Below are 55,404 nucleotides of genomic sequence, written 5' to 3'. Positions count from 1 at the left end.
CATACAGATCATAGTCGGATGTTCTGTATTGCGCATGCCTCTATTCATACACATAAGGGCGAGTTTGACGCGGATCAAGCAGAAAGCGCGTGTGCCGACGGCCGGTCAACTGTTTCCGCTTGTTGCAAATCGATCCAGAGCCCCGATCGGAAACCCGTTCAGCCGATCACCCGCCGCAATTGCCGACGCACCCAAGGCTCGGCGCTGACCATCACGACCCCCAGCAATACCATCAGGGCCCCCAGTACGAAGTTCAGGCTCAGCGGCTCGCCCAGTAACAGCACACCGAACGTCACGCCAAACAGCGGTGTGATGAACGAGAACACCGCCAGGTTCGAAGCCAGGTACTTGCGCAGCAGCCAGAACCAGGTGAGGTAACTGAAGAATGACACCACCAGGCCCTGGAACAGCACGCTGCCGATGGCCAGCGGGGTCAGTACCACGGCGCCGATCTGCCCGCTCAGCAACGCCATCAGCAGCAGCCCGGCGAAACCCACCGCCAATTGGTAGAACAGCGTCAACGTCGCAGGCGCCTCCGACAGGCGCGACGCGCGTACTACCACCGTGGTCGCGCCCCAGGCCAACCCCGCCAACACGCCCAAGGCATCGCCCCATAGCATGGAAGCATCGAGGGTCTCGAACGACATGCCCCCGGCGAATGCCGTGGCGATACCAGCGAATGCCAGCAAAATCCCCAACCACTGCAGAGGCCGCAAGCGCTCGCTGGGCAGCAACAGATGCAGGCCCAAGGCAGTGAATACCGGCGCGGTGTAGAGAAATACCGACATGTGCGCTGCCGACGTCAACTTCAGACCTTCGGCGATGAACAGGAACTCCAGGCCGAACAATCCACCGGCCAACAACCCGGCGCGCCATGTGCTGCCAACCTGTCCCCAACCACCGCGCCAGCAGATCATCAGGCCCACCAGCGCAGCGGCGATACCTGAGCGCAGGGCGGCCTGCATCACCGGGGCGATATCGGCAGCGGCCCATTTGATCAGTACCTGCTGGCAACCCCAGATCAGGCATAGCCCGAGCATTACCTGCAAGGCAAAGGCATCGGGGTGTTTGCGGGCCGCACTCATGGGCGGCCCTCAAGGTTCGGGGTTGGCATCGGCAACGCTCGGCAGTGAAAAACGGACTGCCGATTATCGGGTGTGCCGCCCGCGTATGACCAGCCTCGAACGCGTGATCAGGCGATCTGCGCCTTGGCCGATACCCGCTCGAAGGTACTTTCGTCCAGCGCGTCCGCCTGTTCGTCCAACACCTGCCGCGGGTGCTCGAAGCCGGGGATGCTGCTGTCGATCAGACTGAGCAGGCGCGAGCCGCGCTCGGTGAGCACGAAGTTCTTGCCATTACCGCCATCTTCGGCGGGCCGGCTATCGATGAAGCCGCGCATGAACAGCAGTTGCTCGTACTCGCAGGCGAGGGTTTTCAAGTGGTCCAGATCGCCCACCGGCTCGCCTTGGGCGGCCAGCGCGGCCGCATGCTGCTCGGCATAGGGGCGGGCGGTGAAGGTATGACCGGCGCCGTTCTGCACCTCGTGCAGCAAGCGTTCGATCAGGTCCCAGTCGTAGGTGCTCATGGTGGTGGCCTCTTGCTGTGGACAGGGGTACACAGCTTCGGACTCACGGGGTCACGGCAACGTTCAAACAGAATCAACGCAGGCGTTGCTGCGCCTGCATGTATTGACGCAGCAATTGGTTGATCCGGGTTTGGTAACCGCTGCCCTGCTCCTTGAACCAGGCCAGCACGTCGGCGTCCAGGCGAATCGTCACGGCTTTCTTGGCCGGGACCTGCAGCTGGGCTTGCTGGAAGAATGCTTCGTCCAGCTCCGGAATATCCGAAGTGTCGATGTCGTGGTCCTGCTGGCGGGCCAGGCGGCTCCAGTCAGTGCTGGATGGTTTGGTCATAACGTATGGCCTCCTTTCTGGTGGCTTTTCGGGCGGAAATGATGCGAATCACATCACCACGCCGCTCGGTATATACAACCACGCCAACCAGCCCTCTCAGCCAACCAAGGCTGACCCAGCGGGCCTCGTCGTAGTCATATCGGTCATCGCACACGCTCAACATTGGGTGCAGGAACATTTCTGGCACGTCACGGAAATCGATACCGTGCTTACGAATGTTGAGCAGGTTCTTGCGCTCATCCCATTCAAACTGCATGAGACTGCACGTATTTACTTTTGTACATACACAATACGCCCTCCTGGCGACGAAGGCTAGAAGAGGCGTGAGGCGCAAATCAATTGGGCAAATGATCGAAAATGAAGATAAGGAAAAGCCCCACGCAGGACAGGGACGGCAGCTACACGCAGCTCATAGGTTCACCTGAACTTTCCAAACGCGTTAGCGCTCAACCCTTCAACCCTGTTGCGGAGGCTGTCGTTATGAAGATCGTGCACAGCGTCACACTGCTCACCACCCTGCTCTTCACCCTGCCCACCTGGGCCTGCACCCCGGAAGAGGCCACGCAAAAGCGCGAGGACCTGGCCAAGCTGGTTACCCAGCTGACCGAACAAAACCCGCAAAAGGCCAAGGAAATCAACGATGAGCTGCAAGGCATGGAGCTGGGCACGGCGAGCAAGGACTTGCCGGACAAATGCCAGCTGATCGACAAGCGCATCGCGGAATTGAAAACAGCAGAGAAGAAAGCAGAGTGATCGAACCTCATCGCGGCATTGCACCGCGATGAGGCAACAAAACGCCGTTACTCAGCGGCAGGCGCGCGCTTCTTCAGTGGCGCCATGCCGTCGGCGCTGGCCAGCGGCTTGGCTTTAGGCTTGCCTGCCGGCTTGCGCTTGGCTGCGGCCTTCTTGTCGGCGCCACCTTTCTTCTCGACCTTTTTCTTCTTGGTACCAGCAGCCTTACCCGAGGCCTTGACCTTCTTCGGCCCGCTGTAGGTGCCCTTGACCTCCTTGATGACCCGGCGCTCGAACTGCTGCTTGAGGTAGCGTTCGATGCTCGACATCAGGTTCCAGTCGTTGTGGGTGATCAGCGAGATGGCCAGGCCTTCGCCGCCGGCACGGCCAGTGCGGCCCACGCGGTGCACGTACTCGTCGCCACTGCGCGGCATGTCGAAGTTGATCACCAGGTCCAGGCCGTCGATGTCCAGGCCACGGGCTGCCACGTCGGTGGCCACCAGTACCTTGGAACTGCCCTGCTTGAAGCGCTCGATGGCCAGCTTGCGGTCTTTCTGGTCCTTCTCGCCGTGCAGTACGAAGGCTTTCACGTCCTTGGCCACCAGGTGCCCGTAGATACGGTCGGCCAGGGCGCGGGTATTGGTGAAGATGATCGCCTTGTCGAAGGTCTCGTTGGCCAGCAACCACTGCACGATCTGCTCTTTGTGCTGGTCGTGGTCGGCGGTAATGATCTGCTGGCGGGTGCCTTCGGCCAGTTGCGAGACGCTGTTGAGCATCAGGTGCTCGGGGTCCTTCAGCACCTTGCCGATCACCTCGCGCAGGGCTGCACCGCCGGTGGTGGCGGAGAACAGCAGGGTTTGCTCGCGGTTCTCGCATTCCTTGCACAGGCGCTCCATGTCCTCGGCGAAGCCCATGTCGAGCATGCGATCGGCTTCATCGAGCACCAGCACCTGCACATGGGACAGGTCGAGGTTGCCGGCATTGAGGTGCTCGAGCAGGCGGCCCGGGGTGCCGATCAGCACATCCGGCACCTTGCGCAGCAGCGCGGCCTGTTCCTTGAAATCTTCGCCGCCGGTGACCAGGCCCGACTTGATGTAGGTGAACTGTGAGAACAGCTGTACCTGCTTGAGGGTCTGCTGGGCCAGCTCGCGGGTCGGCAGCAGGATCAACGCGCGAATCTCCACCCGAGGGCCGCTCAGGTCGACCAGGCGGTTGAGCATCGGCAGCACGAAGGCAGCGGTCTTGCCACTGCCGGTCTGCGCCGTCACCCGCAGGTCGCGCCCTTGCAGGGCCAGGGGAATGGCCGCCGCCTGCACCGGGGTCGGCTCGACAAATTTCAGCTCGGCCACGGCTTTGAGCAGGCGTTCGTGCAGGGCGAATTGGGAAAACACGGGTGTACCTCAGGTAGATGCGGACAATTCGGTTGCATAGGGTAACGTTTTCCGCGGCCTTAGCCGAATTTCTTTTGGCATCCTGCGCCGCTTCCACGCTCTAATGGCGCCTCGTTCCACACTGCACGGCATTTGGTTTCACATGGATATTCAACGACTCTGGCACGACTCCCTGGACCTCTGGGGCACCCTCGACCAACACCCTTTGCTCCACGCCGCCCTGGGCCTGGCGGTTTTGCTGCTGGTTTCCCTGCTGCTCGGGCGCCTGGCGCGCCTGCTGGTGATGCACGGCTCACGCCTGCTGGCCCGGCAACCGGCGCTGCGCTGGCTCGACGACCTGCGCCACAACAAGGTGCTGCAACGCTTGGCGCAAACCACGCCGTCACTGGTGATCCAGTTCGGCTTGCGCCTGGTGCCGGAACTCTCCGACAACGCCCAGCACTTCCTCGGCAACGTCGCCCTCGCCTTCACCCTGCTGTTCATGACCATGGCGTTGTCGTGCCTGCTCGATGCCCTGCTGGACATCTACGCCCGCACCGAACACGCTCGCACCCGCTCGATCAAGGGCTATGTGCAACTGGCCAAGATGGTGCTGTGGGTGTTCAGCGCGATCGTCATCGTCGCCACCCTGATCGACCGCTCGCCACTGTTGCTGCTGTCGGGCCTGGGCGCCATGTCGGCGGTGCTGCTGTTGGTATACAAGGACACCCTGCTGTCGTTCGTCGCCAGCGTGCAGCTGACCAGCAACGACATGCTGCACGTGGGCGACTGGATCGAGATGCCCCAGGTCGGCGCCGATGGCGATGTGGTGGACATCACCCTGCACACGGTCAAGGTGCAGAACTTCGACAAGACCATCGTCTCCATCCCCACCTGGCGCCTGATGAGCGAGTCGTTCCGCAACTGGCGCGGCATGCAGCAGTCCGGAGGGCGGCGCATCAAGCGCAGCCTGTTCATCGATGTCGCCGGGGTGCGCTTTCTCACCCGCGAGGAAGAGCAGCGCCTGAGCCAGGTAAGCCTGCTGACCGACTACCTGGCTCAGAAACGCCAGGAGCTGATGCACTGGAACGAAAGCCTCGGCCCGGTGGCAGAGCTTTCGGCCAACCGCCGCAAGCTGACCAACATCGGCACCTTCCGCGCCTTCGCCCTGGCCTACCTCAAGCATCACCCGCATGTGCAGCAAGGCATGACCTGCATGGTCAGGCAGATGCAGACCACTGCCGAGGGCGTGCCGCTGGAGATCTACTGCTTCACCAACACCACGGTCTGGGCCGAGTACGAGCGTATCCAGGGCGATATCTTCGACTATCTGCTGGCGGTGCTGCCGGAGTTTGGCCTGAGCCTGTACCAGCAGCCGAGCGGCAATGACATGCGCGTCGGGTTGGCGGGGCGTAGCGCCCCGGACGCCTTGCCGCAGCTCCCGCAAGAAATGAACGAAGCCTGAGGCAGCGGGGCTGCTCCCTCGGCCCTTTTCTGGCAGGAAAATTCTATGTAGGCCCTATGGCGATATGAAATTCCCATGGGGTCATGAATTTCTTGAACATAGTGTTTAGTGCCGATAGCCAAAGATCAAAAAAACCATCAATTTTTCACCCCACAGTTACATCTTCTGAAACAGATACTTTCAGCTTTAATACCTCCTCTTGTAGTCCGCTTCTGAATTGCGCTCCTCGCTCCATAACGTATTGCCCCAACACTTTCCCAGACCTAGGCTGCACCACTCGACCGAATCGTCGGGCAGCGTTGCCCCACCAGAACAATTGTCAGGGAAAGATCAGCATGGCTTTGGACGCGTACATTCAGATCGACAGTATTCCAGGCGAAGCACTGGACGAAAAATACACTCAATGGATTGAAGTGCTGGGTTACGACTTTGGCGTCAGCCAAAGCACTTCTGCTACGGCAAGTTCCGCAGGCGGGGCGACATCAGGCCGCACCTCAGTGACCAACTTCACATTCACCAAATACCTCGACAGTGCAAGTTGCAAACTGATGGAGGCCAGCTGCACGGGCCTACATCTGAAAGAGGTGAAACTCGCCCTCTGCCGCGCAGGCGGTGAAAAACTCAAATATTTCGAAATCACTCTTGAAGAAGTGATCATCGCCGAGTACTCGCAGAGCGTGGACACAGGAGTACCGCTGGAAGTGGTGCAACTCAACTACGGCCGGATCAAGACCACTTACACTCAGCAACGGCGCCTTGATGGCAGTGGCGGCGGCCATATTGCCGGCGGCTGGGACCGAATTGGCAATAGAAAGTACGCGTGAGGATGCTGCCATGTCTGAAGCCCGCACATACCTCAACCTCAAGCTGCAAAACTATCACCGGCTGAAATCTGACCTGGCGCTCACCGGCCACGCGCTGGAAAAATTCGATGTGCTGAATGCGCACATTGCCAATACGGTGGTCCGTAGCGGTGAACTCATCATCCTCGGCGACCCCACCACGGCGTCCTGCACCAGCCAGGAAGCCTGGATGATGAGGCAGGCGACCATCGTGCACATGGGGCTGATGCGCAACGGTCAAGGAGTGGATAACTTTTTTCTGGATAACTTCGAAATCCTGAAAAGCCTGATTGCGCATGCGTCCATGGGCGCGGGCGTGGCCAGTGAAGGGTGGAGCACGCATCTGAAGGCGATCGAAGCGACGCTGATGGATATCGAGAAACTGCATCAGCAGTACCTTGGATCGGGGGCGACCGGTAGCCGGGATCAGTTCTATGCCAAGCGCTCAGCTTTGTTCATGAGGCTGGACGAGCAACTGAGCAAGATGGCGGCGTACGGTTCCGGTCTAAGAAACAAGGGTTCGATCAAAAGGACGTTAGGGATCTCCACGAAGAGCTATTTGCATACAGGTGAGATTGCAGGGTATGCCAACAAGGTTTCGAGGGTAGCGAAGGCTTCTAACCTAATCAAGAAAGGAACCTATGTCGGGATTGCGTTAGATGTAGCTGCTACTGGCCTTGATATACATAAAGCCTGCGTACTGGGGCGTGAAGAGGAATGCCAAAAAGCAAAATATGTTGACGCGGGCGTAGTCAGTGAAGGGAGGAGCAAAATCATACAATGACGCCTGTTTTATTGGCGCTCATCGCTGTCTTCTCGTTCATGACCATGTGTATTTGCACATGCATATTTATATACATAGCAATATTTCAGATCAAAAAAAATCGAATCATCTCTCATGGCCTGCAAATTCGTAGAAGACAACATCACCCTTTATTCAAATGCTGGAATTATCGGAAAAGCGATGCGAGCTTGCATGGTTGCCGGAATGCTAACCACACCGAAATTTTACACTCATCGAGGCTTGGCCGATGCTGACCAATAAAAAACTTTCCCCATGAAAAAAAACGAATCATGCAAATAGCCTGGACTGAACTAATGTTATCTTTCAGCACATTAATCATGGTGCACATTGCCAATAAATTATTCAGCCCTACCTGAAACGGCCAGGCCTCGCTCAGCGAGGCCTGTGCTCGCGCTCAAAACCTGGGCTTGAGCGCTTGCCAGCTTGGGTCGTACTTCTGCATCTGAGTTACATCGTTGCGCTGGCGAATACCGCACGTCAGGTACAGATCATTGAGCTTGGCCAGCTGTTCATAGTCCAGCTCAACGCCAAGCCCAGGCGCCCCGGTCAACTGCACGCAACCGTCGACGATAGGCAACTTGCCGCCCTTGATCACCTCTTCCTCCGGCTCCTGCCACGGGTAATGGGTATCACAGGCGTACGACAGGTTGGGCACCGCCGCCGCCACATGGGTCATGGCCATCAGGCTGATGCCTAGGTGCGAGTTGGAGTGCATGGAGACACCCAGGCCGAAGGTGTCGCACATGCGCGCCAGGATTTGCGTATCCCGAAGCCCGCCCCAGTAGTGATGGTCGGCTAATACGATCTGCACGCTGTTCAGGGCTACGCTGCGACGGAACTCGTCGAAGTCGGTCACCACCATATTGGTCGCCAGCGCAATGCCCGTGCGCTTGTGCACCTCGGCCATGCCCTCCAACCCCGGGCACGGGTCTTCGTAATACTCCAGGTCGTCGCCCAGCAACTCGGCCATGCGCAGCGAGGTTTGCACCGACCAGTTACCGTTCGGATCGATACGCAGCGGGGTGTCGGGAAATGCCTTGCGCAGCGCCTTGATGCACGCCACCTCGTGCTCAGGCCCCAGCAACGTGCCGGCCTTGAGCTTGATGCTCTTGAAGCCATTCTCCTCGATCATGGTGCGAGCCTGCGCCACCACCTGCTCCGGGCTGATGCACTCGCCCCAACGGTCGGCCTTATAGGGGCTGCCCACATGTTCGGCATACTTGAAGAACAGGTAGGCACTGAACGGCACGCGGTCACGCACCGCGCCCCCGAGCAAATCCACCAGCGGCATGCCCAGCGAACGTGCTTGCAGGTCGAGAAATGCCACTTCGAACGCCGAGTAGGCATTGGCCACCTGCTTACTGGGGTGAGAACCCGGCGCCAGCTCCGCCCCCGCGTTGCCGCCCGGCTGAAGCGTCGCGACCGTCTTCACCACCCGGGCGCGCAAGCCATTGAGGTCGAACGGGTCCAGGCCAACCAGCGACTCCTGCATGGCCTGCAAGACACTCAGCACTGGCGCATCGCCGTAGCTCTCGCCCAAGCCAATGAAGCCGCTGTCGCTTTCCACCTCGATGATAGAACGCAACGCATAGGGCTCGTGGATGCCGCTGGCGTTGAGCAGCGGCGCATCACGAAAGGCGATCGGCGTCACGCGAACTTGCTTGATCTTCATCACTCACTCTCCAACATTCGTCGATTGTCGCCACTGCGGGCATTTCAAGCGGGCGTTACGCCGGCCTTGAGGTTGCTCCCCTTGCCCCGGTCGCCGCCTTTGCGTGTCTTGGTCATGAACACCAGGATGCCGGCGATCAGCGACACCACCGCAAGGCCGATCAGGCCGCCCTCGATGGAGCCGGTGTGCTGTTCCAGGTAGCCGAAGGTGGCCGGGGCGACGAAGCCGCCCAGGCTGCCGACCGAGTTGATCAAGGCGATCACTGCCGCGGCGATGCGAGCATCCAGATACGCCTGAGGGATCGGCCAGAACAACGAGGACGCCGCCTTGAAGCCGATGGCCGCGAAACAGATGGCGATGAAGGAGAACACCGGGCCGCCGGTGGTGGACATGAACAGGCCAAACGCAGCGACGATGAACGCGGCCGATGCCCAGGCCTGCTGCCACTTGTAGCGTGCAGCCAGCGCGGCGAAGGCATACATGGCGGCAACCGAGATGACCCACGGGATGGAGTTGAACAGGCCGACTTCGAAATCGCCCAACCCGCCCATCGAGCGGATGATGCTCGGCAGCCAGAAGGTGCAGCCGTAGATGGTCAGCGAGATCGAGAAATACAGGAAACAGAACAGCAGGATCTGTGGGTCGCGCAGCAAGGTGAATACCGAGTGCCTGCGCGCATCGCTTTCGCCTGCGGCCAACTCACGCTGGCGCTGCTCGTCATCAATGCACGCGGTCAGCGCCTGGCTCTCTTCCTGGGTCAGCCACTTGGCGTCCTTGGGCAGCGAGTCCAACCAGAACCACACAAAGCCGCACAGCAGCACCGAGAACATCCCTTCGATGAAGAACATCCACTGCCAGCCGTGCATCCCCAGGCCTTCGATGTTCAGCAACGCGCCGGACAAAGGGCCGGAAATGATCGAGGCAATGGCCGAACCACTGAGGAAGATTGCCATGGCCTTGCCGCGCTCAGCGGCGGGCAGCCATTTGGTGAAGTAGTACACCACCCCTGGGAAGAAGCCCGCCTCGGCGACGCCCAGCAGGAAACGCAGGATGTAGAACCAGGTCTCGTTGGGGACGAACGCCATGGCGGTTGCCACGATGCCCCAGGTGAACATGATGCGGGTCAGCCAGACCTTGGCGCCGTAGCGTTGCAGCAGGATGTTCGACGGCACCTCGAACAACGCATAGCCGATGAAGAACAGGCCCGCGCCCAGCCCATAGGCCGCAGCGCCGATACCCAGGTCGGTTTCCAGGTGGCTGCGCACGAAGCCGATGTTCACCCGGTCGATGTAGTTGACGATGAACATCACCACGAACAGCGGCAGTACGTGGCGTTTCACCTTGGCGACCGCACGCGCGACGACCTGCGGGTCGGTAGAGCTTTGGAGGTTATTCACTGGATCGATTCCCGTTCATTGTTTTTGTGGGATGCGTCGATCATGTACCTGGGGATTATTACCGTCTAATCTATTTAAATATTCAATTGATACCTGGATTGGATCAATGTTCGAACTCCACCAATTACGTTGCTTCACCACAGTCGCCACAGAGTTGAGTTTTCGCCGCGCCGCCGAACGCCTGAACATGACGCAGCCGCCGCTTAGCAGACAGATCCAACTGCTCGAACACAGCCTGGGCGTCGAGCTATTCACCCGCAGCACTCGCAGCGTGGCCCTGACGGTGGCCGGGCGGGCCTTCTTCATCGAGGCGCAGCACCTGCTGGAGCGCGCTCACCAGGCCGCCGTTTCGGCACGGCGTTTCGCGGCTGGCGACATCGGCTCGGTGAACATCAGTTTCGTGGGCAGCGCGGTCTATGAATTCCTGCCCAAGGTGATCGCCGAGGCACGCATCAATCAGCCCCACGTGAAGATCACCTTGAGCGAGATGAACACCTACCAGCAGCACGAGGCCCTGCGCAGCCATCGCATCGATCTGGGGATCGTCCGCCAGCCCTTGCTACAGAGCGGTTATGAAAGCGAATGCCTGGTGCGCGAACCTTTCGTGCTGGCCATACCTGCCCAGCACCCGCTGGCCACGGCCTCCAAGGTGGGCGTCGGGGACCTGCACGGCGTACCGTTCCTTATGTACTCGCACTCGGCCTATCCACCCTTCAACGAACTGCTGACCGGCATGTTCCGCTCCGCCAGCGTCGCCCCTGACTACGTGCAATGGCTGGGCTCTTCGCTGACCATCCTGGCGCTGGTGAATGCGGGCTTGGGACTGGCGCTGGTGCCTCGTTGTGCGACCAACGTGGTGTTTCGCAACGTGATATTCCGCGAAATCGACCTGGGCGAAGGCATCCGGAGCGAACTGCACTTGGTGTGGCGCAGCAACAACGACAACACCGCCTGCACCATGCTGCTGGAGGCCATTCGTAGTGCAGTGGCCCGGGAACTACGAGATGCCGAGGCCGACTGAGCGGCCTCGGCAGAGTTTGCTTGATGCAACCGGTCAGGCGTTTCCAGGCTGTACCACCCGCTGGGTACCCAGGCGGCTCATCCACACCGAGGCGAGAATCACCGTCCCGCCCAACAACAGACGCCCCAGCGGCTCGTCCTGGTTCCAGATCATCAGGTTCAGCAGCAGCCCCACCGGCACGTGCAGGTTGTTCATCACCGCCAGCGTGGCACCGGGCACCATGCATGCGCCCTTGTTCCACCAGTACAGGCCCAGTGCGGTCGGGCACAGGCCAAGGAACAGCAACACCAGCCATTGCACGTCGGTAGTCGGCAAATGCTGGGTATTGCCGAACAGCAGGAACGCCGGAAGCACGACGATCAGCGCGCCCAGGTAGAAGTAGCCGAAACGCCTGTAGTGCGGCAGGTCGCTGGGGTGACGGGCGACCAGGTGGCGGTACAGCACCTGGCCGGCGGCGTAAGTGAAGTTGGCCAGTTGCAGCAGCAGGAAGCCGATGAAGAAGTCGCCACTGATGCTGTCGAAGCGAATCACCGCCGCACCCGCCACCGCCACCAGCGCAGCCAGCAGCGCCCAGGGGTTGAAGCGCCGGTTCAGGGCGTCTTCGATCAGGGTCACGTGCAGCGGCGTGAGGATGGTGAACAGCAGCACTTCCGGCACCGTCAGCACGCGGAAGCTCAGGTACAGGCAGACATAGGTAATGCCGTATTGCAGCGCGCCGATCAGCAGCATCGAGCGCATGAAGCGCGGCTCGACCTGGCGCCAGCGGGTCAGCGGCAGGAACACCAGCCCCGCCAGCACCACCCGCGCCAGCACCGCGAAGTAGCTGTCGACATGACCGGCCAGGTATTCGCCGATCAGGCTGAAGGAAAACGCCTGGATCAGCGCGACGATAATCAGGTAGCCCATGGTTGCCTCTCGAAAATCAAGGCGGCGACCTTAGCGGGTTGCGGGGTGGCAGGGCAACTGCGTGAGCACCGCTGTTGCTCAACCCGCCTGCTCAAGCTCCCGCGCCAGTACCTCGAGCAACTGCGCCGCCGGCATCGCCCGGGCCAAGGGCGCGCCCTGCCCGGCCCATTGCACGGCGAAATCGCTGTTGCCCTGGGCGCTGGCGGCGGCAGTGAGGGCCTTGTTGGCGTCGTAGGTATAGGGGTAGTCCGGCAATGCCTGGGCCGGCAGGCTGAAGTTGCGGTTGACCATGCCCCGCGCGGGCCTGCCGGAAATGGCGCTGGTCACCTGGGTGTGGTGCGCACGCGGCCCTTGCAGCGCCTCGCGGAAGGCCGCATTGGCCGCCGACTCAGGGCAGAGAATGAACGCGGTCCCCAGCTGCGCGGCAGCAGCGCCCAGGCCCAGCACACTCGCGATACCGGCGCCGTCCATGATCCCGCCTGCCGCGATGATCGGCAGTTCGCAGTGCCGTTTCAGCACACGTACCAGCGCCAGCGTGCCCATCTGGCGATCGGCTTGCGGCTCGAACACCCCGCGATGCCCGCCCGCCTCGTAGCCCTGCGCCACCAGCGCATGCACACCGGCGCGTTGCGCCAGCTCGGCCTCAGCCAAGGTCGTCACGCAACACAGCAGCACGATACCGGCGGCCTTCAGGGCATCGACGAAAGGCTGCGGCGGCAGGCCGAAATGAAAGCTCACCACGGCAGGCTTCTCTTCCAGCAGCATTTGCAACATGGCCGGGGCTTCAATGAAGGATTGGTAGATTTCCTTCAGCACCTTGGGCGGTTGCGCCCCGAACTCGGCAAAATTCGGCGCCAGTGCCTCGAGCCAGGCCGCCTCGCGCTGCTCGTCGCGCAGCGCCGGGCGGTGGCAGAACAGGTTGACGTTGAAAGGCTGAGGCGTCAGGGCGAAGGTCTCGCGGATCATCGCCCGCGCCTGCTCCACGGCGCTTGCGCCAATACCGATGGAGCCCAGCCCGCCGGCATTGGAAACCGCCGCAGCCAGGGCCGGTGTCGACACTCCAACCATCGGTGCCTGGATGATGGGCAGCCTGATATTCAACAGGTCCAGCAGTTCATCGCTCATGCTTCGCTCCGCAACAGTCAACTAAAGCTCGCCCGTGAGAAATTGCGCCCGCCCCCGGCCAAACGACCAGTCGGCATCGCCGTTTTCCACCATGGACACGATCAGGTCATCGGCATGCAGCCCGCAGGCGAATTGCAGCTTCTCGGCCAACAGATGATAGAACGCCACCTTTTCATCGGTGCTGCGCTTGCGCGAAACCACTGTCAACAGCACCACATCGTGGGAGCGCCGGTAGCCAAGCCCAGTGTCGCACAGCATCAGCTCGCCGGCCTTGTGCTGGGTGACGCATTGATAGCGGTCGCTCTCGGGTACACGAAACGCCTCGACCATGGCCTGGTGGGCGGTGTCGAGCAGCAGCTGCAATTGCCGCTCGTCGCGGCCTTGGATCACATCGAACTTCAACAACGGCATGTCTGTTGACCTTGTCGAGCGGGTGCGCACATCCCTGCGTACAGCCGGGCTCTGGTTAATCGGCTATCGGGCAAGCGCCCGGCGCAACTTTACGCGCCGAAAAATACCCACGTAAAATGATGATTAGATATCTCATAAATCATAAAAAGTGATAGGTAGGCGATTCATGGAAATGCGCCAGTTGAAGATCTTCTGCGCCGTGGCCGAAGCCGGCAGCTTCACCGCTGCCGCCGCAAAGATAAACACCGTGCAGTCCAACGTGACCATGCGTATCAAGGAGCTCGAGGCCGAGCTGCAACGCGAGCTGTTCATCCGCAAGAAAACCGGCGTGACGCTGACCGCTGCGGGCGAAACCTTTCTCGGCTATGCCAGGCGCATCCTGCAATTGACCGATGAGAGCCGCAGCGCCCTGCTCGATACCGGCATCCCCACAGGCCCGTTACGCCTGGGTTCGATGGAAACCACAGCAGCCATCCGCCTGCCGAGAATCCTCACCCAGTACCGCGAACGGCACCCCGATGTGCACCTGTCACTGCTCACCGGCACCACCGCCGAGTTGATCAAGGCCATCGAGAGCCATCGCATCGACGGGGCCTTCGTGGGAGGGTTCCACCAGAACGCCGCGCTCACCCAGCAGGAAATGTTCAATGAAGAGCTGATGCTGGTCAGCAGCGACCAATTCAACTCGCTGGACGCGCTGATGGCCAAGATGCCATCTCAGACCGTGCTGGTGTTTCGTACTGGCTGCTTCTATCGCTCCACCTTGGAGAACTGGTTCTATCGAGTGGGCGTGGTACCCAACCAGATCATGGAAATGGGCACGCTCGATGGCATCCTCACCTGCGTGGCCGCCGGCATGGGGGTGACCCTGCTGCCCAAGTCGGTGGTGCAGAACTGCAGCGTGCGCGCGTCGCTGCGTTGCCATGCGCTGCCAGCCGAGTTCTCCCACATTTCCACGGTATTCATCCGCCGCGCCGATGCAACATCAACCTCGGCAATGAATGCCTTCGTCGCGCTGGCGCAGCAAAAAGCTGCCGCGACTGCCTGACAGGCAAAAAAAAGCCCAGCCACCATTGGCCGGGCAGGTACACCGAAGGAGCAACAGGTGTCAGGGTTGGGAATTCGTGTTACGCCACTGCCGCCAGCTTCGCCTTGGCCTGGTTCAGGCCTTTCTCGTAGAAGTCGCCGCTCATGTTCAGGCCTTCGGCATGGATGAAGTCGACATCGTGGATGCCGATGAAGGCCATGACTTGGCGTAGGTAAGGTTCCTGGTGGTCGCTGGTGGCGCCGGCATGGATACCGCCACGGGCGGTCAGCACAATGGCGCGCTTGCCGATCAGCAACCCCTGCGGGCCGGTGGGGGTGTACTTGAAGGTGACGCCGGCACGCAGCACGTGGTCGAGCCAGGCCTTGAGGGTGCTGGGGATGGCGAAGTTGTACATGGGCGCTGCCATCACCAGCACATCGGCGGCCAGCAATTCGTCTGTCAGCTCATTGGAGCGCACCAGCGCCTCGGCCTCGGCGGCGCTGCGCTCGCCCTCGGGTTTCATCCAGCCGCCAAGCAGGTTGGCATCCAGGTGCGGTACTGGGGTCACGGCCAAGTCACGTACGGTGATCTGGTCGCTTGGGTGAGCGGCCTGCCATTGCTGGATGAAATCGCGGGTCAGTTGACGGGATACGGAATCCTGCTGGCGGGCGCTGCTTTCGATGATCAGTACGCGGGACATGGGGTGCCTCCATCGGCATAAAGGGGTGCGATTCGATGGAGGTGAGATTAAGGCTTGACCTATCGATAAAAAAGCGTAAAAAATCGCTTCAATCTATCGATTAAATTGTTTATTCGGGCTTGCAGCTCAAAGCGATGCGCAGCTTGATGATCTGCCGGTTGAACTTGGCGGTCACATCCACGCTCTTGCCAGCAGGCACATTGACCCGGCGTACCCGTGGCGCCTCGGGGCCATTGCGCATCGTCACCTTGCATGCAGCGGCAACCTGCCCATAGTTGTTCAGGGTGATCGAGCCGATGTCGTAGGCCGTGTCGTAGGCGGTGTAGTCGAGCTTGACCCCTTCGATTTCCTTCTCCACATCGATGGGGTAGGCCATGGCGCTCAGGGGCAGGAACATCAGCAGTACCGCACAACATTTCTTCATTTGGCGCTCTCCTTGTGAGAGCGCAGCTTAGGACAACAGGAGCCGAAGATGAAAGCGCCGCGCGTGACCCTGGACCAGTGGCGAACCCTGCAGGCAGTGGTCGACCACGGCGGCTTCGCACAGGCTGCCGAGGCCCTGCACCGCTCGCAATCCTCGGTGAGCTACACCGTGGCGCGCATGCAGGAGCAACTGGGCGTGCCGCTGCTGCGTATCGACGGGCGCAAGGCGGTGCTGACCGAAGCCGGCAGCGTGCTGCTGCGCCGCTCCCGGCACCTGGTCAAGCAGGCCAGCCAGCTCGAAGACCTGGCCCACCACATGGAGCAAGGCTGGGAGGCCGAGGTGCGCCTGGTGGTCGACGCCGCCTACCCCAGCGCCCGCCTGGTACGCGCCTTGAGCGCCTTCATGCCGCAAAGCCGCGGCTGCCGGGTGCGGCTGCGTGAAGAGGTGCTTTCAGGGGTCGAGGAAGTGCTGCACGAAGGCATCGCCGACCTGGCCATCAGCGGCTTCAACATTCCCGGCTACCTGGGCACCGAGCTGAGCGCAGTGGAGTTCGTCGCCGTCGCTCACCCCGAGCACAACTTGCACCGCCTGGGCCGCGAAATCACCTTCCAGGACCTGGAAAGCCAACTGCAGGTGGTGATTCGCGACTCGGGCCGCGCGCAACCGCGCGACGTCGGCTGGCTCGGCGCCGAACAACGCTGGACCGTCGGCAGCCTGGGCACCGCCGCCACCTTCGTCGGCAGCGGCCTGGGCTTTGCCTGGCTGCCCCGGCACATGATCGAGCGCGAGCTGCGCGAAGGCGTGCTCAAGCCTCTGCCGCTCGACCAGGGTGGCAGCCGCCACCCACTGTTCTACCTTTATTCGAGCAAGGAAAAGACCTTGGGCCCGGCCACGCAGATCCTTATCGAACTGTTGCGCAATTTCGACACCGCGCCGCTGGACGTGCCCTTCGCAGCCCCCCCGCAAGCCTGAGAGGACCGCGCCCATGGCCTGTTTCGAACACGACGGATGCCTGCTGCATTACGAGGAACATGGCCAGGGCGAACCCCTGGTGCTGCTGCATGGCCTGGGCTCGAGCAGCCAGGACTGGGAAATGCAAATACCCGCGCTGAGCCAGCACTACCGGGTCATCCTCATGGATATCCGCGGCCACGGCCAGTCGTCCAAACCGCGCTCGGGCTACCGCATCAAGACCTTCAGCGAAGACCTGCTGGCCCTGCTCGAGCACCTGAACACAGGGCCTGTGCACTTCACCGGGCTGTCCATGGGCGGCATGGTCGGTTTTCAGTTTGCCGTCGACCACCCGCACTGGGTGCGCAGCCTGTGCATCGTCAACAGCGCCCCGGAGGTCAAGCGCCGCACCCGCGCCGACTGGGTGTGGTGGGCCAAGCGCTGGGGCCTGGCGCGCATTCTCAGCGTCGAGACCGTGGGCAAGGGCCTGGCCGAACGGCTGTTTCCCAAGCCCGAACAGTTCGAGCTGCGGCGCAAGATGGCCGAGCGCTGGGCGCGCAACGACAAGCGCGCCTACCTGAAAAGCTTCGATGCCATCGTCGACTGGGGCGTGCAGGAACGCATCGGGCAGATCGCCTGTCCTACCCTGGTGATCGCTGCCGACCACGATTACACCCCGATACAGTTGAAGGAGCGCTACGTGGCAATGATTCCCCAGGCAAGGCTGGCGGTGGTCGAAGATTCCCGGCACGCTACGCCCCTCGATCAACCCGAGGTCTTCAACCAGACCCTGCTGCAGTTCCTCGCCGCAGCCTCCACCTCTCAAGGATCTTTGAGCCCATGCTGAAAAAACTCCTGCTCACCGCCTGCTCGGTCGCCTTCGCCACCAGCGTCATGGCGTCGGACAAGACCCCTCACGTGCTGCTGGACACCAGCTTCGGCCAGGTGGAAATCGAGCTCAATGCCGAGAAAGCCCCGCTCAGCACCAAGAACTTCCTCGAGTACGTCGACGCCGGCTTCTACAACAACACCATCTTCCACCGCGTGATCCCGGGCTTCATGGCCCAGGGCGGCGGTTTCACCGACCAGATGGTGCAAAAGTCCACCAAGGACCCGATCCGCAACGAAGCCAGCAACGGCCTGCAGAACACCCGCGGTACCCTGGCCATGGCCCGCACCTCCGACCCGAACTCGGCCACCAGCCAGTTCTTCATCAACGTGGCCGACAACGACTTCCTCAACCCTGGCCGCGACCGTGGCTACGCGGTATTCGGCAAGGTGACCAAGGGCATGGAGGTGGTCGACCAGATCGTCAATTCGCCCACCACCGTGAAAAAAGGCATGCGCGATGTGCCGGCCGATCCGGTCTACATCAAGTCAGCCAAACGCATCGACTGATCGCGGGTCTCACAAGGACGTGACACCTCCCGCCAGTCGGGCCCGACAGGAGTTACCATGCTGTACCGCCGTTTCGAGCAGTTGATCGACATCTTCCGCGAGGCGCCCAGCGAAGCGCCGCCCGGCAAGGTGCTGCCGTTCTACCTCTATTACCTGCGCCAGGTGTGGCCGAGCTTTCTCGCCCTGCTTCTGGTAGGCCTGGTGGCCTCGATCATCGAGGTCGCCATGTTCAGCTACCTGAGCCGCATCATCGACCTGGCCCAGGGCACCCCCAATGCCAATTTCTTCAGCGACCACAGCGGCGAATTGATCTGGATGCTGGTGGTGGTGCTGTTGTTGCGCCCGGTGTTCTTCGGCCTGCACGACCTCTTGGTGCACCAGACCATCAACCCCGGCATGACCAGCATGATCCGCTGGCAGAACCACACCTACGTGCTCAAGCAGAGCCTGAATTTCTTCCAGAACGACTTCGCCGGGCGCATCGCTCAACGCATCATGCAGACCGGCAACTCGTTGCGCGACTCGGCGGTGCAGGCGGTGGACGCGCTGTGGCACGTGCTGATCTACGCGGTCAGCGCGCTGGTGCTGTTCGCCGAGGCCGACTGGCGCCTGATGCTACCGCTGCTGGCCTGGATCGCCTGCTACATCGCTTCGCTGTGGTACTTCGTGCCCAGGGTCAAGGAGCGCTCGGTGGTTTCTTCCGACGCCCGCTCCAAGCTGATGGGCCGTATCGTCGACGGCTACACCAACATCGCCACGCTCAAGCTGTTCTCCCACACCGACTACGAGCAGCAGTACGCCCGCGAGGCGATCCGCGAACAAACCGAGAAAACCCAGCTGGCCGCCCGCGTGGTCACCAGCATGGACGTGGTCATCACCACCCTCAACGGCCTGCTGGTGGTCACCACCACGGGGCTTGCGCTGTGGCTGTGGAGCCAGTCGCTGATCACCGTCGGCGCCATCGCCCTGGCCACGGGCCTGGTGATTCGTATCGTCAACATGTCCGGTTGGATCATGTGGGTGGTCAATGGCATCTTCGAGAACATCGGCATGGTCCAGGACGGCCTGGAAACCATCGCCCAGCCGGTCACCGTCAACGACCGGCCCAACGCCCCGGCGCTCAAGGTCAGCCGCGGCGCGGTGCACTTCGAGAACGTCGACTTCCACTACGGCAAGGGCCGCAAGGTCATCGAGGCGCTGAACCTGGATATCCGCCCCGGCGAGAAGATCGGGCTGATCGGCCCATCCGGCGCGGGCAAGTCGACCCTGGTCAACCTGCTGCTGCGCTTGTACGACATCGACGGCGGACACATCACCATCGACGGCCAGGACATCGCCACGGTCAACCAGGCCAGCCTGCGTGCGCAGATCGGCATGATCACCCAGGACACCTCCCTGCTGCACCGCTCGATCCGCGATAACCTGCGCTATGGCCGCCCCAACGCCAGCGACGAGGAGATCTGGGATGCGGTGTGTCGGGCCAGGGCCGACGAGTTCATCCCGCAGCTTTCCGACGCCCAGGGCCGCATCGGTTTCGACGCGCACGTGGGTGAACGTGGGGTGAAGCTCTCCGGTGGGCAGCGCCAGCGCATCGCCATTGCCCGGGTGCTGCTGAAGAATGCGCCGATCCTGATCATGGACGAAGCCACCTCAGCGCTGGATTCGGAGGTGGAGGCGGCGATCCAGGAGAGCCTGGAAACCCTGATGCAGGGCAAGACGGTGATTGCCATCGCCCACCGGCTTTCCACCATCGCCCGCATGGACCGCCTGGTGGTGTTGGACAAAGGCCATATCGTCGAGACGGGTAGCCACACCGAGCTGCTGGCCCAACGTGGGTTGTATGCGCGGTTGTGGCATCACCAGACCGGTGGATTCGTCGGGGTGGACTGATTAGCCTTGTCGGGCTTTTAGTGGGAGCGGCCTTGTGTCGCGCCCACAGATCTTGCCTCTTCCTCAATCCCGCCGATACGGCAACATCCCCCGCGCCTGCTCGGCATACTCCCTCACGCCTTCGCGCTCCTCGGCCAGGAACTCATCCACCGCGCGCTTGAGCCCCGGATGCAGCAGGTAGTGCCACGAGCGCGTCAGCACCGGTTCGAAGCCGCGTATCAACTTGTGCTCGCCCTGGGCACCGGCATCGAAGCGCTGCAACCCGGCATCGATGGCGAAGTCCATGCCCTGGTAGAAGCAGGTTTCGAAATGCAGCCGGTCGAATTCATCCAGGCAGCCCCAGTAGCGACCATAGAGGCTGTCGCCGCCCAATAGGCTCAAGGCCATCGCCACATCACGCCCATTCTGACGCGCCACTACCACCCGCACGGCCTCGGGCATGCGCTCGGCCAGCAGGCTGAAGAACTCACGGGTCAGATACGGCGCGCGGCGGCGCACGGCATAGGTGTTGGCGTAGCACAGGTAGATGAAATCCCAGCGCGTCTCGTCCAGCTCATCGCCACGCAACCACTGGAAGTCGATGCCCTGCCCCGCCACCTGCTCGCGCTCCTTGCGCATCTGCTTGCGCTTGCGCGAACTCAAGGTGTCGAGAAAATCCTGGAAATCGCGGTAGCCCGGGTTGCGCCAGTGGTACTGGCAGCCCAGGCGCTCCATCCAGCCCGGCAGCCCGGCAATACGCTCGTCGAGGGCGTCGTCGGTGAAGTTGATATGCGCCCCAGAAAGCCCGCCCTTGACCAGGTACTCGGGGATGGCCTGCAACAGCAGCAAGCCATCCTCGGCGTTTTCGGCCAGCAGGCGCGGCCCGCTCACCGGGCTGAACGGCACCGCGCCGAGCAGCTTGGGGTAGTAGGCGATGCCTGCACGCTCGCAGGCGTCGGCCCAGCCATGGTCGAACACGTACTCACCGAACGAATGCCATTTGCGGTAGGCCGGCAGCAGCGCGCGCACCTGCCCGTCACGCTCCAGTACCAGGTGCTCGGCGGCCCAGCCGGTGTCGGGCACGACACTGCCGCTGTCTTCCAGGGCACTCAAAAAAGCATGGCGCAGGAAGGGTTGGCCCTCCGGCACCAGGGCATCCCAAGTGGTCGCAGGCAGGTCACGCAAGTGGGCGAGGCTGTACAGGCTGGTCACGATATCAACTCGCTGCGAAGAGGTCGCCAGTATCCCGGATGTAGACCACGACACTCAAATCGAGCGCACGACAGAACAAAAGTATTAATCACAGTGCCACTAAATAGACATCGTTCTGTCATTACCCCTCGCAATACTTGCGCCTGTTTTCCGGAACCCCAGAACCTGTCTAGCCAGGCGTTTTCCGAAGACATGCCAACTTGGGGGTGGGCGCAAAAGCCTCCCCACATTTTCCAACAGGGAGAACCTTATGCGTCTTGTTTCTACACTTACTGGAGTTAGCCTCACCGGCATGATGCTGGCACTGAGTGCTCCAGCCAGTGCTGCTGTCGACGCCAAGCTGCTCGAAATCCTCCGCGCCAATGGCTCGATCAACCAGGCGCAGTACACCGAGCTGCAAGCCGACCTGGCAAAGGAAACCAAGGAAAAGGCCGACTTGAAGGCTCAGTCCGAGCGCATGACCTCGTTCGAACAGAAAGTCGCCTGGGCCGCCAAGACCCAGGTCAAGGGTGATGTCCGCCTGCGTTACGAAGACGTCAACGTCGACGACCCACGCAGCGGCAGCGGCAACCAGGACCGCGAGCGCGTGCGTGCCCGCGTCGGCTTCTACAGCCAGATCAACCCTCAGGTCGACGCTGGCGTGCGCATCGCCACCGGCAGCGGCGCAGATGGCCGCTCGACCAACCAGAGCCTGGACAACTACTTCGAGAAGAAATCGCTGTGGGTTGACCTTGCCTACCTCGACTGGCACCCGACCGCCGTCCCCAACCTGCACCTGATCGGCGGCAAGATGCCACAGCCGTGGGTGAGCATGGGCGACATCATCTGGGACAGCGACCTGAACCCAGAAGGCGTGGCCGTCACCTACAAGACCAACCTGGGCGGCGCCGAGCTGTTCGGTAGCGCCGGTCACTACACCCTCGACGACAACGTCGACGGCGACGGCGTGCAGTTCAAGCACGACACCCAGTTGTACCATGGCCAGTTGGGCGCCAAGTTCAATGCAGCCGACACCGTCAAGGTCACCGTGGGCGGTAGCATCTATGCCTACGACAACGACAAGGAAGCGACTGCGCTGCAAGCGTTCGGCAACACCACCAACGAGTTCAACCTGGTGGAAGGCTTCGGTCAAATCGACTTCACTGGCTTCGCCATCCCGCTGTCGGCTTATGGCCAGTACGTCAAGAACACCGAAAGCACCGACGATCGCGACCAAGCCTGGTTGGCCGGTCTGAAGACCAAGGTTGGCGCCTGGAGCCTGGACTACAACTACCGCGACGTGCAGCGTAACGCGGTGGTCAGTGCCTTCACCGACTCCGACTTCGGTAACGGCTTCACTGGTTCCCGTGGCCACAAGTTCAAGGTCGGTTATGAAATCGACAAGAACTTCTCCCTGGGCGCGGCCTACCTGATGGCCAAGACCGACTTCTCGCAGCGACCAAACACCAACGCTGACGTAGATACCCTGCAAGTCGATCTGGAAGCCAAGTTCTAACGCGCAACGCTCCCTTGCTTCATTCAGCGGGAAGTGCCTACCCCATCTGGCGCTTCCCGCTTTTTTTCGTCTGCTGAAATGCGGCGGCCCCTTCGCGGCGGTTCGGCGCGAAGGGGCCGCCGCCGATATCAGACCTTGCGCAGAATCACGCTACCAATCGAATACCCCGCCCCGAACGAACTCAGCACCGCCACCGAACCTTCGGCCAGGTCATCCTGGTAAAGGTGGAAAGCGATCACCGACCCGGCAGAGCTGGTGTTGGCATAGCGGTCCAGGATCACCGGCGCGTCTTCCTTGGCCACTTCATGGCCCATCAGCTTCTTGACGATCAGCTGGTTCATGCTCAGGTTGGCCTGGTGCAGCCAGAAGCGCTTGACGTCGGAGGGTTGCAGTTGGTTCTCGGCCAGGTGCTTGCCGATCAGCTCGGCGACCATCGGGCAGACTTCCTTGAACACCTTGCGGCCTTCCTGCACGAACAGCTTGTCACGCGCCCCCTCGCCTTCTTCCGCCGCACGGTTGAGGAAACCGAAGTTGTTGCGGATGTTGTTGGAGAACGCGGTCAGCAGCTTGGTGCTGACGATCTCGAACTGGTGCTTGGAGGTGGCCTGGTCGGCGCGCTCGAGCAGTACGGCGGTGGCCGCATCACCGAAGATGAAGTGGCTGTCGCGGTCGCGGAAATTCAGGTGGCCGGTGCAGATTTCCGGGTTGACCATCAGGATCGCGCGAGCCTGGCCAAGCTGGATGCTGTTGGCGGCATTCTGGATGCCGAAGGTGGCCGAGGAGCAAGCCACGTTCATGTCGAAGCCGAAACCCTGGATGCCCAGTGCCTGCTGCACCTCGATGGCTACAGCCGGGTATGGGCGCTGCAGGTTGGAGCAGGCGACGATCACGCCATCGACATCGGCAGCCGTGCGACCCGCGCGCTCCAGGGCCTGGCGAGCGGCGGCCACGGCCATTTCGCAGAGGATCGACTGCTCGTCGTTGCTGCGCTCCGGCAGGTTTGGCTTCATGCGCTGCGGATCGAGGATGCCGGCCTTGTCCATGACGAAGCGGCTCTTGATGCCCGAGGCCTTCTCGATGAAGGCGGCATCGGACAGCGGTGCCGCTTGGACTTCGCCACGCTCGATGGCGGCGGCGTTGTCCTGGTTGAACTGGGTCGCCCAGGCGTTGAACGAGGCCACCAGTTCTTCGTTGGAGATGCTCTGGGCCGGGGTGTAAAGGCCGGTGCCGCTGATCACGACGTTATGCACGGTCGTTCCTCTGGTTCGTGGCCGTCGCCTGTCGGGCGATGGGCCGGGGCAGAATAATGGCACCTTAGTGCCAATTTGAAATCGTTGTGCGAGGGCTGCGCCCTCGATCGCGGGGCAAGCCCGCTCCCACAGGGGGAGCGCCGTGCTCGAGAGCGGCGCAGTGTCTGTGGGAGCGGGCTTGTCCCGCGATGGGCCGCAAAGCGGCCCTAAAATTCGGCAAGTGTGCCACAAATCGGCAGGTTTAACCCTCCACCTGGGCCCACTGTTTACTCAGCCTTTTATCGGAAACCGCCACCTTGGTGCCCAACTGCTGGGCGAACAGCGATACACGGTACTCTTCCAGCCACCAGCGGTAGAGCGTCAACTGCTCATCACGCTTGCCCTCCTGGGCATGCTTGTCGGCCCGCGCCTTGTATTGCGCCCACAGGTTACCCAGCTCGCCACTCCAGACCCGGTCCTTCTGCACCTGCGCGCCGAGTTTTTCCAGACGCAGCTCGATGGCCTTGAGATAGCGCGGCAGCTCCTTGAACCACACGCCCGGTGTCTCGCGCACAAAGCCCGAATACACCAGGTTGCCCAACTGCTGCTTGATGTCGTTCAGCGCCACTGCCTGGCTAAGGTCGATCTTGCCCTTGAAACGCTTTTGCAGGCCGTGCCACAGCTTGAGCACCTCGAGCGTCTGGCGGGCCAGGCGCTCGGCGTGCTCAGCCCAACTGCCGCGCTTGCGCTCGGCCAGCGACGCCAAGGCCGCGCCATCACGCGGCAGTTGCGCCTCGCCTTCGAGCACGCAGCTGTCCAGGCTGGCCAGCAGGATGTCCTCGACCAGCGACTCGACCCGGCCCAGCTCGCGATACAGCAGGCCCAGCTCGGTCAACCCCGGCAGCTTGCCGCGCAGGTACTTGGAAGGCTCGGCCAGTTGTTGCAGCAACAGGCGCTGCAAGGCGCGACGGTGCTGGAATTCGGCCTCGGCCTGGGTCGAGAAGCGCCCTTCGCGCACCGTGCCGTTGTCTTCGACCAACGCCGGGTAGACCGTCATCGACAGCCCGGCGATCTTCTGCTGGGCGGTCTGCGCCACTTGCGAGAAGGCCTTGGCCTGCACCGGCTGCTCGGCTTTTTCGTTACGCGGCAAGGCCAGGGCGGCCTGGCTGGCAGCGGCGAAACGCGCGGTCAGTTCGGCCAGGTCGCGGCCTTCGCCAAGGAACTTGCCCTGGCCGTCGACCACTTCGATGTTCATCCGCAGGTGCCCTTCCACCAACCCGGCCGCCTCGGCCCAGGCCTCATCGGACACCCGCGCACCGGTCATGCGCAGCAGTTCCTGGCCCAGGGACTGGGGCAAGGCGCCCTGGCCGAAGCTCATGCGCGAGAGTGCGGCCTTGACGAAGTCCGGCACCGGCACGAAGTTCTTGCGCAAGGCCTTGGGCAGGTTGCGCACCAGCGCCACGCACTTGGCTTCCAGCAGGCCCGGAACCAGCCACTCCAGGCGCTCGCCCGGCAGGTTCGGCAGCAGCGGCGCGGGCACCCGTACAGTCACGCCGTCACGTGGGTGGTTCGGCTCGAAGTGGTAGCTCAGCGACAGGCGCAGCTCGCCCACTTGCAGGTGGTCGGGGTACTGCGCGGCAGTGACTTCACTGGCTTCACGGGCCAGCACGTCTTCTTCGCGCATGATCAGCAGGTTGGCGTCCTTTTGGCTGCCCATGCGGTACCAGCTGTCGAAGGTCGCGGTCTGGTGGATTTCCGCCGGCAAGCGCGCTTCGTAGAAGGCGTAGAGGGTTTCCTCATCGGCCAGGATGTCGCGCCGGCGCGCCTTGGCTTCCAGTTCGTCGAGCTGCTCCAACAGGCGCTTGTTGGCCGCCAGGCACTTGGCCTTGGACTGGATTTCACCGCCCACCAGGCCCTCGCGGATGAACAACTCGCGCGACACTACCGGGTCGATGGGGCCGAAATGCACCGGGCGGCGGCCCACCAGGATCAACCCGTAGAGGGTGATCTGCTCGTAGGCCACCACCTGGCCACGCTTCTTCTCCCAGTGCGGCTCGAAGTGGTTCTTCTTGATCAGGTGGGTGGCCAGCGGCTCGATCCAGTCCGGCTCGATCTTGGCCACCATGCGCGCATACAACTTGGTGGTTTCCACAAGCTCAGCGGCCATCACCCACTGTGGGCGCTTGCGGCCGATGCCGGAAGAGGGGTGCACCCAGAACCGCCGCTGGCGGGCGCCTTGGTAATCGCCTTCCTCGGTCTTTTGGCCGATCTGGCTGAGCAGGCCACTCAAGATCGCCTTGTGCACCCGCTGGTAGTCCGACGCTTCCTTGTTGACTGCCAGTTGCAGGTCTCGGCAGATCAGCGCCAGTTGGCGATGTGCGTCGCGCCACTCGCGCAGGCGCATGTAGCTGAGGAAGTTCTTGCGGCACCAGGTGCGCAGCGGGTTGGCGGTGAGTGCCTGGCGTTGTTCTTCGAAGCCGCGCCACAAATTGACCAGCGCGGCGAAGTCGGAATCGACGTCCTTCCACTGGGCATGGGCCTGGTCGGCAGCCTGCTGGCGCTCCGGCGGGCGCTCGCGTGGGTCTTGCACCGACAGCGCGCTGGCGACGATCAACACCTCTTGCAGGCTGCCCTGGCGTGCGCCCTCGAGCAGCATGCGCCCCAGGCGCGGGTCGATCGGCAGGCGCGCCAGCTGGCGGCCGAGCGGGGTCAGTTGGTTCTCGCGGTTGACCGCCGACAGCTCCTGCAACAGGTTGAAACCGTCGCTGATGGCCTTGCCATCTGGCGGCTCGATGAACGGGAAGGCATCGATCGCCCCCAGGCGCAGGTGCAGCATCTGCAGGATGACAGCAGCCAGGTTGGTACGCAGTATCTCCGGGTCGGTGAAGGCCGGCCTGCCGTTGAAGTCTTCCTCGCTGTACAGGCGGATGCAGATACCCGGCTCGACCCGGCCACAACGGCCTTTACGCTGGTTGGCGCTGGCCTGGGACACTGCCTCGATGGGCAGGCGCTGCACCTTGGCGCGGTAGCTGTAGCGGCTGATGCGCGCGGTGCCGCTGTCGATCACGTAGCGGATGCCCGGCACGGTCAGCGAGGTTTCCGCGACGTTGGTCGCCAACACCACGCGCCGACCGCTGTGGGACTGGAAGATCTTCTGCTGCTCGGCCGGGGTCAGGCGCGCGTACAGCGGCAATATCTCGGTATGGCGCAGTTGCGCCTTGCGCAGAATCTCCGCCGCGTCGCGAATCTCGCGCTCGCCGGGCAGGAACACCAGCACATCGCCCGGCCCCTTGCCGACACTGCGCTCGTGTTGGGCGATCTCGTCCAGGGTGGCGAGAATCGCCTGGTCGACGGTCAGATCGTCTTCGACCCGGTTGCCCTCTTCGTCCTGCTCGCTGGTCAGCGGGCGGTACCAGGTGTCCACCGGGAAGGTGCGCCCGGACACCTCGATGATCGGCGCATCGTCGAAGTGCTTGGAGAAGCGCTCCAGGTCGATGGTCGCCGAGGTGATGATCAGCTTGAGGTCAGGGCGGCGAGGCAGCAGGGTCTTGAGGTAGCCGAGCAGGAAATCGATGTTCAGGCTGCGTTCGTGGGCTTCGTCGACGATGATCGTGTCGTAGCGCTCGAGGAAGCGGTCATGCTGGGTTTCGGCCAGCAGGATGCCGTCGGTCATCAGCTTGACCAGGGTGTTGGCATCGCTCTGGTCCTCGAAGCGCACCTGGTAGCCGACCAGCGCTCCCAGCGGCGTGCCCAGCTCTTCAGCGACCCGCGTCGCCACGCTGCGCGCGGCGATACGCCGGGGCTGGGTGTGGGCGATCAGGCCATGGCTGCCACGGCCCAGCTCCAGGCAGATCTTCGGCAACTGGGTGGTCTTGCCCGAACCGGTTTCGCCGGCAATCACCAGCACCTGGTGTTCGGCCAGGGCCTTCTTGATCTCGTCGCGCTTGGCGGCGATCGGCAGGCTGTCGTCGTAGCGAATGCTAGGCACGCTCTGCTGGCGAGCCAGTACCTGGGCGCAGGAGGCCTGGGCCTTTTCCGCCCATTGCGCCAGCTTGGCCTCGTCGGGGCGCTTGCGCAGTTCGTGCAATTGCCGCCGCAGGCGGTGGCGGTCGGCGATCATGGCGTGGTCGAGGTTGTTCAGCAACTGGTCGATGGCGTGGTCTGTCATGGGGCTTTTTGAGTAGTGCAGGTGGGCCTGCTTTTTCATGATCGGCATTCGAGAGGGGCGGGATTGTCGCAGATTTGCCGGTTTTCCGCTGCCTGTACCGGCCTCTTCGCGGGCAAGCCCGCTCCTACAGAGTTCTCCACCATCCCTGTGGGAGCGGGCTTGCCCGCGAAGGGCGCACCACAAATGTTTAGCCAGATGCGAACTGAACATCGCCATTCGCTGCTTTAATCAACCTTACCCAGCATGTGAGTATCCAGGGCATGATTCCCGACCCGACCGCCCCACGCGCCCTACCCCGCCCTTCCCAGCCGAAGGCCAGGGCTCGCGCTGGCGAAAACCCGTTGGTCCACATCATCCTCGCCTTCTGGGCCTTGTGGCACTGCCGCCACGCACGCCCACCGGATACCTCGCCCGTTTTGCACTGACGTCAAACGCAGCTCGCCCGGCTGCCTGAAATCCGTCCGACGCACCGCACAGCTTGCGGTGGTCCTGCATGCCCCTGGCGAAGGGGCGCGAGCGAACCCATCATGCACTTTGCCAACCCCGAGCAAGCCCGACAATTCCTGGCCGCCAACCCCGATATCGAGCTGTTCGAGCTGTTCATCCTCGACGCCAATGGCGTGCCACGCGGCAAGCTGCTGCACCGTGACGAGCTGCTAGCCGTGTACGAAAGCGGTCGCCCCCTGCCCAGCACCATCCTCGGCCTGACCTTGAACGGCGACGATGTGGAAAACTCCGGCCTGGTCTGGGACGTGGGCGATATCGACTGCCGCGCCTACCCCCTCGAAGGCAGCCTGGTGCGCCTGCCCTGGCGCCGCGTGCCGACCGCCGCGGTGCAGGTCAGCATGCACCCCAGCGAAGGCCTGCCGGCCAGCGTCGCCGACCCGCGCCACGTGCTGCTGCGCACCCTAGATGCACTCAAGGCCGACGGCTACTACCCAGTCATGGCCTGCGAGCTGGAGTTCTACCTGCTCGACCAGCAACGCGATGCCCATGGCCGGCCGCAGCCTGCTCTGGACAACGACGGCGGGCGCCCATGCACCACCCAAGTGTACGGCCTGCGCGAGCTGGAGCAGATCGAACCCTTCCTCGCCGACCTGTACGCCGCGTGCAAGGCCCAGGGCATTCCCGCCCGCACGGCGATTTCCGAATACGCCCCCGGCCAGGTGGAAATCACCCTCGAGCATGGCGATGCGCTCAGCGCCATGGACCAGGCCGTGCGCTACAAGCGCCTGGTCAAGGGCATCGCCAACGCCCACGGCATGCAAGCCTGCTTCATGGCCAAGCCGTTCGGCAACCTGGCCGGCACCGGCATGCACATGCACCTGAGCCTGGCCGATGCCGAGGGCAACAACCTGTTCGCAAGCCAAGACCCGGCCGGCACCCCGCTGCTGCGCCAGGCGGTGGCCGGCATGCTGCGCCACCTGCGCGAATCGCTTTTGTTGTTCTGTCCCAACGCCAACTCGTTCCGCCGCTTCCAGGCCAACAGCTATGCGCCGCTGGCGCCCACCTGGGGCGTCGACAACCGCACGGTGAGCCTGCGCGTGCCGGGCGGCCCGGCCAACAGCCGACACATCGAACACCGAATTTGTGGCGCCGACGCCAACCCCTACCTGGCCGCCGCCGCCATCCTCGCCGCGACCCACCAGGGCCTGCGCGGGCAACTGGACCCCGGCGCGCCGGTCGAGGGCAACGGCTACGCCCAGGCCACCGAGCACCTACCCACCGACTGGCTCACCGCCCTCGACGCCCTGGAGCGTTCCGACTGGGCGCGCGAAGCCCTGGGTGAGGCGTTTCTCGGCGTGTACCTCAAGGTCAAGCGCGCCGAGTATCGCCAGTTCATGGCCGAAGTCAGCGAGCAGGACTGGCGCTGGTACCTGCACCAGGCCTGAGCCCACCCTATTGCCAATGAAGGAACCCTGCATGAACGCAGCATCGAACAACGGGCCGGCCCAACGCGCGCCGTCCTATTACAGCGCCACCCTCAACGACCCCACCGAGTACCCCACCCTCAAGGGCACCGAGCAGGTCGACGTGGCCATCATCGGCGGCGGCTTCACCGGCGTGGCCACTGCTGTGGAGCTGGCCGAGCGCGGCCTGAAGGTGGCCATCGTCGAGACCCACCGCATCGGCTGGGGCGCCAGCGGGCGCAATGGCGGGCAGGTCACCGGCAGCCTGTCGGGCGACGAGACCATGCGCAGCCAGATGCGCGCACGCCTGGGCAGCGAGGTGGACGACTTCATCTGGCACCTGCGCTGGCGCGGGCACCAGGTGATCGAGCAACGCGTGGAGCGCTATGGCATCCAGTGCGACCTCAAGCGCGGCCACCTGCACACGGCAATGAAGGCCTCACACATGGACGAGCTGCGCGCCTTCGAAGCCGAGGCCCAGCGCCGCGGCATGGGCGAGCAGGTCGAGCTGCTCGACCGCGATGGCGTCGCCCAGCACCTGCAAAGCCCGCTGTACATCGGCGCGCTGAAGAACCGCCGCAACCTGCACCTGCACCCGCTCAACCTGTGCCTGGGCGAGGCCCGCGCGGCGCACGGCCTAGGCGCGTTGATATTCGAGAACTCCGAGGTGCTGGAGATCGTCCACGGGCCGCGGCCGGCAGTGGTGACCGCCCAGGGCCGGATCGAGGCGCGCCAGGTGATGCTGGCCGGTGATGTGTACCACAAGCTGGAAAAACGCCAGCTCAAGGGCAAGATCTTCCCGGCCATGGGCGGTATCGTTACCACCGCGCCGCTGGGCGAACTGGCCGAGCAGATCAACCCGCAGGACCTGGCTGTCTACGACTGCCGTTTCGTGCTCGACTATTACCGCCTGACCGCCGACAAACGCCTGCTGTTCGGCGGTGGCGCCAACTATTCAGGGCGTGATTCGCGGGACATCGAAGCGGAACTGCGCCCCTGCATCGAGCGCACCTTCCCAGCGCTCAAGGGCGTACCGATCGAGTTCCAGTGGAGCTGCGCCATGGGCATCGTGGTCAACCGCATTCCGCAACTGGGCAAGCTGTCGGACAACGTCTGGTACTGCCAGGGCTATTCGGGGCATGGGGTGGCCACCAGCCATATCATGGGCGAGATCATGGCCGAGGCGCTGACGGGCACGCTGGAGAAGTTCGACACCTTTGCGGCGTGCAAGCACATCAAGGTGCCGATGGGGGACTTGCTGGGGAATCCGCTGTTGGCGGCGGGGATGTGGTACTACCAGATGCTCGAAAAATTGCGCTGAATTCACAGGCCCATTCGTGGGTAAACCCCCGAATGGGCCGATGAAATCTATCAGGCGATCTTCTTCAGCCCCTGCTTCTTCATCTCTTCGTCACGCAGCTCGCGACGCAGGATCTTGCCAACGTTGGTAGTCGGCAGTGCATCGCGGAACTCGATGAAACGCGGCACCTTGTAGCCGGTGACATTGGCGCGCATGTGCTCCATCACCTGCTCCTTGGTCAGGGTGGTGCCCGGCTTGGCCACGATGAACACCTTGATTACCTCGCCGGACTTCTCGTCCGGCACGCCGATGGCCGCGCATTGCAGCACGCCCGGCAGGGAAGCCAGCACGTCCTCGAGCTCATTGGGGTACACGTTGAAGCCCGAGACCAGGATCATGTCCTTCTTGCGGTCGACGATGCGCATGTAGCCGTCCGGCTGGATCAAGGCGATATCACCGGTCTTCAGCCAGCCTTCGCCATCGAGGATCTCGGCAGTGGCCTCTTCACGCTGCCAGTAGCCCTTCATCACTTGCGGGCCCTTGACGCACAGCTCGCCCACTTCGCCCAGCGGCAGTTCCTGGCCGCTGTCGTCGACGATCTTGCACAGGGTGGACGGTACCGGAATGCCGATGGTGCCGATCTGGTTGGCCTCGGACGGGTTGACCGTCGCCACCGGGCTGGTCTCGGTCATGCCATAGCCTTCGCAGATGGCGCAGCCGGTAACCGTTTTCCAGCGCTCGGCCACGCTCAGTTGCAAGGCCATGCCGCCGGACAGGGTGATCTTCAGCGAGGAGAAGTCCAGCGCGCGGAACGCGTCGTTGTTGCACAGCGCGACGAACAAGGTGTTCAGCCCGACGAAGCCGGTGAACTTCCACTTGCCCAGTTCCTTGACCATTGCCGGCAGGTCACGCGGGTTGCTGATGAGCACGTTGTGGTTGCCGATCAGCATCATCGCCATGCAATGGAAGGTGAAGGCATAGATGTGGTACAGCGGCAGCGGCGTGATGAGGATCTCGCAGCCTTCCTTGAGGTTCGAGCCCATCAGCGCGCGGCATTGCAGCATGTTGGCCACCAGGTTGCGGTGGGTCAGCATCGCGCCCTTGGCAACGCCGGTGGTGCCGCCGGTGTACTGCAGCACGGCCACATCGTTGGGCTGCGGGTTGGCCTCGGTGACCGGCTGGCCCTTGCCCAGGGCCAGGGTGTCGTTGAAGCGCACGGCCTTGGGCAGGTTGTAGGCCGGAACCATCTTCTTCACGTACTTGATGACGCTGTTGACCAGCACGCGCTTGAGCGGCGGCAGCAGGTCGGCCACCTCGGTGACGATGACATGCTTGACCTGGGTCTTGGGCACCACCTTCTCGGCCAGGTGCGCCATGTTGGCCAGGCACACCAGGGCCTTGGCGCCGGAGTCGTTGAACTGGTGCTCCAGTTCGCGCGCCGTGTAGAGCGGGTTGGTATTGACCACGATCAAGCCGGCGCGCATGGCACCGAACACAGCGACGGGGTATTGCAGTACATTAGGCAGTTGCACGGCGATGCGGTCGCCGGGCTTCAAGTCGGTATGCTGTTGCAGCCAGGCGGCGAATGCCCCGGACAGTGCATACAGCTCGCCATAGGTGAGGGTCTTGCCCAGGTTGCTGAAGGCCGGCTTGTCGGCAAAGCGTTGGCAGGATTGCTTCAGTACGGTCTGGATATTGGGGAATTCGTCAGGATTGATTTCCGCCGTAATTCCGGCTGGGTATTTATCCTTCCAAAAATGTTCGATCATGGAAGCCCACTCCTTTAGCAACAGCGAATTCATTACGCGTCGATGCGTTTATTATTGATATGGGGTGACACGATTCATTGCAAACCGTATCACCTGAAAGCGCGCCGAGAGTAACAGCTTTGCCAAGGGTCGCCTAGAGGCCTAGACAACCCTGATCGGTCACTAAAATGACTCAAAGAATTATATCGGTCATTTTTAGAGTATTTAACCAAAATGTCGCAAATCGGGCTCAAAACCCTGTTCTAGAGGCCTGCGCAAAAAAGAGAGCGGGCAAGCCCGCCCCTACTTGAAACGATTCAACCTGTCAGGCGATATCGCGCAACTCACGCCGCAGGATCTTGCCCACCGGCGTCATCGGCAGCGATTCGCGCAGCACAATGTGCTTGGGCACCTTGTAGCCGGTGAAGTTGGCCTTGCAGAACGCCTTGAGCTCATCGACGCTGAGGTCGCCCTCACGCGGCACGACGAACAGCTTGACCGCCTCGCCGGAACGCTCGTCCGGCACACCGATGGCCGCGCAGTTGGCCACCTGCGGGTGGCTCATTACCACGTCCTCGATCTCGTTGGGGTACACGTTGAAGCCCGAGACGATGATCATGTCCTTCTTGCGGTCGACGATGCGGGTGAAACCGTCCGGGTCGATCACCGCGATATCGCCGGTCTTGAACCAACCCTCGGCATCCAGCGCCTGGGCGGTGGCCTCTGGCTGCTGCCAGTAGCCTTTCATCACCTGCGGGCCCTTGATGCACAGCTCGCCGCGCTCGCCCAGCGGCAGTTCATTGCCCTCGTCGTCGATCACCTTGAACGCGGTGCCGACCACCGGGATACCCACCGTGCCCAGGCGCGCCAGCTCGCCATAGGGGCATGTGCTAGCGACCGGCGAGGTCTCGGTCAGCCCATAGCCCTCGACGATGCGACAGCCCGTGAGGCTTTCCCAACGCTCGGCGGTGGCCTTGACCAACGCGGTGCCGCCAGAGTTGGTGATCTTGAGCGCGGAAAAGTCCAAAGACTTGAAACCGGGGTGGTCCATGAGGGCGACGAACAGCGTATTCAGCCCCAGCAGCATGGAGAACCGCCACTTACCCAGCTCTTTGATGAAGCCGGGAATGTCACGCGGGTTGGTAATGAGCACGTTGTGGTTGCCCGTGACCATCATGCACATGCAGTTCGCGGTGAAGGCATAGATGTGGTACAGCGGCAGCGGCGCGATCATCACCTCTTGCCCTTCCTTGACCAGCGGCTGACCGTCGGGGCCATGCTGGGAGAAGCACGCCAACACCTGGAGCATGTTCGCTACCAGGTTGCCGTGGGTGAGCATCGCGCCCTTGGCCAGGCCCGTGGTGCCGCCGGTGTACTGCAACACGGCGATGTCGTCGAGGCTGCGCGGTACCGCCTTGTGGGTCAGATCACGGCCCTGGCGCAGCACCTGCTTGAAAGGCACGGCCTGGGGCAGCTGGTAGGCCGGGACCATCTTCTTGAGCTTGTCGACCACCGTGTTCACCAGCCAGCCCTTGGCCGTCGGCAACAGGTCGCCCATCTTCGCTTCGATCAGGTATTCGATATCCGTATCGGGCAGCACCTGCTGCACACGGCTGCCGAACATGTTCAGGTAGACCAGGGCGCGGGCGCCGGAGTCCTTGAACTGGTGGCGCATCTCGCGCTCGGTGTACAGCGGGTTGGTGTTGACCACGATCAGCCCGGCGCGCAGCGCGCCGAACACCGCGATGGGGTATTGCAGCACGTTGGGCATCTGCACCGCGATGCGATCGCCCGGGGCCAGGTCGGTGTTCTGTTGCAGCCAGGCGGCGAAGGCCGCCGAGTAGCGTTCGAGGTCGGCGTAGGTGAGGGTCACCCCCAAGTTGCTGAACGCAGGGCGATCGGCGAAGCGCTTGCAGGAGCGCTCGAACACCTCGACCACGGATTTGTAAGTATTGATGTCAATCGTAGAAGGGACGCCCGCCGGGCGTTTGTCATTCCAGAATTCGGCTTGCATTTATTATTGTTCCTCTGCCTGGACCTGCTGTTGATCCCTCTTGCGAGGGCGCTGCCCGTGTCCTTGATCCGTTTGCCTGATGGCAAAAAGACGTTCAGCCGACGTTAGCAGTTAAGTCAGGGGCGGCAAATACGCCAAGGCCTGCCATTAACATTGTGAATCTTATTTGTTCACTTCCTGCAATCTCGGTCATTGTGCATACACTGCGCTCAACCCCGTGCGCAAAGGACCCGCCATGCCCCACGACGCCTTCTGGCTGCCCGCCAGCGAGCATTGCAGCTTGTACGTCCACCAGTGGCTGCCGGAGCAACCGGTCAAGGCCGTGGTGTTGCTGGCCCATGGCATGGCCGAGCATGCCGGGCGCTACCGGCGCCTGGGCCACGCGCTGAACGCCGCCGGTTTCGCCCTGTTCGCGCCGGACCTGCGCGGCCATGGGCGTACCGCCGAGCTGGGCAGCCTGGGTCTGTTCGCCCGCGAGCAGGGCTGGAACACCGTGGTCAACGACCTGGGCCTGCTGGCCCAACATATAGGCCAGCTGTTCCCCGGCACGCCGCTGTTCCTGTTCGGCCACAGCATGGGCAGCTACATCGCCCAGGCCTACCTGCTACACCACAGTGCCAGCCTGCAAGGTGCAGTGCTCAGCGGCTCCAACTTCCAGCCGGCGGCGTTGTATCGCACAGCCCGGCTGATCGCTCGCCTGGAGGCCTGGCGCCAGGGCAAGCTCGGCAAGAGCGCGCTGATCGAGTGGCTGTCGTTCGGCTCGTTCAACAAGGCCTTCAAGCCCAACCGCACGGCCTTCGACTGGCTCAGCCGCGACCCTGACGAGGTCGACCTGTACGTCAGCGACCCGCTGTGCGGCTTTCGTTGCAGCAACCAGCTGTGGCTCGACCTGCTCCAGGGCCTGGCGCAGATCAGCCAGCCCAGGCACCTGGCGCAGATCGACCCGAACCTGCCAATGCTGGTCATCGGTGGCGAATGTGATCCGGTGAGTGCCGGCAAGCGTCTCACCCATCTGGCCGACGCCCTGCGCGCGACCGGCAACAGCCACGTGCAGTTGCGCGTGTATCCTGATGCGCGCCACGAAGTGCTCAACGAAACCAACCGTGACGAGGTCACCGCCGATATCATCGGCTGGCTGGAGCAGGCGCTGGCCCTTGGCCGCCCCGCCCGCAGTGAATGATCGACGCCCTCGTCCGCCCTTAAGGAAGCCCCGATGACCCAGGTCACCAACACCCCCTACGAAGCCCTCGAAGTCGGCCAGAAGGCCAGCTACGAAAAGTCCGTGGAAGAGCGCGATATCCAGCTATTCGCCGCCATGTCCGGTGACCACAACCCGGTGCACCTGGACGCCGAGTTCGCCGCCAAGAGCATGTTCCGCGAGCGTATCGCCCATGGCATGTTCAGCGGGGCGCTGATCAGCGCGGCGGTGGCCTGCACGCTGCCTGGGCCGGGCACCATCTACCTGGGGCAGAAGATGAGCTTCCAGAAGCCGGTGAAGATCGGCGACACCCTGACCGTGCGCCTGGAGATCCTCGAGAAGCTGCCCAAGTTCAAGGTGCGTATCGCCACCAACGTGTACAACCAGAACGACGAGCTGGTGGTCGAGGGCGAGGCCGAGATTTTGGCACCGCGCAAGCAACAGACCGTCGAGTTGGTGTCGCCGCCGAACTTCGTTGCCAGCTAAGAGGCCAGCAAGCTCACCCCAACTCGCGCAGGCACCGCTCGATATGCCGCCGCTCCGGCCCCTGCCGAGTCAGCGCCAGCGCTTGCTGCCAAGCCTCGCGCGCCTGCTGCGTGTTGCCCAGTTGCCGATGCAGTTCGGCACGGGCGGCATGGGCCAGGTGGTAATCGTGCAACTCCCCCCTCGCCAATATCGCCTCGATCACCTGTAGACCCGCCGCCGGCCCATCGCGCCTGGCCAACGCCGCCGCGTGGTTGAGCTCTACCACCGGCGATGGCCAGTGGCGCTGTAATACCGCGTACAACCCAACGATCTCATGCCAATCGGTCTGCTCGCTGCTTGGCGCCTCGGCATGCAGCGCCGCGATCGCCGCTTGCAAGCTGTAGACGCCGAAACCGCCCTCCCCCAGTGCCTGGCGCACCAATTGGCAGCCCTCCTCGATCTGCGCCCGGTCCCACAGGCTGCGATCCTGCCGGTCAAGCACTACCAGCTCACCCTGTTCATCACTACGCGCCTCGAGCCGAGAGGCTTGCAGCAGCATCAGTGCGAGCAGGCCAAGCACCTCGGGCTCGGGCAGCAACTGCGCCAGCAAGCGCCCCAGGCGGATCGCCTCGTCACACAGCTCGCCCTGCACCAGCGCTTCGCCCGCCGACGCCGAGTAGCCTTCGTTGAACACCAGGTAGATCACCCGCAACACGCTTTCCAGGCGCTCCGGCAGCTCGTTCAAGGTGGGTACCTGGTAGGGAATGCGCGCATCGCGGATCTTCGCCTTGGCCCGCACGATGCGCTGGGCGATGGTCGAGGGCTGTTGCAGGAAGGCGCGGGCGATCTGCTCGGTGGTCAGGTCGCAGACCTCGCGCAAGGTCAGTGGCACCTGCGCATCGGCAGCCAGCGCCGGGTGGCAGCAGGTAAAGATCAAGCGCAGGCGGTCGTCAGCCAGCAGCTCTTCTTCGCTGGGGTCCTGCGCTTGGCCGTCGAGCAACATCACAAGGTCCGCCTGGGAACGGTCGAAACGCGCACGTCGGCGCAGGGCATCGATGGCCTTGAAGCGGCCGGTCGACACCAGCCAGGCCCGCGGGTTACCCGGTATGCCATCGCGCTGCCAACGCTCGACGGCGACGAAGAAAGCCTCGTGCATTGCCTCCTCGGCGAGGTCGAAGTCGCCCAGCAGGCGAATCAGCGTCGCCAGGATGCGTCGGGAGTCGTGGCGGTACACCGCCTCGACCTGCGCACGCACCTGGGTGGCGTCGACCATCAGTCTGGTGTCCCCAGGACCGGATGCTTGCCGTGCAATGCAGCGGGTGTAGGGCGCATGGTCAGGGTTCTCCGCGTGTCAGGGTTGCAGTTCACGCACCGGGCGCACCTCGACGCTGCCGACCCGCGCCGCCGGGATGCCACGGGCGATGTTCAGCGCCTCGTTAAGGTCGCGGGCATCGACCAGGTAGAAACCGGCCAGTTGCTCTTTGGTTTCGGCGAACGGGCCGTCGGTCAGGCTCATCTGGCCGCCGCGCACGCGCACCGTGGTGGCTGTTTGCACCGGCTTGAGCGCCTCGGCGGCGAGCATTCGCCCAGAGCCATGGATGGACTCGGCGTAGGCCATGCATTCCGCGTCTTCAGGGCTGTCAGGCAGGCTGTGCAACAGCCCTTCGTCACAATAGACCAGGCACAGGTATTTCATGGTCGTCTCCAGCGCGGGTAAAGGTGCGTTTGCCGATGAGCGGTGCGCTCAAGGCTTGAGGTCGAACAGCGCCTTCTGGGTTTCCATATCGAAGGGCGCCGACCAATGCTCATGGATCACCTGCCACTGCCCGGCGTTACGACGATAGCCCACGGTGGCGCGCATGAAGCCGCACTGGCTTTCGTCATCGCCCGGGCCACAGCGGTTCAACCAGTGCGCCAGGGCCAGGTCGCCGTCGGCATGCACGGTCAGTTGCGCCACTTCGAAGACCATGGGCCCGGTGCACAAACCCATGCACATTTCCCAATGCGCGCGGTAGGCGGCCTTGCCCTTGAATTGCAGTTCCTTGATGGCATCGAAAGCGACGATATCGTCGGCATAGGGCGCAGCGATGCCATCCAGGTCGCGCTCGCGTACAGCGAGTACCCAGCGCTCGATCAGTTGGCGGATTTCGGTTTCGGCGGCAGTGCTCATGGGGTGTTCCTCCAGTCGCTCAGCAAGGATTGGCGCCGGTGTGGCCGGCGCCTTCACTGAATGGTCGATGGGGGAAAGGGGAAATCGACAGGCCGCGAAGATTTTTTTAGAACGAGCAGACCCTATCCTCGCGCCTACCCCATCAACACCCGCGCATACCGCTCACGGTCGACGTTCGCCCCGCTGAGCACCACCGCCACACGCTTGCCGCGCTGGCGCTCGCGCTCTTGCATCAGCGCCGCCAATGCTGCCGCGCCCGCACCCTCGGCGGTGTTGTGGGTAGCTTCGTGATACAGGCGCATGGCACTGGCGATGTCCTCATCGCTGACCCGCACGAGACGCGCCGCATGCTCGCTTACCAGCGCGAAGGCATCGGGATGCGGCACGCGGCAGGCCATGCCGTCGGCAAAGGTATCGGCGGTATCTGTGGTGACGATGCGCCCCTGCTCGATGCTTTGCGCATAGGCATCGGCCTGGGTCGATACCACGCCGACGATCTCGGTGCGCAGGCCCAGCAGGTTGCGCGCCTGGATCAGCCCGCAGATGCCCGAGCCCATGCCAATCGGCACATAGACGCAGTCGAGGTCGGCCACCGCCTCGAACAACTCCAGCGCGTAGGTGGCCACGCCACGCACCAGTTCCGGGTGGAACGACGGCACCATCAGGTAGCCACGTTCCTCGGCGAGCCGCCCGGCGTATTCGCGGGCCACATCGAAGTCCACGCCGTGCTCCACCAGTTCGCCACCCAAGGCGCGCATGGCGGCGTTCTTCTCCCGCGAATTACCTTCAGGCACCACGATGATCAACGGCAAGCCCGCCTGGCGTGCAGCCAGGGCCATGCTCTGGCCGTGGTTGCCCCGGGTGGCGGTGACCAGCCCGCGTGGCGGCTCGCCGCTGGCCATCAGCGAACGCACGTACACCAGGCCGCCGCGCACCTTGAAGGCGCCGGTCGGTGCGTGGTTCTCATGCTTGACCCACACCTCGCAGCCCAACTGCTCGGCCAGCAGCGGCCAGACGCGCTGGGGGGTGGCGGGAACATGCTGGTGCACGAACGCAGCGGCTTCGCGCAGGGCGGGCAGGTCGAACATGGCGGACAATCCTTCATCGAGGGTGGTTGAACCGATCCTAAGCGCCGGGCATTGTATGGGTAAAACCTTATATTGCATGGGCGACAATTGCGTGTGGATTCCCAACCTGCCGGACGACGACCAACCCCGCTACCTGGCCCTGGTCGAGGCCATCGCCAGTGCCATCGAACGCGGTGAGCTCAAGGTCGGCGAGCGCCTGCCGCCCCAACGCCGCCTGGCCTGGAAGCTCGGCCTGAACCCCAGCACCACCCAGCAAGCCTACCGCGAGGCCGCCGCCCGGCACCTGGTGGCAGGCGAAGTCGGCCGCGGCACCTATGTGCTGGCCAGCAGCCAGGAGGCGACCTTGTTTCGCCTCAAGCAGCGCGACCACCCAGGCGCTGTGATCGACCTGTCCACCAACGTGCCGGTGGCCGACCCGCACAACCTCGACTTGCGCCATAGCCTCAAAAGCCTGCTCGACCGCACCCCCAGCGCCCTGCTCGACCATTACCTGGGGCCGACCGAGCTGCTGCTTGGCCGTGTGCACGGTGCGCGCTGGCTGGCCCTGCGCGGCCTGGCTGTCACACCTGACGAGCTGTTGCTGTGCGGTGGCGCCCAGCAGGCACTGGCGACGGTATTGCAGTCACTGTGCCAAGCGGGCGAGCCGGTCATGGTCGAGGCCCTCACCGCTCCTGGCATCAAGGCCGCCTGCCGCCAGTTGCGCCTGCCGGTGCATGGCGTGGCGCTGGACGCGCAGGGCCTGCGCCCGGACGAACTGGACCGGGTGGCACGGGCCAGCGGCGCACGCCTGCTGGTGACCACGCCAACGCTGCACAACCCCACCGGGGCGTACATGGACACGCAACGCCGCCAGGCCATCGCCGAGGTGGTCAAGCGCCATGGCCTGCGGGTGATCGAGGATGATGTCTACGGCGCATTGAGCGAACGGCCACCGCTGTATCCGTTGCTCGACGGCCATGGCGTGCTGGTCACCAGCCTGTCCAAGACGGTGGCCGCCGGGCTACGCCTGGGCTGGATCGTCGCCCCGCAGGCGGTGCTCGAACAGATCGACCCACACGCCAGGGCCACCCACTGGCCGGTGTCACCGTTGAACCTTCACATCGCCTGCCAGTGGATCGCCGAGGGTACGGCGGCGCGGCGCTTGGCCTGGCAGCGGGAGGAAGTCGAAGAGCGTTGGAAACTGGCGCGGCGGGTACTGGGCGGGGCGCTGGTCGGCAACGGCGAGCCGTCGCCGCATGCCTGGGTCGCGACGCCGGGCAGCGCAGAGGCGGTGGTTGCAGGTTGCCGTGAGCGTGGGGTGGAGGTGGTGCCGGCCAGCGTGTTCGCGATCGGCGCCAACGAGGTGCAGGCAGTACGCATCAGCCTGTCGGCGGCAAGCAGCCGGGCTGAGCTCAAGCAGGGGTTGGAGGTGGTGAGGGCGGTGCTGGAGGGGATGTGAGTTGTGCATCAGTGGCAGCCCTTTCGCGGGTAAACCCGCGAAGGGGCCGTTACTGACACACCGCGATCAACCCTGGTTGCAACCCTCGCCCATGACGCGGTAGCGGATGGTATGCACCTGGCCCTGATGGTCCTCATAGGTCATGGTGGCAGGCTCCACTTGGCAGGTTTCGGGAACGCCCGACAGGTCGATGACCCGCCGGATATCCAGCTTCATGCCGTACTCGTATTGCACAATGGGCTGGGCAGAAGTGGGCTGGGTAGAGGCAACGGCTTCATCCGCGAGGGCGAACGACGACATACCGACCAAGGCAAGTATCAGAAGTGGTTTCATGGAAGTGGGCCTTCAAAGCAATCAAGCTCGTCGATTGACTTCTTATGCCATCCTGGCGCGGAGAAGTTGCCATCGAACGGCGATGACACGAAGCACCGATCCCGCTTCATCTAACTGCGGAAGGGATGCAGGAAATTCTACGCCTGCCTGGGAATACTTGAACCCTGCGCTCGGATATTCACCCTTGCCTGATTTGCAACAATCTGCGACAAAGCCGCCCCATGAACAGCCTCCTATACAGCCTTCTGGATACCACGCAACGCCGCCTGCTGGCGCATTTCTACCGCGCCCATGGCTCACGCATGCGGCCTGCCGCCGAGGGTGTGCAGTGGGTCGCCCGCGCCGATGGCCTGGTCGGTGCCCTGAACCTTAGTGCCGTCGAGGGAGGCCACTGGCTGACCGGGCTGTTCGTCGCTCCTGAATGGCGCAGCCGAGGTATTGCCGGAGAGTTGATGGACGCTGCACTGGCAGGCAGCAGCGGCTCGACCTGGCTGTTCTGCCACCCCGACTTGCAAGGCTTCTATCAACGCCAGGGCTTCACCGCCACCGAGGCACTGCCTGCCGAGCTGGCCTCGCGGCTGGCGCGTTATCGGCGTGGCAAGGCCTTGCTGGCGATGGTGCGGGGTCAGTCGTCGCTGCTGGGGTCCAGCCCGGGGAACAGCACCTCGGTGTAGCCGAACTTGGCGAAGTCCTGGATGCGCGAGGGGTACAGGCGGCCGATCAGGTGGTCGCATTCGTGCTGCACCACCCGGGCATGGAAGTCGTCGGCGAAGCGGTTGATCGGGTTGCCTTGAGGGTCGGTGCCGTCGTAGCGGATGTGCTTGTAGCGCGGCACCACGCCGCGCAGGCCGGGCACCGACAGGCAACCTTCCCAGCCATCCTCGACTTCGTCGGACAACGGCGTGATGACTGGGTTGAGCAGGATGGTCCGCGGCACCGGCTCGGCGTCCGGGTAGCGCTCGCTGCGCTCGAAGCCGAAGATCACCAGTTGCAGGTCGATGCCGACCTGCGGTGCGGCCAGGCCCACGCCACCGACGTGGGCCATGGTCTCGAACATGTCGTCGATCAGCTGTTGTAACTCGGCGCTGCCAAGCATGCGCTCGGGCACTGGCTGGGCAATGCGCAACAGGCGCTCATCGCCCATCTTGAGAATGTCACGGATCATCTGAGGTTCGGCTCGCGGGGCTGTGGTTCAGGTTCAGGCTCTGGTTCTACAGGATGCTCGTGACCCAGCACAGTGATGCTGTCCTTGGGTTTCTCGCCGGCGAAGTCTTTCTCGCCCGGGTCCTTGCCCTCGGCCGACATATGCTCGATCACGGCATTCATTTCCGCGCCCAGCAATAGCACGGCGGCGGAAATATAGAAATACAGCAGCAGCACGATGATCGCCCCGATGCTGCCGTACATGGCGTTGTAGTCGGCGAAGGTCTTCACGTAGTAACCGAAGGCCAGCGAAGCGATGATCCACACCACCACCGCCAGCACCGAACCTGGGGTGATGAAGCGGAATTTCTGCTTCACATCGGGCATCACGTAGTAGATCAACGCCACCGCGACCATCATCAGGATGATGATCGCCGGCCAGCGCAGGATGGTCCACACCGTGACGATCACCTCCTGCATGCCGATCTGCGAGGCGATCCATTCCATCACTTGCGGCCCCAGCACCATCAGCGCTGCCGCCGCCAGGAGCATGCCGGCGATGCCGACCGTGTAGATGATCGACAGCGGGATACGCTTCCACACCGGGCGCCCTTCAGGTACGTCGTACGCGGCGTTCATCGCGCTCATCATCAGCCGCACACCGGCCGAAGCTGTCCATAGGGCGATCACGATACCCACTGACAGCAACCCACCCTTGGATTGCTGCAACTGGTCGATCACCGGGTTCACCTGCTCCAGCGCCTGGGGCGGCAGCACCAGTTCGGACTGCAGGCGCAGCCAGGAGAAGAAGTCAGGCAGGTGCAGGAAACCGATGAGGGCGATCAGGAACAGCAGGAACGGGAACAGCGAGAACAGCATCTGGTAGGCCAGCGCGGAGGCATAGGTGGACATCTCGTCATCGAGGAATTCGCTGACGGTGCGCACCAGCACGCGGTGCAGGGGCAGGCCGCGCAGGTGGGGAAAAATCATAGCGTCTCCTTTCGCCGCTTGATCATCGTGGTTGCAAGTCTAATAGACCACGGCAGTAACGTACTGCTCCCTGGACGTATCGGAAAATACAGCGGCCCCTCCTGGGGGCCGCCATGGTCAAACGCCGATCAAGGCTTTTTCAGTGCATCTTTCACTTTGCCCTTGATCTGCTGGGCCTCGCCCTTGCGTTCCTGCATTTCGCCCTCGGCACGCAGGCGCTCATTGTCGGTGGCCTTGCCCACACCTTGCTTGACGTTGCCCATCGCTTCGTTGGCCATGCCTTTGACTTTGTCTTTGGTGCCACTCATGGGAATTCTCCTGAGGCGAAGACACGGGAAATCGTGTCGTCATAAGGTCGACCGGCGCCCCGTTGCAGGAGTTTCAAATCATTTTAGCGGCGACCGCCGAACGGCAGCCCGGCTTGCCCGGCGCTCGCCCGACCCGCACAATAGCGGGCCTTACCCCAGCGTCAACTCGCAGGAACCTGCATGAAACTCGACAAACCCACCGCCATCGCCCGCCGCAACCAGGCGCTGGCACGGCCGGTGCTCGACCGCGACAACACCCTGTTCGCCATTCTCGACAAGAAGCGCAACCTGTGGTGGTTCGAAGTGCCCGCAGCGCTGCTGCGCAAGGGCCAGCCCGACTGGGTCAACCTGCTGCTGCACACCCCGGAAACCGACGAACTGCAACACCTGAAGGTGCCGGTCAACTTCCTGCGTGCGCACCAGGAGCAGATGGAAGTACGCCACCCCGGCAAGCGCCGCTCGACCATCAGCCTGGCCCTGAGCGCCGACCGCGACTCGCTGCTGCGCGACACCCGCCCGGGCGGCGAGCAACTGGACTTCAGTACCTTCGTGCAGGCCTGACTCAGGCCTTCTCGATCCGGTCGTCATGGATGACGATGCGGCCCTGCTTGAACAACGCACCAATGGCCTTCTTGAAGTTGCCCTTGCTGACGTTGAACATCTGGCTGATGACAACCGGGTCGCTCTTGTCGCACACCGGCAGCACCCCACCGGCCGCCTCCAGGCGCGCCATGATCTGCTCGTGCAGCCCGTCGGCCAGGGCCTGGCCCACCGGCTGCAGGCTCAGGGCGATCTTGCCATCGCTGCGCAGTTCCTTGATGAAACCCTTCTCGTGCATGCCCGAACGCAGGAACTTGAACACCTCGTTCTTGTGGATCAGGCCCCAGTGGCGGTTGTTGATGATGGCCTTGAAGCCCAGCGGCGTTTCGCCTGCCACCAGCAACTCGACCGGCTGGCCGACCTTGTAGTCGGCAGGGGTGCGGTCCAGGTAGCGGTCCAGGCGCGCGGTGGCGGTAATGCGCCGGGTGCGTTTGTCCAGGTAGGCGTGAACTACGCAGTATTCGCCGATCTTCAGCGGCCGCGACTCTTCCGAATACGGCATCAGCAGGTCCTTGGACAGCCCCCAGTCGAAGAAAATACCCGCGCCGTTGATGTCCTTCACCTTGAGGCTGGCGAACTCACCTACCTGCATCTTCGGCTTCTCGGTGGTGGCGATCAGTTGGTCTTCGCTGTCGAGGTAGACGAACACGTTGAGCCAGTCGTCCAGCTCCAGGGCGGCATCCTTGGGGAAGTAGCGCCGAGGCAGGAGAATCTCGCCATCGGCGCCGCCGTCCAGGTACAGGCCGAATTCCACGTGTTTAACGATTTGCAAACTGTTGTAGCGCCCAAGCAGAGCCATTTCCGATGTTCCTCGAGACAAGGCGGCTATTCTACACCCGAACCGTCCAGGAACCACCGGGCCCTTCCTGCGTCTACTGCCTGGCACACCCCAGCAAGGATTCGCGCATGCCATTTCGCCTGTTCCCGTCGCTGCTTCTCGTACTGGCCTTCACCCTGACCCTGTCGGCCTGTAGCCGTATCGACCTGGCCTACCGCAACCTCGACCGCCTGGTGCCCTGGTCGCTGGGCGACTACCTGGACATGAACAGCGAGCAGCGGGCTTTGCTCGACGAACGGCTCAAACAACACCTGGCCTGGCACTGCAAGACCCAGTTGCCGGGCTACCTCGACTGGCTCGACCAGGTGCGGGTGATGGTCGCCAACGACGCCGTCACCGACCAGGCCTTGCAGCAACGCACCGCCGAGGCGCGCGAGGCCATTGGTCGGGTCACCGAAGCCATCACCCCTTCGGCGACCGAATTGCTGCGTGGCATGAGCCAGGCCCAAGTGGAGGAAATGCGCCAGGCCTTCGACGAAGATATCGCCGAGCGCCGCAAGGAATACGTCGACACCCCGCTGCCCAAGCAGATCGAAGCCCGCGCCACGCGCATGGAAAAACGCCTCACCACCTGGTTCGGCGAACTCAACGCCACCCAGCGCCTGCGGGTGACGACCTGGTCCCAGGCCCTGGGCGAACAGAACCGCCAGTGGATCGCCAACCGCGCCCACTGGCAGCAACAGTTGCTGCTGGTGATGAACCAGCGTGACACGCCCAGCTTCGAGCCGCGCCTGGCCCAGCTGTTGCAACGCAAGGAAAGCCTGTGGACCCCGGAATACCGCATCGCCTTCCAGAACACCGAGCGAGAGGCCCGCAGTTTGCTGGTCGACCTGATGCAAGAAAGCAGCCCAGCCCAGCGCCAGTTCCTGCAACAGCGCCTGGCCAAGGTGCGTACCGATTTCAGCGAATTGAAGTGTCTTAGAAGCTGATTCGGCTTCGTACTTTTCGCGGGTAAACCCGCGAAAAGGTTTGCACAGTCACCGCCCCTTACGCCGATACGGAAACACGTCGATCACCTTCCCTTCCCGAATCTTCGCTTGCAACCCCTGCCAGTAACCGGCGTCATACAACTCTCCATGCAACCGGCTGAACAGCCGGCGCTGGCCGATATCGGCGAACAGGAACGGCGGGAACTCCTCGGGAAACACGTCATGTGGGCCGATCGAATACCACGGTTCGCCGGACATCTCGTCCTCCGGGTAACGCGGCGGCGGAATGTGCCTGAAATTCACCTCGGTCAGGAAACTGATTTCGTCGTAGTCGTAGAACACCACCCGGCCATGGCGAGTGACGCCGAAGTTCTTCAGCAGCATGTCGCCAGGGAAGATATTCGCCGCCGCCAGTTGCTTGATCGCCAGGCCATAGTCTTCCAGCGCCTCCAACACTTGGGCTTCGCTGGCCTGCTCCAGGTACAGGTTGAGCGGGGTCATGCGCCGCTCGGTCCAGCAGTGGCGCACCAGCACGGTATCACCCTCCAAGGCCACGGTGGACGGCGCCACCTCCAGCAGCTCGGCCAGGCATTCAGGCTCGAACTTGGCCCGGGGGAAGCGAAAATCGGCGAACTCCTGGGTATCGGCCATGCGCCCCACCCGGTCGACACTTTTCACCAAACGGTACTTCTCGATCACCGTGGCGCGGTCCACGGTCTTGGAGGGCGAAAACCGGTCCTTGATGATCTTGAACACCGTATTGAAGCCCGGCAGGGTGAATACGCTCATCACCATGCCGCGCACGCCAGGGGCCATGATGAAGCGGTCATCGGTATTGGCCAGGTGGTTGATCAGTGCGCGGTAGAACTCCGATTTGCCATGCTTGTAGAAGCCGATGGAGGTGTACAGCTCGGCGATATGCTTGCCCGGCAGGATGCGCTTGAGGAAGTTGACGAACTCCGCCGGTACCGGCACATCGACCATGAAGTACGAGCGGGTGAAAGAGAAGATGATCGACACCTCGGCCTCGTCGGTAATCACCCCATCGGCCTCTATGCCATGGCCTTCGCGGTGCAACAGCGGGATCACCAGCGGCCATTGCTCGTCCTGGGTATGCAGGCGGCCGACCAGGTAGGCACCCTTGTTGCGGTACAGCACAGGCACGAACAGCTCCACCGCCAGCGCCGGGTCCTTGCACACCCAGTCGGGCAGGCACTCGCGCAGTTGCAGTTCCAGGCGCGCCAGGTCGCACTCCTGGTCGCCATAGGGCACTGAAAACGGGTAGTCGGCGAGCATGGCCCGCAGCAGCGCATCGAGGCCGCCCTGGGCACTGTAGTTGCGGGTTTGCGCGGCGCGCTCGCGGCCTCGCATGGCCGGGCGCGTGGTGTGGATGAACATGCAGCCGTCGTTGATCTGGTCGTGGCTGAACAGGCTGCAGAACAGCGAGTTGTACCAGGTCTCCGACAGCTCGTCGTCCAGCCGTGGGTCGATCAGGTGGATATAGGCGCTCTTGACCAGCGGCCACTGCTCCACATCCAGTAGCACGGCCTGCTCGAAACCCTCGTGCAACCAACCGTTGACCTCGGCGACTTTCTCCTCGTACAGGTTGATGCGCGCCGCCGCCGCCAGCTGTATCGCCTGCCACTGCGCCTGTTCGAAGCGTTGGCGGGCGCCCAGGGTGATCTGGCGGAAATGCTCGCGATAGTTGTCGAAGCCATCGAGGATCATCCGCGCGATGGCGGCAGCGGGCCAGGGCTGGGTCATACGGTGGTCTCCGCGCAGGGTCTAACGGCTGAGCTTAGCCCCATCCCGGCAACTCGCAGGCTTTGCCTACGAAGGGAGCCGCTGCTACCAGGGCGCAATTACTGTGCAAGAAACGACAGGCGTGCCGGTCGTCGCTCACGTAAACTCGCGCCCTGCCCCACTGCCGGAGAACCCCGTGAGCCCCATCGCCCTCACCCGCCTGCTGACCCTCGCTGCTGTCTGGGGGGCGAGTTTCCTGTTCATGCGTATCATCGCCCCGGTACTGGGGACCGTGCCGACCGCCTTTTTCCGCGTGTCGATCGCCTGCCTGGGGCTGGTGGCCATCGTCGCAGCGGCCCGCGTGCGCTGGGACTTCAACGGCAAGCTCGGGGCCTGCCTGCTGCTGGGGATGATCAACTCAGCAATACCCGCGACCTTCTACTCGGTGGCGGCCCAGGTGCTGCCGGCGGGCTATTCGGCAATCTTCAACGCCACCACGCCGCTGATGGGCGTGCTGATCGGCGCGCTGTGCTTTCGCGAGGCGATGACCCTGCCCAAGCTGTGCGGCATCTTCCTCGGTCTGTTCGGGGTCGTCATTCTCAGTGGTGCTGGCCCGGTGGCGCTGGACCTGGCACTGCTGCAAGGGGCGCTGTCGTGCCTGGCGGCCACCACCTGTTACGGCTTTGCCGGGTTCCTGGCGCGACGCTGGGTCAGCGACCTGGACAGCCGCCTGTCGGCCTTGGGCAGCATGCTCGGCGCCACCCTGCTGATGACTCCGCTGTTCGCCTGGAGCGCCCTGGCCCAGCCACCGGCCAGCTGGGGTGGCTGGCAGGTGTGGTTGTCGTTGCTGGGCCTGGGACTGGTTTGCACGGCGTTCGCCTACATCCTGTACTTCCGCCTGCTGGCCGAGATCGGGCCGATCAAGGCCAGTACCACGACCTTCCTGATTCCGGTGTTCGGCGTGCTGTGGGGCGCCTGGCTGCTGGACGAACCGCTGTCGATGGCGCACCTGTATGGCGGGCTGATGATTGGCGTGGCGCTGTGGTTGGTGCTGCGGCCTGCGCGTAGCTGAGAAAAGCAAAGGGGCCACCACAACGGCCCCTTTGCTTTCAGGCTTCAACGGTCTTCATGGCTGGCTTGCGAAACACGAACAGCAACCCCACCACGATCAGCCCCATGCCCAGCAGGCTCAACGGTGCCAATCGGTTTCCGAAGATGAGGAAGTCCATCACCGCTGTCACCGCCGGTACCAGGTAAAACAGGCTGGTGACATTGACCAGGTTGCCTCGGGCTATGAGCCGGTACAGCAGCAACGTGGCCAGCAGCGACACCACCAGCCCCATCCACAACAGCGCAGCGATGAAGCTGCCACTCCACTGCACATGCAGCGGCTGCCACGGCGCGAACAGCGCGCACATCAGAAAGCCAGCCAGGTACTGCAATGGCAAGGTGCCCATGGGATTGTCGGCAATGCGCTTCTGCATGATCGAGCCACAGGTCATGCTGGCCAGCGCCAGCAAGGCGAACAGCATCCCGGCCAGGGACACCCCGCCAAGGTTGATACCCTGGTACACCACCATGACCAACCCGGCCAACCCGAGCCCCAGGCCGAACAGGCGGCTCCAGGAACGCTGCCGTTCCATCAGTGCCACGGTAAGAATGGGTTGCACGCCCATCACCGTGGCCATGACGCCAGGAGTGACGTGGGTATTCAGCGCCAGCAGGTAGAAGATCTGGTAGGCGCCCAATAGCACCGCCCCGGTCGCCAGCGCCTGCAAGATAGCGCCGCGCTGCCTGGGCCAGCGCAGCCCGAGCAACGGGCCAATCAGCAGCAAGCCGCCGAGCGCCAGCAATGAGCGCAACAAGAGAAAGGCAAAGGGGCTGGCCTGGGCCAGGCCGAGCTTGGAGACGATCGCCCCGCTGCTCCACAGCAGGACGAACAGGCTGGTAGTGGCCGCCGAGGCCACGGATGCTTTGGAAAAGACAGACATGTATTGCCACCTGTTGTTTGGCAAATGAGCCGAACGGCGGGCGGGTCGCGCGGAAAAGTGCGAGGGAAATGCCGCCGTGTTCAGTGAGGTGCGAAGTACGCAGGGCCGATCAGCCCAGCACGACCACGCTTGGGGGCGATACCACGCCCCGCACCACGTCACTGACAGGTGGTGGGTAGTGACTGATCATGGCCGGTTGCTGGCTGCCACGCACGACCACGCCCGCGACAGGCGCGAGAACGAAGGCGGTGGTGGAAGCGATGGCGGGCATGAACAGGTCTTCGGAGGAAGTGAGTGTTTCGAAATATATCGACGAAGCCATCGCAGGGCAAGCCCGCGACGGCCCTCGTTCAGATAATGCGCAGTATCAGAAAAGCCACTTGATCAGCAGGTACGCCACCACCACCGCCAACACCGGCCGCAGCACGCGGTAGGCCTTGGGGTTGGCGCGCTTGAACTGCTTCACATGGCCGCTGATGCGGTTGCTGAAGCGCTTGCTCCAGGCATACGCCTGGTTGATCCCGCCCACGCGCTCGTCATCGAGGTTCTGCGGCGCGGTGGCGCGGCCGAGGAAGGCACTGACCTTGCGGTTGACGCGGGTCATGAAGGCGTTGCTCAGCGGGCGCTCGATGTCGCAGAACAGGATCACCCGGGTCACGTCGGTCTCGTTCTTCACCCAGTGCACGTAGGTTTCATCGAACATCACATCCTCGCCATCGCGCCAGGCGTATACCTGGCCGTCGACATAGATGCGGCAGTTGTCCGAGTTGGGCGTGGACAGCCCCAGGTGGTAGCGCAGGGAACCGGCGAACGGGTCGCGGTGGGGGTTCAGGTGGCTGCCACCGGGCAGCAAGGCGAACATCGCACCCTTGACGTTCGGAATGCTGCTGACCAGCTCGACGGTCTTGGGGCACAACGCTTCGGCCGAAGGCAGCGGTTTGTCGTACCACTTGAGGTAGAAACGCTTCCAACCCTTCTTGAAGAACGAGCCGAAACCGGCGTCGTTGTCCTTCTCGGCGGCGCGAATGTAGCCCTCGTCGAACAGGCGCATGGCCTCCTCGCGGATCACCTGCCAGTTGTCCTTGAGCACGTCCAGTTCCGGGAAGCGCTGGCGGTCCAGGTAAGGCTTGGACGGCACGCCGGAGAACAGGTACATCAGGCTGTTGTAGGGAGCGAACAGCGCCGAGTGGTTGACGAACTGGCGCAGCACCGGCAGGCGGGCCTTGCCGCGCAGGTGCACGAACAGCACGCTGCCGAAGAACACCAGCAGCACGCCGGCCTTGGCGAGGAAGGAAAAGGTCATGCAACACTCCTTGGAGGGGAAATCTGGCCATCCCCGAATAGCCGGACATCATAAACCCATCCGGCCCCGGTAAAAACAACCGGGGCCGGATCGCAGTGTTGGGAATTGTGCAACAAAGAGGCGCTGGTGGTATTGCTACGGATCATCCGCAACCCTACCGGCACCAGGGGCTTATTGCTGGTTTTCCTGCTCGGTGAACAGGTCGGCGAACAGCATGCTCGACAGATAGCGCTCACCGGAGTCTGGCAGGATCACCACGATGGTCTTGCCCTGCATCTCGGGTTTCTCGGCCAGGCGCACCGCCGCAACCATCGCGGCACCGCAAGAAATACCGCACAGAATGCCCTCTTCCTGCATCAGGCGCAGGGCCATGGCCTTGGATTCCTCGTCAGTGACCGTTTCCACCTGGTCAACGATCGAAAGGTCAAGGTTCTTCGGCACGAAGCCTGCGCCAATGCCCTGGATTTTATGCGGGCTGGGCTTGAGCTCCTCGCCGGCCAGGGTCTGGCTGATCAGCGGCGAGGCCACAGGCTCTACCGCCACCGACAGAATCGACTTGCCCTGGGTGTGCTTGATGTAGCGCGATACCCCAGTGATGGTGCCGCCGGTACCAACGCCGGCCACCAGCACGTCGACGGCGCCATCGGTGTCGTTCCAGATTTCCGGGCCCGTGGTTTTTTCATGGATGGCCGGGTTGGCCGGGTTGTCGAACTGGCCCGGCAGGAAGTACTTGGCAGGGTCGGAGGCGACGATTTCGTTGGCCTTCTCGATCGCGCCCTTCATGCCCTTGGCAGGCTCGGTCAGCACAATTTCCGCCCCCAGGGCCTTGAGCACCTTGCGTCGCTCCAGGCTCATCGAGGCTGGCATGGTCAGCACCAGCTTGTAGCCACGGGCGGCGGCAACGAAGGCAAGGCCGATGCCGGTGTTACCGGAGGTGGGTTCAACGATGGTCATGCCCGGCTTGAGCTTGCCGCTGCCCTCGGCGTCCCAGACCATGTTCGCGCCGATCCGGCATTTCACCGAATAGCCAGGGTTGCGCCCTTCGACCTTGGCCAGGATGGTCACCCCGCGCGGGGCGATGCGGTTGATCTGCACCAGCGGCGTGTTGCCGATGGAGTGGGCGTTGTCTGCGTAGATACGGCTCATGGCAGCGGTCCTTGAACGAGCGGGAAAGCTTCAAGGGTAAGCCTGCCCCCACAAGGCCGTAAAGCCCGTTCGAACTCCAGCGCGCAGGCTGTGGTCCACCGCACATCCCGCCCCTGGAGAGCCTTCGATGAAAGCCCGCTACCGCTGGCCGCTGCTGGCCCTGGGCAGCCTGGTCGTGCTGCTGGTGGCCCTGCACCTGGCCCTGCCCTACCTGGTGCGCGACTACCTCAACGACAAGCTCGCCGACATGGGCGAATACCGCGGCCAGGTCACCGACGTGGACCTGGCCTGGTGGCGCGGCGCCTACCAGATCAATGGACTGAAGATCGTCAAGGTCAGTGGCAAGGTGCCCGTGCCGTTGCTCGAAGCGCCGTTGATCGACCTGTCGGTGAGCTGGCAGGCGCTGTGGCAGGACCAGGCGGTAGTGGCCGAGGTGACCTTCGTCGAGCCGGTGCTGAACTTCGTCGATGGCGGCAACAAGCAGGCCTCGCAGACCGGCCAGGGCACCGACTGGCGCCAACAGCTGGAAAAACTGCTGCCCATCACCCTCAACGAGGTACGCATCGACAACGGCACCCTGGCCTTTCGCAACTTCACCTCCAAGCCCCCCGTCGAGCTCAAGGCCACCCAGCTTCAGGCCAGCATCCGCAACCTGACCAACGTGCGCGACGCCCAAGGCCGACGCGACGCCAGCTTCGAGGCCAGCGCCCGGCTGCTGGGCGATGCACGGGCCGAAAGCCGCGCCACCTTCGACCCGTTCAGCGACTTCGACGACTTCGAATTCCGCCTTCGCGCCACCAACATCCAGCTGCGCAGCCTCAACGACTTCGCCAGCGCCTACGGCAAGTTCGACTTCAATGCCGGGCATGGCGACGTGGTGATCGAGGCCCAGGCCGAGGGCGGACAGCTCAATGGCTATATCAAGCCGCTGCTGCGCGATGTGGACGTATTCAACTGGCAGCAGGATGTCGAGAACAAGAACAAAGGCTTCTTCCGCTCGGTATGGGAAGCGCTGGTGGGCGCGAGCGAAACGGTGCTCAAGAACCAGCCGAAGAACCAGTTCGCCACCCGCGTGGAACTCAGCGGCAGCGTGCACCAGCAGGACATCAGCGCATTCGAGGCGTTCTTGCAGATCCTGCGCAATGGCTTCGTCCAGGCGTTCAATGCACGCTACGAGCAGCCGGCACCTGATTCCGACTGAAATACAGGTGACGGACCATTCAGGGACTGAATGACGGGTCTGCGTTTCCAGCTTCCAGGGGTCGGGGTATAGTCGCTGACGAATGATAAATATGTGTTCTCAGTACCGGCCCTTTCGCGGGCAAGCCCGCTCCTACACGATCTCTGTAGGAGCGGGCTTGCCCGCGAAGAGGCCGGTATTGGCACCCCGCAGAGGATCCGGTTCATGAAGTTCGAAGGCACCCGCGACTACGTCGCCACAGACGATCTGAAGCTCGCGGTCAACGCAGCGATCACCCTGGAACGTCCGCTGCTGGTCAAGGGCGAGCCAGGCACCGGCAAGACCATGCTCGCCGAGCAACTGGCGGCATCCTTCGGCGCCCGCCTGATCACCTGGCACATCAAGTCCACCACCAAGGCCCACCAAGGCCTCTACGAGTACGACGCGGTCAGCCGCCTGCGCGACTCGCAACTGGGTGTGGACAAGGTCCACGACGTACGCAACTACCTGAAGAAAGGCAAGCTGTGGGAGGCCTTCGAAGCCGATGAGCGGGTGATCCTGCTGATCGACGAAATCGACAAGGCCGACATCGAATTCCCCAACGACCTGTTGCAGGAACTCGACAAGATGGAGTTCTACGTCTACGAAATCGACGAGACCATCAAGGCCAAGCAACGCCCGATCATCATCATCACCTCCAACAATGAAAAAGAGCTGCCCGACGCCTTCCTGCGCCGCTGCTTCTTCCACTACATCGCCTTCCCCGACCGCAGCACCCTGCAGCAGATCGTCGACGTGCACTACCCGAACATCAGCCAGTCGCTGGTCAGCGAGGCGCTAGATGTGTTCTTCGACGTGCGCAAGGTGCCGGGCCTGAAGAAAAAGCCTTCCACCTCCGAATTGGTCGACTGGCTCAAGCTGCTGATGGCCGACAACATCGGTGAGGCGGTATTGCGTGAGCGTGACCCGACCAAGGCCATCCCGCCGCTGGCTGGCGCCCTGGTGAAGAACGAGCAGGATGTGCAACTGCTCGAGCGCCTGGCCTTCATGAGCCGACGCGGTAACCGCTGAGGGGCTGGCCATGTTGCTCAACCTGTTCAACGAAATGCGCGCAGCCAAGGTGCCGGTGTCGGTGCGCGAGCTGCTCGACCTGCACCACGCGCTGCAACGCCACGTGGTGTTCGCCGACATGGACGAGTTCTACTACCTGGCCCGCGCCATCCTGGTGAAGGACGAACGCCACTTCGTTGACCGCGTTGGTTTCAAAGTAGAAGACGGTAAAAAAATTCGTGTCTTCAAGTCGACCCAAAAAGCGGTTGATGCTTGAACACTGCTAGGTAGAAGACCTTGGTGCCAATGTCGATCAGGGGTAGCGCCTTGATCGCCGTGGTGCCCTGGGTGAAGAACGCATCCGCTGATTCGAACCGGCCCACGGCG

At 63.0% G+C, this 55,404-nt stretch carries 52 protein-coding genes and 3 pseudogenes; 24 read left to right on the top strand and 31 right to left on the bottom strand.

The annotated features are described in order from the left end of the window. Positions 1-158 precede the first annotated feature (158 nt). The 4 genes from ACQKPE_RS01930 to ACQKPE_RS01915 all read right to left on the bottom strand — a co-directional run bounded on the left by ACQKPE_RS01930 (position 159) and on the right by ACQKPE_RS01915 (position 2,169). Complete coding sequence (locus ACQKPE_RS01930; RefSeq protein WP_427663078.1) at positions 159-1,085, bottom strand: DMT family transporter; 927 nt, start codon at positions 1,083-1,085, stop codon at positions 159-161. Positions 1,086-1,192: 107 nt separating this feature from the next. Further along, positions 1,193-1,585, bottom strand: a complete 393-nt coding sequence (locus ACQKPE_RS01925) for a transcriptional regulator (protein ID WP_427663077.1) — start codon at positions 1,583-1,585, stop codon at positions 1,193-1,195. A 73-nt stretch (positions 1,586-1,658) separates the two neighbouring features. Continuing rightward, entirely contained in the window at positions 1,659-1,913 is a 255-nt protein-coding gene (locus ACQKPE_RS01920; RefSeq protein ID WP_427663076.1) for a BrnA antitoxin family protein, read from the bottom strand. After that, positions 1,891-2,169, bottom strand: a complete 279-nt coding sequence (locus ACQKPE_RS01915; protein WP_427663075.1) for a BrnT family toxin — start codon at positions 2,167-2,169, stop codon at positions 1,891-1,893. Before ACQKPE_RS01915 ends, ACQKPE_RS01920 begins: the two co-directional genes overlap by 23 nt. A 224-nt stretch (positions 2,170-2,393) precedes the next feature. On the opposite strand from ACQKPE_RS01915, the gene ACQKPE_RS01910 reads away from it, so the two are divergent. Beyond that, positions 2,394-2,666 (top strand): hypothetical protein, encoded by a 273-nt coding sequence (locus ACQKPE_RS01910; RefSeq protein WP_427663074.1) that lies wholly within the window; start codon positions 2,394-2,396, stop codon positions 2,664-2,666. Positions 2,667-2,713: 47 nt separating this feature from the next. Here the strand turns inward: ACQKPE_RS01910 and ACQKPE_RS01905 are convergent, their stop codons facing one another. Further along, positions 2,714-4,036: a DEAD/DEAH box helicase gene (locus ACQKPE_RS01905; protein WP_427663073.1), complete on the bottom strand. Its 1,323-nt coding sequence runs from the start codon at positions 4,034-4,036 to the stop codon at positions 2,714-2,716. A gap of 142 nt (positions 4,037-4,178) precedes the next feature. Here ACQKPE_RS01905 and ACQKPE_RS01900 point away from each other — a divergent pair, with 142 nt between their 5' ends. The 3 genes and pseudogenes from ACQKPE_RS01900 to ACQKPE_RS01890 form a co-directional block, all read left to right on the top strand. Continuing rightward, complete coding sequence (locus ACQKPE_RS01900; protein WP_427663072.1) at positions 4,179-5,480, top strand: mechanosensitive ion channel family protein; 1,302 nt, start codon at positions 4,179-4,181, stop codon at positions 5,478-5,480. A 329-nt stretch (positions 5,481-5,809) separates the two neighbouring features. Next, positions 5,810-6,304 carry an Hcp family type VI secretion system effector gene (locus tag ACQKPE_RS01895; RefSeq protein WP_427663149.1) on the top strand — a complete coding sequence of 165 codons (495 nt, stop codon included), beginning with the start codon at positions 5,810-5,812 and terminating at the stop codon, positions 6,302-6,304. A 10-nt stretch (positions 6,305-6,314) separates the two neighbouring features. Next, positions 6,315-7,085, top strand: a pseudogene (locus ACQKPE_RS01890) (hypothetical protein); the annotation flags it as partial. A 436-nt stretch (positions 7,086-7,521) separates the two neighbouring features. Here ACQKPE_RS01890 and ACQKPE_RS01885 read toward each other — a convergent pair. Beyond that, complete coding sequence (locus ACQKPE_RS01885) at positions 7,522-8,799, bottom strand: glucarate dehydratase family protein (RefSeq protein ID WP_427663071.1); 1,278 nt, start codon at positions 8,797-8,799, stop codon at positions 7,522-7,524. A gap of 44 nt (positions 8,800-8,843) precedes the next feature. Then, on the bottom strand, positions 8,844-10,196 hold the full coding sequence (locus tag ACQKPE_RS01880) for an MFS transporter (RefSeq protein WP_427663070.1): 1,353 nt from the start codon (positions 10,194-10,196) through the stop codon (positions 8,844-8,846). 106 nt (positions 10,197-10,302) lie between these two features. Here ACQKPE_RS01880 and ACQKPE_RS01875 point away from each other — a divergent pair, with 106 nt between their 5' ends. After that, positions 10,303-11,217: a LysR family transcriptional regulator gene (locus tag ACQKPE_RS01875; RefSeq protein WP_427663069.1), complete on the top strand. Its 915-nt coding sequence runs from the start codon at positions 10,303-10,305 to the stop codon at positions 11,215-11,217. Between the two features lie 33 nt (positions 11,218-11,250). Here the strand turns inward: ACQKPE_RS01875 and ACQKPE_RS01870 are convergent, their stop codons facing one another. The 3 genes from ACQKPE_RS01870 to ACQKPE_RS01860 form a co-directional block, all read right to left on the bottom strand. After that, positions 11,251-12,123: a carboxylate/amino acid/amine transporter gene (locus ACQKPE_RS01870; RefSeq protein ID WP_427663068.1), complete on the bottom strand. Its 873-nt coding sequence runs from the start codon at positions 12,121-12,123 to the stop codon at positions 11,251-11,253. A 78-nt stretch (positions 12,124-12,201) separates the two neighbouring features. Continuing rightward, positions 12,202-13,248: an NAD(P)H-dependent flavin oxidoreductase gene (locus ACQKPE_RS01865; RefSeq protein WP_427663067.1), complete on the bottom strand. Its 1,047-nt coding sequence runs from the start codon at positions 13,246-13,248 to the stop codon at positions 12,202-12,204. 21 nt (positions 13,249-13,269) lie between these two features. Beyond that, complete coding sequence (locus tag ACQKPE_RS01860; RefSeq protein ID WP_427663066.1) at positions 13,270-13,659, bottom strand: tautomerase family protein; 390 nt, start codon at positions 13,657-13,659, stop codon at positions 13,270-13,272. Positions 13,660-13,825: 166 nt separating this feature from the next. Here ACQKPE_RS01860 and ACQKPE_RS01855 point away from each other — a divergent pair, with 166 nt between their 5' ends. Next, positions 13,826-14,707, top strand: coding sequence for a LysR family transcriptional regulator (locus ACQKPE_RS01855; RefSeq protein WP_427663065.1), 882 nt, complete (start codon positions 13,826-13,828; stop codon positions 14,705-14,707). A gap of 79 nt (positions 14,708-14,786) precedes the next feature. Here ACQKPE_RS01855 and ACQKPE_RS01850 read toward each other — a convergent pair whose 3' ends face one another. After that, positions 14,787-15,386 (bottom strand): FMN-dependent NADH-azoreductase, encoded by a 600-nt coding sequence (locus ACQKPE_RS01850; protein ID WP_427663064.1) that lies wholly within the window; start codon positions 15,384-15,386, stop codon positions 14,787-14,789. A 109-nt stretch (positions 15,387-15,495) separates the two neighbouring features. Continuing rightward, on the bottom strand, positions 15,496-15,810 hold the full coding sequence (locus tag ACQKPE_RS01845; protein WP_427663063.1) for a 3-phosphoglycerate kinase: 315 nt from the start codon (positions 15,808-15,810) through the stop codon (positions 15,496-15,498). Between the two features lie 48 nt (positions 15,811-15,858). Here ACQKPE_RS01845 and ACQKPE_RS01840 point away from each other — a divergent pair, with 48 nt between their 5' ends. From ACQKPE_RS01840 to ACQKPE_RS01825, 4 genes are read left to right on the top strand one after another with little or no spacing between them, the layout of a single operon-like run. Continuing rightward, positions 15,859-16,782: a LysR family transcriptional regulator gene (locus ACQKPE_RS01840; protein WP_427663062.1), complete on the top strand. Its 924-nt coding sequence runs from the start codon at positions 15,859-15,861 to the stop codon at positions 16,780-16,782. Between the two features lie 13 nt (positions 16,783-16,795). Next, on the top strand, positions 16,796-17,608 hold the full coding sequence (locus ACQKPE_RS01835) for an alpha/beta fold hydrolase (RefSeq protein WP_427663061.1): 813 nt from the start codon (positions 16,796-16,798) through the stop codon (positions 17,606-17,608). Next, a complete protein-coding gene (locus ACQKPE_RS01830; protein WP_427663060.1) occupies positions 17,602-18,159 on the top strand; it encodes a peptidylprolyl isomerase in 558 nt (185 codons plus the stop codon). Before ACQKPE_RS01835 ends, ACQKPE_RS01830 begins: the two co-directional genes overlap by 7 nt. Positions 18,160-18,216: 57 nt before the next feature. Continuing rightward, the gene (locus ACQKPE_RS01825; protein ID WP_427663059.1) at positions 18,217-20,049 is read left to right on the top strand and encodes an ABC transporter ATP-binding protein; all 1,833 of its coding nucleotides are present in this window, start codon (positions 18,217-18,219) and stop codon (positions 20,047-20,049) included. A gap of 63 nt (positions 20,050-20,112) precedes the next feature. Here ACQKPE_RS01825 and ACQKPE_RS01820 read toward each other — a convergent pair whose 3' ends face one another. Continuing rightward, complete coding sequence (locus ACQKPE_RS01820) at positions 20,113-21,240, bottom strand: GNAT family N-acetyltransferase (protein ID WP_427663058.1); 1,128 nt, start codon at positions 21,238-21,240, stop codon at positions 20,113-20,115. A 250-nt stretch (positions 21,241-21,490) separates the two neighbouring features. Here ACQKPE_RS01820 and ACQKPE_RS01815 point away from each other — a divergent pair, with 250 nt between their 5' ends. Then, entirely contained in the window at positions 21,491-22,735 is a 1,245-nt protein-coding gene (locus ACQKPE_RS01815) for a putative porin (protein ID WP_427663057.1), read from the top strand. A gap of 128 nt (positions 22,736-22,863) precedes the next feature. Here the strand turns inward: ACQKPE_RS01815 and ACQKPE_RS01810 are convergent, their stop codons facing one another. Both ACQKPE_RS01810 and hrpA read right to left on the bottom strand, forming a co-directional pair. After that, positions 22,864-23,985: a beta-ketoacyl-ACP synthase III gene (locus ACQKPE_RS01810; protein ID WP_427663056.1), complete on the bottom strand. Its 1,122-nt coding sequence runs from the start codon at positions 23,983-23,985 to the stop codon at positions 22,864-22,866. A 241-nt stretch (positions 23,986-24,226) separates the two neighbouring features. Continuing rightward, positions 24,227-28,132 carry an ATP-dependent RNA helicase HrpA gene (gene hrpA, locus ACQKPE_RS01805; protein ID WP_427663148.1) on the bottom strand — a complete coding sequence of 1,302 codons (3,906 nt, stop codon included), beginning with the start codon at positions 28,130-28,132 and terminating at the stop codon, positions 24,227-24,229. Positions 28,133-28,659: 527 nt separating this feature from the next. Here hrpA and ACQKPE_RS01800 point away from each other — a divergent pair. Beyond that, on the top strand, positions 28,660-30,024 hold the full coding sequence (locus ACQKPE_RS01800; protein WP_427663055.1) for a glutamine synthetase family protein: 1,365 nt from the start codon (positions 28,660-28,662) through the stop codon (positions 30,022-30,024). A 31-nt stretch (positions 30,025-30,055) separates the two neighbouring features. Next, positions 30,056-31,363 carry an FAD-dependent oxidoreductase gene (locus ACQKPE_RS01795; protein WP_427663054.1) on the top strand — a complete coding sequence of 436 codons (1,308 nt, stop codon included), beginning with the start codon at positions 30,056-30,058 and terminating at the stop codon, positions 31,361-31,363. Between the two features lie 50 nt (positions 31,364-31,413). Here the strand turns inward: ACQKPE_RS01795 and fadD1 are convergent, their stop codons facing one another. Further along, entirely contained in the window at positions 31,414-33,111 is a 1,698-nt protein-coding gene (gene fadD1 / locus ACQKPE_RS01790; protein WP_427663053.1) for a long-chain-fatty-acid--CoA ligase FadD1, read from the bottom strand. 304 nt (positions 33,112-33,415) lie between these two features. Next, positions 33,416-35,104 (bottom strand): long-chain-fatty-acid--CoA ligase FadD2, encoded by a 1,689-nt coding sequence (fadD2, locus tag ACQKPE_RS01785; RefSeq protein WP_427663052.1) that lies wholly within the window; start codon positions 35,102-35,104, stop codon positions 33,416-33,418. A gap of 235 nt (positions 35,105-35,339) precedes the next feature. Between fadD2 and ACQKPE_RS01780 the strand changes: the two genes are divergently transcribed. Both ACQKPE_RS01780 and ACQKPE_RS01775 read left to right on the top strand, forming a co-directional pair. Then, positions 35,340-36,284, top strand: coding sequence for a lysophospholipase (locus ACQKPE_RS01780; RefSeq protein WP_427663051.1), 945 nt, complete (start codon positions 35,340-35,342; stop codon positions 36,282-36,284). Positions 36,285-36,317: 33 nt separating this feature from the next. Further along, entirely contained in the window at positions 36,318-36,788 is a 471-nt protein-coding gene (locus ACQKPE_RS01775) for a MaoC family dehydratase (protein ID WP_012315672.1), read from the top strand. A gap of 13 nt (positions 36,789-36,801) precedes the next feature. Here the strand turns inward: ACQKPE_RS01775 and ACQKPE_RS01770 are convergent, their stop codons facing one another. The 4 genes from ACQKPE_RS01770 to ACQKPE_RS01755 form a co-directional block, all read right to left on the bottom strand. Next, complete coding sequence (locus tag ACQKPE_RS01770) at positions 36,802-38,040, bottom strand: RNA polymerase sigma factor (RefSeq protein WP_427663050.1); 1,239 nt, start codon at positions 38,038-38,040, stop codon at positions 36,802-36,804. Positions 38,041-38,118: 78 nt separating this feature from the next. Continuing rightward, complete coding sequence (locus ACQKPE_RS01765) at positions 38,119-38,463, bottom strand: YciI family protein (RefSeq protein WP_427663049.1); 345 nt, start codon at positions 38,461-38,463, stop codon at positions 38,119-38,121. Between the two features lie 48 nt (positions 38,464-38,511). Next, positions 38,512-38,937, bottom strand: coding sequence for a YybH family protein (locus ACQKPE_RS01760; protein ID WP_427663048.1), 426 nt, complete (start codon positions 38,935-38,937; stop codon positions 38,512-38,514). Between the two features lie 134 nt (positions 38,938-39,071). Further along, complete coding sequence (locus ACQKPE_RS01755) at positions 39,072-40,025, bottom strand: threonine dehydratase (RefSeq protein ID WP_427663047.1); 954 nt, start codon at positions 40,023-40,025, stop codon at positions 39,072-39,074. Between the two features lie 76 nt (positions 40,026-40,101). Here ACQKPE_RS01755 and ACQKPE_RS01750 point away from each other — a divergent pair, with 76 nt between their 5' ends. Continuing rightward, positions 40,102-41,463 carry a PLP-dependent aminotransferase family protein gene (locus tag ACQKPE_RS01750; protein WP_427663046.1) on the top strand — a complete coding sequence of 454 codons (1,362 nt, stop codon included), beginning with the start codon at positions 40,102-40,104 and terminating at the stop codon, positions 41,461-41,463. A 66-nt stretch (positions 41,464-41,529) separates the two neighbouring features. Here ACQKPE_RS01750 and ACQKPE_RS01745 read toward each other — a convergent pair whose 3' ends face one another. Continuing rightward, positions 41,530-41,796 carry a DUF2790 domain-containing protein gene (locus ACQKPE_RS01745; RefSeq protein ID WP_427663045.1) on the bottom strand — a complete coding sequence of 89 codons (267 nt, stop codon included), beginning with the start codon at positions 41,794-41,796 and terminating at the stop codon, positions 41,530-41,532. A gap of 221 nt (positions 41,797-42,017) precedes the next feature. Here ACQKPE_RS01745 and ACQKPE_RS01740 point away from each other — a divergent pair, with 221 nt between their 5' ends. Continuing rightward, positions 42,018-42,470 (top strand): GNAT family N-acetyltransferase, encoded by a 453-nt coding sequence (locus ACQKPE_RS01740; RefSeq protein WP_427663044.1) that lies wholly within the window; start codon positions 42,018-42,020, stop codon positions 42,468-42,470. Here ACQKPE_RS01740 and def read toward each other — a convergent pair. From def to ACQKPE_RS01725, 3 genes are all read right to left on the bottom strand, one after another. Further along, the gene (gene def, locus ACQKPE_RS01735; RefSeq protein WP_427663043.1) at positions 42,422-42,961 is read right to left on the bottom strand and encodes a peptide deformylase; all 540 of its coding nucleotides are present in this window, start codon (positions 42,959-42,961) and stop codon (positions 42,422-42,424) included. The two genes, ACQKPE_RS01740 and def, sit on opposite strands and share 49 nt — an antisense overlap. Continuing rightward, positions 42,958-43,929, bottom strand: coding sequence for a YihY/virulence factor BrkB family protein (locus tag ACQKPE_RS01730; protein WP_427663042.1), 972 nt, complete (start codon positions 43,927-43,929; stop codon positions 42,958-42,960). Before ACQKPE_RS01730 ends, def begins: the two co-directional genes overlap by 4 nt. Before the next feature lie 128 nt (positions 43,930-44,057). Beyond that, positions 44,058-44,237 (bottom strand): CsbD family protein, encoded by a 180-nt coding sequence (locus ACQKPE_RS01725; RefSeq protein WP_427663041.1) that lies wholly within the window; start codon positions 44,235-44,237, stop codon positions 44,058-44,060. Positions 44,238-44,417: 180 nt separating this feature from the next. Here ACQKPE_RS01725 and ACQKPE_RS01720 point away from each other — a divergent pair, with 180 nt between their 5' ends. Beyond that, complete coding sequence (locus ACQKPE_RS01720; RefSeq protein ID WP_427663040.1) at positions 44,418-44,798, top strand: hypothetical protein; 381 nt, start codon at positions 44,418-44,420, stop codon at positions 44,796-44,798. Between the two features lies 1 nt (position 44,799). Here ACQKPE_RS01720 and ACQKPE_RS01715 read toward each other — a convergent pair whose 3' ends face one another. Further along, positions 44,800-45,636, bottom strand: a complete 837-nt coding sequence (locus ACQKPE_RS01715) for a CvfB family protein (RefSeq protein ID WP_427663039.1) — start codon at positions 45,634-45,636, stop codon at positions 44,800-44,802. A gap of 107 nt (positions 45,637-45,743) precedes the next feature. Here ACQKPE_RS01715 and ACQKPE_RS01710 point away from each other — a divergent pair, with 107 nt between their 5' ends. Next, positions 45,744-46,604: a DUF6279 family lipoprotein gene (locus ACQKPE_RS01710; RefSeq protein WP_427663038.1), complete on the top strand. Its 861-nt coding sequence runs from the start codon at positions 45,744-45,746 to the stop codon at positions 46,602-46,604. A gap of 48 nt (positions 46,605-46,652) precedes the next feature. Here the strand turns inward: ACQKPE_RS01710 and aceK are convergent, their stop codons facing one another. Next, complete coding sequence (gene aceK / locus ACQKPE_RS01705; protein ID WP_427663037.1) at positions 46,653-48,368, bottom strand: bifunctional isocitrate dehydrogenase kinase/phosphatase; 1,716 nt, start codon at positions 48,366-48,368, stop codon at positions 46,653-46,655. A 175-nt stretch (positions 48,369-48,543) separates the two neighbouring features. Between aceK and ACQKPE_RS01700 the strand changes: the two genes are divergently transcribed. Continuing rightward, positions 48,544-49,419, top strand: coding sequence for a DMT family transporter (locus tag ACQKPE_RS01700; protein ID WP_427663036.1), 876 nt, complete (start codon positions 48,544-48,546; stop codon positions 49,417-49,419). Between the two features lie 37 nt (positions 49,420-49,456). On the opposite strand, the gene ACQKPE_RS01695 is transcribed toward ACQKPE_RS01700, so the two are convergent. The 4 genes from ACQKPE_RS01695 to cysK form a co-directional block, all read right to left on the bottom strand. Continuing rightward, on the bottom strand, positions 49,457-50,338 hold the full coding sequence (locus ACQKPE_RS01695) for a DMT family transporter (RefSeq protein ID WP_427663035.1): 882 nt from the start codon (positions 50,336-50,338) through the stop codon (positions 49,457-49,459). A gap of 109 nt (positions 50,339-50,447) precedes the next feature. Then, positions 50,448-50,609 carry a hypothetical protein gene (locus ACQKPE_RS01690; RefSeq protein ID WP_427663034.1) on the bottom strand — a complete coding sequence of 54 codons (162 nt, stop codon included), beginning with the start codon at positions 50,607-50,609 and terminating at the stop codon, positions 50,448-50,450. 96 nt (positions 50,610-50,705) lie between these two features. Further along, positions 50,706-51,641, bottom strand: a complete 936-nt coding sequence (locus ACQKPE_RS01685) for an aspartyl/asparaginyl beta-hydroxylase domain-containing protein (RefSeq protein ID WP_427663033.1) — start codon at positions 51,639-51,641, stop codon at positions 50,706-50,708. Between the two features lie 171 nt (positions 51,642-51,812). Further along, on the bottom strand, positions 51,813-52,787 hold the full coding sequence (gene cysK / locus ACQKPE_RS01680) for a cysteine synthase A (protein WP_427663032.1): 975 nt from the start codon (positions 52,785-52,787) through the stop codon (positions 51,813-51,815). A 127-nt stretch (positions 52,788-52,914) separates the two neighbouring features. On the opposite strand from cysK, the gene ACQKPE_RS01675 reads away from it, so the two are divergent. From ACQKPE_RS01675 to rplX, 4 genes and pseudogenes are all read left to right on the top strand, one after another. Next, complete coding sequence (locus tag ACQKPE_RS01675; RefSeq protein ID WP_427663031.1) at positions 52,915-53,988, top strand: DUF748 domain-containing protein; 1,074 nt, start codon at positions 52,915-52,917, stop codon at positions 53,986-53,988. A 204-nt stretch (positions 53,989-54,192) separates the two neighbouring features. Then, positions 54,193-55,038, top strand: a complete 846-nt coding sequence (locus ACQKPE_RS01670; RefSeq protein ID WP_054883962.1) for an AAA family ATPase — start codon at positions 54,193-54,195, stop codon at positions 55,036-55,038. Positions 55,039-55,048: 10 nt separating this feature from the next. Beyond that, positions 55,049-55,213, top strand: a pseudogene (locus ACQKPE_RS01665) (hypothetical protein); the annotation flags it as partial. Next, positions 55,211-55,294, top strand: a pseudogene (rplX, locus tag ACQKPE_RS01660) (50S ribosomal protein L24); the annotation flags it as partial. The pseudogenes ACQKPE_RS01665 and rplX, both read left to right, overlap by 3 nt. Between the last annotated feature and the right edge of the window lie 110 nt (positions 55,295-55,404).

It is taken from the genome of Pseudomonas sp. NPDC089554 (assembly GCF_050280645.1).
Taxonomy (GTDB): domain Bacteria; phylum Pseudomonadota; class Gammaproteobacteria; order Pseudomonadales; family Pseudomonadaceae; genus Aquipseudomonas.
Note: the sequence above shows the minus strand (reverse complement) of the source record. Positions and strands in the feature narration are given on the sequence as shown.

What these genes read in the sequence shown, in the direction of transcription:
- ACQKPE_RS01930 (WP_427663078.1), bottom strand. Translation starts at nt 1,085, where the DNA reads ATGAGTGCGGCCCGCAAACACCCCGATGCCTTTGCCTTGCAGGTAATG.
- ACQKPE_RS01925 (WP_427663077.1), bottom strand. Translation starts at nt 1,585, where the DNA reads ATGAGCACCTACGACTGGGACCTGATCGAACGCTTGCTGCACGAGGTG.
- ACQKPE_RS01920 (WP_427663076.1), bottom strand. Translation starts at nt 1,913, where the DNA reads ATGACCAAACCATCCAGCACTGACTGGAGCCGCCTGGCCCGCCAGCAG.
- ACQKPE_RS01915 (WP_427663075.1), bottom strand. Translation starts at nt 2,169, where the DNA reads ATGCAGTTTGAATGGGATGAGCGCAAGAACCTGCTCAACATTCGTAAG.
- ACQKPE_RS01910 (WP_427663074.1), top strand. Translation starts at nt 2,394, where the DNA reads ATGAAGATCGTGCACAGCGTCACACTGCTCACCACCCTGCTCTTCACC.
- ACQKPE_RS01900 (WP_427663072.1), top strand. Translation starts at nt 4,179, where the DNA reads ATGGATATTCAACGACTCTGGCACGACTCCCTGGACCTCTGGGGCACC.
- ACQKPE_RS01885 (WP_427663071.1), bottom strand. Translation starts at nt 8,799, where the DNA reads ATGAAGATCAAGCAAGTTCGCGTGACGCCGATCGCCTTTCGTGATGCG.
- ACQKPE_RS01875 (WP_427663069.1), top strand. Translation starts at nt 10,303, where the DNA reads ATGTTCGAACTCCACCAATTACGTTGCTTCACCACAGTCGCCACAGAG.
- ACQKPE_RS01870 (WP_427663068.1), bottom strand. Translation starts at nt 12,123, where the DNA reads ATGGGCTACCTGATTATCGTCGCGCTGATCCAGGCGTTTTCCTTCAGC.
- ACQKPE_RS01865 (WP_427663067.1), bottom strand. Translation starts at nt 13,248, where the DNA reads ATGAGCGATGAACTGCTGGACCTGTTGAATATCAGGCTGCCCATCATC.
- ACQKPE_RS01860 (WP_427663066.1), bottom strand. Translation starts at nt 13,659, where the DNA reads ATGCCGTTGTTGAAGTTCGATGTGATCCAAGGCCGCGACGAGCGGCAA.
- ACQKPE_RS01855 (WP_427663065.1), top strand. Translation starts at nt 13,826, where the DNA reads ATGGAAATGCGCCAGTTGAAGATCTTCTGCGCCGTGGCCGAAGCCGGC.
- ACQKPE_RS01850 (WP_427663064.1), bottom strand. Translation starts at nt 15,386, where the DNA reads ATGTCCCGCGTACTGATCATCGAAAGCAGCGCCCGCCAGCAGGATTCC.
- ACQKPE_RS01845 (WP_427663063.1), bottom strand. Translation starts at nt 15,810, where the DNA reads ATGAAGAAATGTTGTGCGGTACTGCTGATGTTCCTGCCCCTGAGCGCC.
- ACQKPE_RS01840 (WP_427663062.1), top strand. Translation starts at nt 15,859, where the DNA reads ATGAAAGCGCCGCGCGTGACCCTGGACCAGTGGCGAACCCTGCAGGCA.
- ACQKPE_RS01835 (WP_427663061.1), top strand. Translation starts at nt 16,796, where the DNA reads ATGGCCTGTTTCGAACACGACGGATGCCTGCTGCATTACGAGGAACAT.
- ACQKPE_RS01830 (WP_427663060.1), top strand. Translation starts at nt 17,602, where the DNA reads ATGCTGAAAAAACTCCTGCTCACCGCCTGCTCGGTCGCCTTCGCCACC.
- ACQKPE_RS01825 (WP_427663059.1), top strand. Translation starts at nt 18,217, where the DNA reads ATGCTGTACCGCCGTTTCGAGCAGTTGATCGACATCTTCCGCGAGGCG.
- ACQKPE_RS01815 (WP_427663057.1), top strand. Translation starts at nt 21,491, where the DNA reads ATGCGTCTTGTTTCTACACTTACTGGAGTTAGCCTCACCGGCATGATG.
- hrpA (WP_427663148.1), bottom strand. Translation starts at nt 28,132, where the DNA reads ATGACAGACCACGCCATCGACCAGTTGCTGAACAACCTCGACCACGCC.
- ACQKPE_RS01800 (WP_427663055.1), top strand. Translation starts at nt 28,660, where the DNA reads ATGCACTTTGCCAACCCCGAGCAAGCCCGACAATTCCTGGCCGCCAAC.
- ACQKPE_RS01795 (WP_427663054.1), top strand. Translation starts at nt 30,056, where the DNA reads ATGAACGCAGCATCGAACAACGGGCCGGCCCAACGCGCGCCGTCCTAT.
- fadD1 (WP_427663053.1), bottom strand. Translation starts at nt 33,111, where the DNA reads ATGATCGAACATTTTTGGAAGGATAAATACCCAGCCGGAATTACGGCG.
- fadD2 (WP_427663052.1), bottom strand. Translation starts at nt 35,104, where the DNA reads ATGCAAGCCGAATTCTGGAATGACAAACGCCCGGCGGGCGTCCCTTCT.
- ACQKPE_RS01780 (WP_427663051.1), top strand. Translation starts at nt 35,340, where the DNA reads ATGCCCCACGACGCCTTCTGGCTGCCCGCCAGCGAGCATTGCAGCTTG.
- ACQKPE_RS01775 (WP_012315672.1), top strand. Translation starts at nt 36,318, where the DNA reads ATGACCCAGGTCACCAACACCCCCTACGAAGCCCTCGAAGTCGGCCAG.
- ACQKPE_RS01770 (WP_427663050.1), bottom strand. Translation starts at nt 38,040, where the DNA reads ATGGTCGACGCCACCCAGGTGCGTGCGCAGGTCGAGGCGGTGTACCGC.
- ACQKPE_RS01765 (WP_427663049.1), bottom strand. Translation starts at nt 38,463, where the DNA reads ATGAAATACCTGTGCCTGGTCTATTGTGACGAAGGGCTGTTGCACAGC.
- ACQKPE_RS01760 (WP_427663048.1), bottom strand. Translation starts at nt 38,937, where the DNA reads ATGAGCACTGCCGCCGAAACCGAAATCCGCCAACTGATCGAGCGCTGG.
- ACQKPE_RS01755 (WP_427663047.1), bottom strand. Translation starts at nt 40,025, where the DNA reads ATGTTCGACCTGCCCGCCCTGCGCGAAGCCGCTGCGTTCGTGCACCAG.
- ACQKPE_RS01750 (WP_427663046.1), top strand. Translation starts at nt 40,102, where the DNA reads ATGGGCGACAATTGCGTGTGGATTCCCAACCTGCCGGACGACGACCAA.
- ACQKPE_RS01745 (WP_427663045.1), bottom strand. Translation starts at nt 41,796, where the DNA reads ATGAAACCACTTCTGATACTTGCCTTGGTCGGTATGTCGTCGTTCGCC.
- ACQKPE_RS01740 (WP_427663044.1), top strand. Translation starts at nt 42,018, where the DNA reads ATGAACAGCCTCCTATACAGCCTTCTGGATACCACGCAACGCCGCCTG.
- def (WP_427663043.1), bottom strand. Translation starts at nt 42,961, where the DNA reads ATGATCCGTGACATTCTCAAGATGGGCGATGAGCGCCTGTTGCGCATT.
- ACQKPE_RS01730 (WP_427663042.1), bottom strand. Translation starts at nt 43,929, where the DNA reads ATGATTTTTCCCCACCTGCGCGGCCTGCCCCTGCACCGCGTGCTGGTG.
- ACQKPE_RS01725 (WP_427663041.1), bottom strand. Translation starts at nt 44,237, where the DNA reads ATGAGTGGCACCAAAGACAAAGTCAAAGGCATGGCCAACGAAGCGATG.
- ACQKPE_RS01720 (WP_427663040.1), top strand. Translation starts at nt 44,418, where the DNA reads ATGAAACTCGACAAACCCACCGCCATCGCCCGCCGCAACCAGGCGCTG.
- ACQKPE_RS01715 (WP_427663039.1), bottom strand. Translation starts at nt 45,636, where the DNA reads ATGGCTCTGCTTGGGCGCTACAACAGTTTGCAAATCGTTAAACACGTG.
- ACQKPE_RS01710 (WP_427663038.1), top strand. Translation starts at nt 45,744, where the DNA reads ATGCCATTTCGCCTGTTCCCGTCGCTGCTTCTCGTACTGGCCTTCACC.
- aceK (WP_427663037.1), bottom strand. Translation starts at nt 48,368, where the DNA reads ATGACCCAGCCCTGGCCCGCTGCCGCCATCGCGCGGATGATCCTCGAT.
- ACQKPE_RS01695 (WP_427663035.1), bottom strand. Translation starts at nt 50,338, where the DNA reads ATGTCTGTCTTTTCCAAAGCATCCGTGGCCTCGGCGGCCACTACCAGC.
- ACQKPE_RS01690 (WP_427663034.1), bottom strand. Translation starts at nt 50,609, where the DNA reads ATGCCCGCCATCGCTTCCACCACCGCCTTCGTTCTCGCGCCTGTCGCG.
- ACQKPE_RS01685 (WP_427663033.1), bottom strand. Translation starts at nt 51,641, where the DNA reads ATGACCTTTTCCTTCCTCGCCAAGGCCGGCGTGCTGCTGGTGTTCTTC.
- cysK (WP_427663032.1), bottom strand. Translation starts at nt 52,787, where the DNA reads ATGAGCCGTATCTACGCAGACAACGCCCACTCCATCGGCAACACGCCG.
- ACQKPE_RS01675 (WP_427663031.1), top strand. Translation starts at nt 52,915, where the DNA reads ATGAAAGCCCGCTACCGCTGGCCGCTGCTGGCCCTGGGCAGCCTGGTC.
- ACQKPE_RS01670 (WP_054883962.1), top strand. Translation starts at nt 54,193, where the DNA reads ATGAAGTTCGAAGGCACCCGCGACTACGTCGCCACAGACGATCTGAAG.